This is a genomic window from Paenibacillus periandrae (assembly GCF_022458865.1).
In the GTDB taxonomy this organism is placed as follows: domain Bacteria; phylum Bacillota; class Bacilli; order Paenibacillales; family NBRC-103111; genus Paenibacillus_S; species Paenibacillus_S periandrae.
The window spans coordinates 115,344-173,014 of record NZ_JAJNMU010000019.1 but is presented as its reverse complement, the minus strand read 5'-3'; the positions used below and the strand labels follow the sequence as shown (position 1 = coordinate 173,014).

At 46.1% G+C, this 57,671-nt stretch carries 52 protein-coding genes (2 of these 52 cut by a window edge); 14 read left to right on the top strand and 38 right to left on the bottom strand.

Annotation, left to right across the window (positions count from 1 at the left end):
* The 3 genes from dnaI to LRL21_RS29415 all read right to left on the bottom strand — a co-directional run.
* On the bottom strand, positions 1-245 hold the beginning of the coding sequence (gene dnaI, locus LRL21_RS29425; RefSeq protein ID WP_240419328.1) for a primosomal protein DnaI. 706 nt of this gene lie to the left of the window's left edge; only the first 245 of its 951 coding nucleotides appear in the window; its start codon is at positions 243-245; its stop codon lies beyond the left edge, outside the window.
* Between the two features lie 94 nt (positions 246-339).
* Entirely contained in the window at positions 340-1,872 is a 1,533-nt protein-coding gene (locus LRL21_RS29420) for a replication initiation and membrane attachment family protein (protein WP_240419327.1), read from the bottom strand.
* 83 nt (positions 1,873-1,955) lie between these two features.
* Positions 1,956-2,285 carry a winged helix-turn-helix transcriptional regulator gene (locus LRL21_RS29415; RefSeq protein WP_240419326.1) on the bottom strand — a complete coding sequence of 110 codons (330 nt, stop codon included), beginning with the start codon at positions 2,283-2,285 and terminating at the stop codon, positions 1,956-1,958.
* 194 nt (positions 2,286-2,479) lie between these two features.
* Here LRL21_RS29415 and LRL21_RS29410 point away from each other — a divergent pair, with 194 nt between their 5' ends.
* Entirely contained in the window at positions 2,480-3,664 is a 1,185-nt protein-coding gene (locus LRL21_RS29410; RefSeq protein WP_240419325.1) for an MFS transporter, read from the top strand.
* Positions 3,665-3,772: 108 nt separating this feature from the next.
* Here the strand turns inward: LRL21_RS29410 and LRL21_RS29405 are convergent, their stop codons facing one another.
* The gene (locus LRL21_RS29405) at positions 3,773-3,970 is read right to left on the bottom strand and encodes a YwbE family protein (RefSeq protein ID WP_240419324.1); all 198 of its coding nucleotides are present in this window, start codon (positions 3,968-3,970) and stop codon (positions 3,773-3,775) included.
* 52 nt (positions 3,971-4,022) lie between these two features.
* On the bottom strand, positions 4,023-4,307 hold the full coding sequence (locus LRL21_RS29400) for a YuiB family protein (protein WP_179097518.1): 285 nt from the start codon (positions 4,305-4,307) through the stop codon (positions 4,023-4,025).
* Between the two features lie 252 nt (positions 4,308-4,559).
* Between LRL21_RS29400 and hemQ the strand changes: the two genes are divergently transcribed.
* Positions 4,560-5,306 carry a hydrogen peroxide-dependent heme synthase gene (gene hemQ, locus LRL21_RS29395; protein WP_240419323.1) on the top strand — a complete coding sequence of 249 codons (747 nt, stop codon included), beginning with the start codon at positions 4,560-4,562 and terminating at the stop codon, positions 5,304-5,306.
* A gap of 62 nt (positions 5,307-5,368) precedes the next feature.
* Here hemQ and LRL21_RS29390 read toward each other — a convergent pair whose 3' ends face one another.
* Both LRL21_RS29390 and LRL21_RS29385 read right to left on the bottom strand, forming a co-directional pair.
* Positions 5,369-5,641, bottom strand: a complete 273-nt coding sequence (locus LRL21_RS29390; protein ID WP_240419322.1) for a hypothetical protein — start codon at positions 5,639-5,641, stop codon at positions 5,369-5,371.
* A gap of 2 nt (positions 5,642-5,643) precedes the next feature.
* Positions 5,644-6,834 carry an NAD(P)/FAD-dependent oxidoreductase gene (locus LRL21_RS29385; protein ID WP_076232368.1) on the bottom strand — a complete coding sequence of 397 codons (1,191 nt, stop codon included), beginning with the start codon at positions 6,832-6,834 and terminating at the stop codon, positions 5,644-5,646.
* Positions 6,835-7,338: 504 nt separating this feature from the next.
* Between LRL21_RS29385 and LRL21_RS29380 the strand changes: the two genes are divergently transcribed.
* Entirely contained in the window at positions 7,339-8,325 is a 987-nt protein-coding gene (locus LRL21_RS29380) for an NAD(P)/FAD-dependent oxidoreductase (RefSeq protein WP_076232370.1), read from the top strand.
* Between the two features lie 113 nt (positions 8,326-8,438).
* Here LRL21_RS29380 and sda read toward each other — a convergent pair whose 3' ends face one another.
* From sda to LRL21_RS29365, 3 genes are all read right to left on the bottom strand, one after another.
* Entirely contained in the window at positions 8,439-8,585 is a 147-nt protein-coding gene (gene sda / locus LRL21_RS29375) for a sporulation histidine kinase inhibitor Sda (RefSeq protein WP_240419321.1), read from the bottom strand.
* Between the two features lie 385 nt (positions 8,586-8,970).
* A complete protein-coding gene (locus LRL21_RS29370; RefSeq protein WP_177237581.1) occupies positions 8,971-9,342 on the bottom strand; it encodes a HesB/IscA family protein in 372 nt (123 codons plus the stop codon).
* 148 nt (positions 9,343-9,490) lie between these two features.
* Positions 9,491-9,694: an aspartyl-phosphate phosphatase Spo0E family protein gene (locus LRL21_RS29365; RefSeq protein ID WP_240419366.1), complete on the bottom strand. Its 204-nt coding sequence runs from the start codon at positions 9,692-9,694 to the stop codon at positions 9,491-9,493.
* Positions 9,695-9,936: 242 nt separating this feature from the next.
* Here LRL21_RS29365 and mqnE point away from each other — a divergent pair, with 242 nt between their 5' ends.
* Both mqnE and LRL21_RS29355 read left to right on the top strand, forming a co-directional pair.
* Complete coding sequence (gene mqnE / locus LRL21_RS29360) at positions 9,937-11,040, top strand: aminofutalosine synthase MqnE (RefSeq protein WP_240419320.1); 1,104 nt, start codon at positions 9,937-9,939, stop codon at positions 11,038-11,040.
* A gap of 78 nt (positions 11,041-11,118) precedes the next feature.
* Positions 11,119-12,180 carry an NAD(P)/FAD-dependent oxidoreductase gene (locus LRL21_RS29355; RefSeq protein ID WP_240419365.1) on the top strand — a complete coding sequence of 354 codons (1,062 nt, stop codon included), beginning with the start codon at positions 11,119-11,121 and terminating at the stop codon, positions 12,178-12,180.
* Between the two features lie 3 nt (positions 12,181-12,183).
* On the opposite strand, the gene LRL21_RS29350 is transcribed toward LRL21_RS29355, so the two are convergent.
* Entirely contained in the window at positions 12,184-12,438 is a 255-nt protein-coding gene (locus LRL21_RS29350; RefSeq protein ID WP_240419319.1) for a YuzB family protein, read from the bottom strand.
* A gap of 82 nt (positions 12,439-12,520) precedes the next feature.
* Between LRL21_RS29350 and LRL21_RS29345 the strand changes: the two genes are divergently transcribed.
* Positions 12,521-12,766: a NifU family protein gene (locus tag LRL21_RS29345; RefSeq protein ID WP_076232383.1), complete on the top strand. Its 246-nt coding sequence runs from the start codon at positions 12,521-12,523 to the stop codon at positions 12,764-12,766.
* Positions 12,767-12,887: 121 nt separating this feature from the next.
* Here LRL21_RS29345 and LRL21_RS29340 read toward each other — a convergent pair whose 3' ends face one another.
* The 4 genes from LRL21_RS29340 to LRL21_RS29325 form a co-directional block, all read right to left on the bottom strand.
* Entirely contained in the window at positions 12,888-13,679 is a 792-nt protein-coding gene (locus LRL21_RS29340) for an SDR family oxidoreductase (protein ID WP_240419318.1), read from the bottom strand.
* A 78-nt stretch (positions 13,680-13,757) separates the two neighbouring features.
* The gene (locus LRL21_RS29335) at positions 13,758-14,471 is read right to left on the bottom strand and encodes a Cthe_2314 family HEPN domain-containing protein (RefSeq protein ID WP_240419317.1); all 714 of its coding nucleotides are present in this window, start codon (positions 14,469-14,471) and stop codon (positions 13,758-13,760) included.
* Between the two features lie 253 nt (positions 14,472-14,724).
* Complete coding sequence (locus LRL21_RS29330) at positions 14,725-15,657, bottom strand: COX15/CtaA family protein (protein WP_240419316.1); 933 nt, start codon at positions 15,655-15,657, stop codon at positions 14,725-14,727.
* A gap of 201 nt (positions 15,658-15,858) precedes the next feature.
* Entirely contained in the window at positions 15,859-16,203 is a 345-nt protein-coding gene (locus LRL21_RS29325; RefSeq protein ID WP_240419315.1) for a thioredoxin family protein, read from the bottom strand.
* A 189-nt stretch (positions 16,204-16,392) separates the two neighbouring features.
* Here LRL21_RS29325 and LRL21_RS29320 point away from each other — a divergent pair, with 189 nt between their 5' ends.
* Complete coding sequence (locus LRL21_RS29320; RefSeq protein ID WP_240419314.1) at positions 16,393-17,235, top strand: SPFH domain-containing protein; 843 nt, start codon at positions 16,393-16,395, stop codon at positions 17,233-17,235.
* Between the two features lie 10 nt (positions 17,236-17,245).
* The gene (locus LRL21_RS29315) at positions 17,246-17,449 is read left to right on the top strand and encodes a type II toxin-antitoxin system antitoxin (RefSeq protein ID WP_240419313.1); all 204 of its coding nucleotides are present in this window, start codon (positions 17,246-17,248) and stop codon (positions 17,447-17,449) included.
* A gap of 99 nt (positions 17,450-17,548) precedes the next feature.
* Here the strand turns inward: LRL21_RS29315 and LRL21_RS29310 are convergent, their stop codons facing one another.
* Positions 17,549-19,135, bottom strand: a complete 1,587-nt coding sequence (locus LRL21_RS29310) for a copper amine oxidase N-terminal domain-containing protein (protein WP_240419312.1) — start codon at positions 19,133-19,135, stop codon at positions 17,549-17,551.
* Between the two features lie 84 nt (positions 19,136-19,219).
* Entirely contained in the window at positions 19,220-19,693 is a 474-nt protein-coding gene (locus LRL21_RS29305; RefSeq protein WP_420832499.1) for a MarR family winged helix-turn-helix transcriptional regulator, read from the bottom strand.
* Positions 19,694-19,830: 137 nt separating this feature from the next.
* On the opposite strand from LRL21_RS29305, the gene LRL21_RS29300 reads away from it, so the two are divergent.
* Both LRL21_RS29300 and LRL21_RS29295 read left to right on the top strand, forming a co-directional pair.
* Positions 19,831-20,328 carry an ester cyclase gene (locus LRL21_RS29300; protein ID WP_240419311.1) on the top strand — a complete coding sequence of 166 codons (498 nt, stop codon included), beginning with the start codon at positions 19,831-19,833 and terminating at the stop codon, positions 20,326-20,328.
* Between the two features lie 169 nt (positions 20,329-20,497).
* Positions 20,498-21,958, top strand: coding sequence for a PstS family phosphate ABC transporter substrate-binding protein (locus tag LRL21_RS29295; protein ID WP_240419310.1), 1,461 nt, complete (start codon positions 20,498-20,500; stop codon positions 21,956-21,958).
* Between the two features lie 180 nt (positions 21,959-22,138).
* Here the strand turns inward: LRL21_RS29295 and LRL21_RS29290 are convergent, their stop codons facing one another.
* On the bottom strand, positions 22,139-23,287 hold the full coding sequence (locus tag LRL21_RS29290) for a Gfo/Idh/MocA family protein (RefSeq protein WP_240419309.1): 1,149 nt from the start codon (positions 23,285-23,287) through the stop codon (positions 22,139-22,141).
* A gap of 335 nt (positions 23,288-23,622) precedes the next feature.
* On the opposite strand from LRL21_RS29290, the gene LRL21_RS29285 reads away from it, so the two are divergent.
* Entirely contained in the window at positions 23,623-24,015 is a 393-nt protein-coding gene (locus LRL21_RS29285) for a small multi-drug export protein (RefSeq protein ID WP_240419308.1), read from the top strand.
* A 107-nt stretch (positions 24,016-24,122) separates the two neighbouring features.
* On the opposite strand, the gene LRL21_RS29280 is transcribed toward LRL21_RS29285, so the two are convergent.
* The 7 genes from LRL21_RS29280 to LRL21_RS29250 all read right to left on the bottom strand — a co-directional run bounded on the left by LRL21_RS29280 (position 24,123) and on the right by LRL21_RS29250 (position 32,887).
* Positions 24,123-25,805 (bottom strand): putative polysaccharide biosynthesis protein, encoded by a 1,683-nt coding sequence (locus LRL21_RS29280; protein ID WP_240419307.1) that lies wholly within the window; start codon positions 25,803-25,805, stop codon positions 24,123-24,125.
* A gap of 70 nt (positions 25,806-25,875) precedes the next feature.
* Positions 25,876-26,355 carry a DUF456 domain-containing protein gene (locus LRL21_RS29275; protein ID WP_240419306.1) on the bottom strand — a complete coding sequence of 160 codons (480 nt, stop codon included), beginning with the start codon at positions 26,353-26,355 and terminating at the stop codon, positions 25,876-25,878.
* Between the two features lie 37 nt (positions 26,356-26,392).
* On the bottom strand, positions 26,393-27,136 hold the full coding sequence (locus tag LRL21_RS29270; protein WP_240419305.1) for a Cof-type HAD-IIB family hydrolase: 744 nt from the start codon (positions 27,134-27,136) through the stop codon (positions 26,393-26,395).
* A 19-nt stretch (positions 27,137-27,155) separates the two neighbouring features.
* Positions 27,156-29,033 (bottom strand): asparagine synthase (glutamine-hydrolyzing), encoded by a 1,878-nt coding sequence (gene asnB / locus LRL21_RS29265; protein ID WP_240419304.1) that lies wholly within the window; start codon positions 29,031-29,033, stop codon positions 27,156-27,158.
* Between the two features lie 156 nt (positions 29,034-29,189).
* Positions 29,190-31,226, bottom strand: a complete 2,037-nt coding sequence (locus LRL21_RS29260) for a peptidoglycan D,D-transpeptidase FtsI family protein (RefSeq protein WP_240419303.1) — start codon at positions 31,224-31,226, stop codon at positions 29,190-29,192.
* Between the two features lie 30 nt (positions 31,227-31,256).
* Complete coding sequence (locus tag LRL21_RS29255; protein ID WP_240419302.1) at positions 31,257-32,417, bottom strand: transglutaminase domain-containing protein; 1,161 nt, start codon at positions 32,415-32,417, stop codon at positions 31,257-31,259.
* Positions 32,418-32,464: 47 nt separating this feature from the next.
* Positions 32,465-32,887, bottom strand: a complete 423-nt coding sequence (locus LRL21_RS29250) for a hypothetical protein (protein WP_240419301.1) — start codon at positions 32,885-32,887, stop codon at positions 32,465-32,467.
* Between the two features lie 363 nt (positions 32,888-33,250).
* On the opposite strand from LRL21_RS29250, the gene LRL21_RS29245 reads away from it, so the two are divergent.
* Complete coding sequence (locus tag LRL21_RS29245) at positions 33,251-34,411, top strand: MFS transporter (protein WP_240419363.1); 1,161 nt, start codon at positions 33,251-33,253, stop codon at positions 34,409-34,411.
* A gap of 306 nt (positions 34,412-34,717) precedes the next feature.
* Complete coding sequence (locus tag LRL21_RS29240) at positions 34,718-36,349, top strand: S-layer homology domain-containing protein (RefSeq protein ID WP_240419300.1); 1,632 nt, start codon at positions 34,718-34,720, stop codon at positions 36,347-36,349.
* Positions 36,350-36,482: 133 nt separating this feature from the next.
* On the opposite strand, the gene LRL21_RS29235 is transcribed toward LRL21_RS29240, so the two are convergent.
* From LRL21_RS29235 to LRL21_RS29215, 5 genes are all read right to left on the bottom strand, one after another.
* The gene (locus tag LRL21_RS29235; protein ID WP_240419299.1) at positions 36,483-40,619 is read right to left on the bottom strand and encodes an S-layer homology domain-containing protein; all 4,137 of its coding nucleotides are present in this window, start codon (positions 40,617-40,619) and stop codon (positions 36,483-36,485) included.
* Between the two features lie 133 nt (positions 40,620-40,752).
* Positions 40,753-41,052, bottom strand: a complete 300-nt coding sequence (locus LRL21_RS29230; protein WP_240419298.1) for a hypothetical protein — start codon at positions 41,050-41,052, stop codon at positions 40,753-40,755.
* A 120-nt stretch (positions 41,053-41,172) separates the two neighbouring features.
* Positions 41,173-45,840, bottom strand: coding sequence for an S-layer homology domain-containing protein (locus LRL21_RS29225; RefSeq protein ID WP_240419297.1), 4,668 nt, complete (start codon positions 45,838-45,840; stop codon positions 41,173-41,175).
* Positions 45,841-46,043: 203 nt separating this feature from the next.
* Complete coding sequence (locus LRL21_RS29220) at positions 46,044-47,156, bottom strand: response regulator (protein WP_240419296.1); 1,113 nt, start codon at positions 47,154-47,156, stop codon at positions 46,044-46,046.
* Between the two features lie 63 nt (positions 47,157-47,219).
* On the bottom strand, positions 47,220-50,309 hold the full coding sequence (locus LRL21_RS29215; protein ID WP_338044692.1) for an ATP-binding protein: 3,090 nt from the start codon (positions 50,307-50,309) through the stop codon (positions 47,220-47,222).
* Between the two features lie 307 nt (positions 50,310-50,616).
* Between LRL21_RS29215 and LRL21_RS29210 the strand changes: the two genes are divergently transcribed.
* Positions 50,617-50,982: a toprim domain-containing protein gene (locus LRL21_RS29210; protein WP_240419295.1), complete on the top strand. Its 366-nt coding sequence runs from the start codon at positions 50,617-50,619 to the stop codon at positions 50,980-50,982.
* Here the strand turns inward: LRL21_RS29210 and LRL21_RS29205 are convergent.
* The 8 genes from LRL21_RS29205 to ureC form a co-directional block, all read right to left on the bottom strand.
* On the bottom strand, positions 50,962-51,885 hold the full coding sequence (locus LRL21_RS29205) for an AEC family transporter (RefSeq protein WP_240419294.1): 924 nt from the start codon (positions 51,883-51,885) through the stop codon (positions 50,962-50,964). The genes LRL21_RS29210 and LRL21_RS29205 overlap by 21 nt on opposite strands.
* A gap of 27 nt (positions 51,886-51,912) precedes the next feature.
* Positions 51,913-52,539, bottom strand: coding sequence for an SCO family protein (locus tag LRL21_RS29200; RefSeq protein ID WP_076236485.1), 627 nt, complete (start codon positions 52,537-52,539; stop codon positions 51,913-51,915).
* 85 nt (positions 52,540-52,624) lie between these two features.
* Positions 52,625-53,575 carry a heme o synthase gene (cyoE, locus tag LRL21_RS29195; RefSeq protein WP_240419293.1) on the bottom strand — a complete coding sequence of 317 codons (951 nt, stop codon included), beginning with the start codon at positions 53,573-53,575 and terminating at the stop codon, positions 52,625-52,627.
* 369 nt (positions 53,576-53,944) lie between these two features.
* Complete coding sequence (gene trhO / locus LRL21_RS29190; protein ID WP_240419292.1) at positions 53,945-54,850, bottom strand: oxygen-dependent tRNA uridine(34) hydroxylase TrhO; 906 nt, start codon at positions 54,848-54,850, stop codon at positions 53,945-53,947.
* A 318-nt stretch (positions 54,851-55,168) separates the two neighbouring features.
* On the bottom strand, positions 55,169-56,017 hold the full coding sequence (locus LRL21_RS29185) for an urease accessory protein UreD (RefSeq protein WP_240419291.1): 849 nt from the start codon (positions 56,015-56,017) through the stop codon (positions 55,169-55,171).
* A complete protein-coding gene (gene ureG / locus LRL21_RS29180; RefSeq protein WP_240419290.1) occupies positions 56,010-56,672 on the bottom strand; it encodes an urease accessory protein UreG in 663 nt (220 codons plus the stop codon). Before ureG ends, LRL21_RS29185 begins: the two co-directional genes overlap by 8 nt.
* Positions 56,673-56,711: 39 nt before the next feature.
* On the bottom strand, positions 56,712-57,398 hold the full coding sequence (locus tag LRL21_RS29175; RefSeq protein ID WP_240419289.1) for an urease accessory protein UreF: 687 nt from the start codon (positions 57,396-57,398) through the stop codon (positions 56,712-56,714).
* A gap of 272 nt (positions 57,399-57,670) precedes the next feature.
* A protein-coding gene (gene ureC / locus LRL21_RS29170) for an urease subunit alpha (RefSeq protein ID WP_240419288.1) crosses the window boundary here: on the bottom strand, position 57,671 shows a 1-nt sliver of it. It continues 1,742 nt past the right edge of the window; just 1 of its 1,743 coding nucleotides falls inside the window; its start codon lies beyond the right edge, outside the window; only part of the stop codon is in view: it crosses the right edge, with 1 base visible at position 57,671.

The window sequence follows — 57,671 nt, the reverse complement described above, 5'->3', positions numbered from 1 at the left end:
TAATGACCTTCAAAATCATTCGGACACAAATCCAGACCCGGACAGTTGGAGCAGTTCCGATGCTCGCTCACATATTGATACAGCCGATTCATGTTGATTTTCATTGTATATTCATCAAGCGTCGGATATTTGGCACGCAGCTTCACCACTAATGGATCAGCCAATATTTGTCTCACCTTTTCCTCGGCCTGCTGACGAAATTTGGAGTTGGGCAGCGACTTTAACGCATCCGCGAGCGATTCCATAGGTTCTTACACTCCTTCCCGTTATTATATGACTTGAGCTTGATTCTAGAAGGCTGGTGAATGAGTCTCGCTGCGCTCGCTATTCACCTAAATACTAGACTTTACCATCAAGCATTTGCGCTCTTCTTCGCATCGCCTCACGCTCTTCTGCACTGCGATTGGAAGCTGCTGTGCTTGGCTTGTCCTCTACCGTAGGCAGCAGCGGCTTCTGTCTCACGCCGCCACGCGCTGTTCCCGTACCGCGTCCGCCTGCGGCTCCACCCGCAGTACCAGTCCGACCGCCTGTACGAGGTGCCGTCTTGCTCTCCTGATACTTGGACTGCTCGCGTATATATTGCACAGCCTGCTCGAAAGAGTTCACTTGCTTGGCCAGCATGTCCGTAACGCTGAATTCTATCGACGCCTTGGACCATGAGCGCTTGTTCATATATAAGTAATGGATCATGACATTGATAACTTCCTCTTTCAAGCCATAATTCAAATCGACCTTCGCCAGCGTATCCAGCAGTCCGTCCGGTACGGTGCCTTTGGAAAAGATTTTCTCCAGTAAAAAGATATAAGGCTCATTCCGTAAAATATAGTTGTACTGGTGCTGATTGCATTCGCCCTGAAAAATATCCGGTACCTGCAAATAAAACTCCATCTCAACTGTCTTGTCAGCAGCGATGTCAGCACCGGTTGCCTGATTAGATGAGGCAGCTCCACGCGTCTGTTGATCGACCTTGGCCAAATATCGTCCCCGTTCCTCACCGCGCTTCTTATCCTGCCGAAAGACCATGTTCGCCTTGTGCTGCAGCAGTTCAAGCATCAGCTCGCCCTGCGGATCAAACACGCCATCCTCATCCAGCAGCCGGCAAATGTCTGTTAAGTATAAGCCGTACTTTTTGGCTACATAATTAATTTGTCCCATCTGCTCCGGCTCGTACTTCAACTGCTCCACGAACACACGATTGCCCGATTCACGCGGAAAATGCATAATGATATCCGAATACTGGAAGCCTTTTGTACTTTCAGGCTTGATTTCCGAGGGTTTGGACACTGCCGTTTCAAAAAAGGCCTGCTCCATTTCCAGATCAATGACCTGCGAATTCAAATGAAACAGCTCATAGAAAGGAACCGATAAATTTTCCTCATTGGCACCCTTCAGCTCGTCTGATTCCGGCAGCACAAGCTCATCGCGCAGCGAATAGATCATATATTTGCCAACCTTGTCTCTCAGCAGCAGGGTCAAATGCTGGTTTTTAAAAAATTCATTTGGTGACAATGGGGCTGACAGCGTGTATACATACACATAATCATCCGAAACCTCGGCAAACTTCCGCGTCGTTTTCAGTAAGCCCACAGCCTCCAGCTTGGCAGTCTGTTCAATAAAATATTTACGCCCACGCTCCCCCGTCTCCAGCTCCAAAGACAAGAACAGCCTCCGCTGCTGTTCGGTGGCCGAGTAGCCTACCTTATCGACAGGCAGCTGCAGAAAGAGCGTATGATATAAGCTGACCGCATACGCTCCGATCATAGGCTGATAGATTGTAGAGAGCATTTTCATATCCAAACCACTTAATGAAAAATCACGCGCCACATAAAAACGGTGATATTCCGAGAAATGATGCATATTCGTAATTCGCATTAACTCAAATCCCATCCATGAATTGTTACAAGTCTAGTAAACTACATTTTAACACAGATTTCGATAGGATGTTACGCAAGCTTTCATTCCGTCTTTCCCCATTTTACCGCCCACTTGTCCATCTCCTTCAGTGCGGTCTGAAAATCAGCCCCTTTTTCTGTCAATGAATACTCGACTGAAATAGGAACAGAAGGAAATACAACACGTAAAACAATCCCGTTTTTCTCCAGGTGCCGCAGTACATCGGTTAAGGATTGTGTCTTGATAATCGCTAAATCCCTATGCAGCTGCTTGAAGCGTTTTGGCCCTTTGGACAGCTCGGCAATCACCAGAAAAGCCCATTTGGCCCCGAGAATTTGCAGCACGGAGCAGATGCTGGTGAATTCCTGCTTCTCTTCATTGACTACTTCCAAACCATATCACCTACTTACTTAAAATTAGTAAGTCCATTTATTTGGATAATGTCCAAATAGTTTGCCTTCTTACATTTATATTGTAACCTTATTATAATTCAATCAAATGATCTCGCAAAGGCCTAATAACGAACATGATAAGCTGGTTATAGGTGATCAGATGGTGCTGCGAGTTACAGAAAGGATTGAATGTAATGAATCGACTCCCTATTTATCTGTTAGCTCTTGGTGTGTTCTTCACTGCAACCTCCGAGCTGGTCGTCTCCGGAATTTTGCAGGTCATAGCCGATGATTTGAAGGTTTCCATCGCCCTTGCCGGGCAATTGATTACTGTTTATTCGCTTTCGTTTGCGATTGGTACTCCCATCCTGATTTCACTCACTGCCCGAATGGGGCGCAGAAAAGTGTTGGCAGGCTCACTCGTTGCATTTATCCTCGGTTGCCTGATTTCCTTTGCAAGTGCGCATATAGCAGTGCTCTTGATATCCCGAATCATACTTGGGGTAAGCTCCGGTGTTTATCTGGTTTCGGCATTAGGTACCGCTGCGAAAATTGTACCCCCCGAGAAGCTGGGCAGTGCCATCGGCACGATCATTCTCGGCTTTAGCAGCGCGATGATCCTTGGTGTTCCGTTCGGAATAGCCATTACAAATTGGCTAAGCTGGCAGGCAATTTTCCTTATATTATCGCTTTTGAGCGTAGGAACTACATTCATGATTTACCGGCTGCTCCCCGATATGGAAGGGGACGCTGCTGTCCCATTTAGACAGCAATTCAAAGTGCTGGGCAGTATGGTCATCGTAAGCGGTCTGATTTTCACCTTTTTCAGAGAATCTGGGAACTCTGTTCTGTTTACTTACTTAACCCCATTTATTCAGAGCATTTATCATGTGGAATTTTCCGGAATCAGCATCATTATGCTTGTGTTTGGTCTGTTTGGCGCATTCGGCTCCCGTTTGGGAGGGTATGGTGTTGACCGATGGGGAGCTGCTCGAATGGTAACGATGAGTGTGGTTATTCATGTGGCTGTATTGGCTCTGCTTCCTCTTTTTTCCAATTCGCTTATAATCGGGTTAGTGCTGCTTACCGTCATGGTGGTGTCTATGTTCATGTCCGGTCCGGCTATCCAAACGTATTTTATTCAACAAGCGCCGCAATCGTCCGGTCTTGTGCTCAGTATCAATACATCGATTGTTCATTTGGGTTTAGCGGCGGGCGCAGGAGCGGGAGGGGTATTGATCAGCACGACTTCAACCATCCTTTACAACCCTTGGATAGCTAGCTTTATTGTAACACTAGGACTCGCTGCTGTACTTGTCAGTTTTTGGTCAGGAAACCAACGATTGATTAAGCTTAGAAGACAAACAGAAAAGCTGTGATTGCGCTTTCTTCTATTAGAATATGCAGCATGATCAGGGGCAAGTGCATTTGTATTGAAAAAGCTCCCGTAAGCTTTGTCGCAACAAACCCTTAGGGAGCTTTTCATTTCATTCTGTAATAATTTCCTTGACTCTGCCGACAGTTCCATCCACGAGTCGGACCTTGATCCCATGCGGGTGGCTTGGTGAATTTGTCAGAATATCCTTGACCACACCTGCGGTCAGCTTGCCACTCCTCTGGTCTTGCTTTTGAACCACCTGTACCTTGCGTCCTGGCACTACATCCTTACGTTGCTGGCCATTCATTATAGCTCACACCTGCTTTCTCTTACGCTGCACGTCAGGCTTATTTCAGGTATTAAAACATCTGATAACCCTTATCACGTAAAGCCTTAATGGTCCAGCCGCTGAGTGCCGCTCCCAATAAACCGCCGACAGCCGGCACATAATCTACAAATGAATACTCCGCAATATTGGATGCGAGAGAGCCTGTCCCCCAACCCCAATAAATGATTAATCCGATAACCAGCACAATATAGCCATAAATCGGAAACCATGTCGTTTTCATCAGCATGTTCAATATAAAACCGAGACCGAAGAACAACACGAGCAACAGCACGGTAACAATCATCAGTTGCAGCACAATCCCCAACTCCTTCAATCAAATGCATCACTATATATTCTATAGAAATTTTAGCTCCGGGTAAAGTGAACGCTTCATGAACGCTTCATATTTTATATATGTACCTTAAGCCTCTAATCATTTGCCCTTTGCTGTCGATTTCGTTACAATAATACAGGCGAGATAGTGTTTCCTCACCGTTTTTATTTGTAAAAGGTACGTTGATATGCCTATATGTAATATCCCTATTCCTACATAGAAGGAGTGTTCTTAATGAGCGAAGCGATGCAAACCCTTGAGGGCTGGTACGTTTTAAATGATTTCCGTGCAATTGACTGGACGGCATGGAAAAGCTTAAGCAAGCAAGAAAGAGGCCGCGCGGAGGACGAGCTGTACAGCTTATTAGCCCAATATCAGGCTACTGAGGATCAGCGTGAAGGCAGTACAGCCTTCTATTCTATCGTTGGACAAAAGGCAGACTTTATGTTCATGCATCTACGGGAAACGCTCGAAGAGCTGAACGAGCTGGAAACGGCGTTTAACAAAACCTTATTTGCACAAGTGACCATTCCGACATTTTCTTACGTATCTGTCGTTGAGCTGGGCAGCTACATGGCCAAACCGGGTACAGACCCGATGGAAGATCCCGATATTGTTGCGCGCCTGAAGCCAACATTGCCTAAAGCACGCCATATCTGCTTCTACCCGATGAACAAACGCCGTGAAGGCAACGACAACTGGTATATGCTGTCCGTAGACGAGCGTCGTGGATTTATGCGTGCTCACGGAATGATAGGACGCAACTACGCTGGTAAAATCAAGCAAATTATCGCAGGCTCGATCGGCCTTGATGATTGGGAATGGGGCGTTACCTTATTTGCAGAGGATGCCCTGCAGTTCAAAAAAATCGTTCATGAAATGCGTTTTGATGAAACCAGCGCACGCTTTGGTGAATTCGGTGATTTCTATGTAGGTAATTTGCTTAATCGCGACAAAATGGAAATTATGCTCAAGCTGTAATCACAATTAAAAAGCCCTGCAACTACCGATAATTTCGGCTGCTGCAAGGCTTTTTTCATCATTTATTCGTCGTCTTCGTCATCAAACCTGTCATCGCGATTAGCTTCAGCCTTTTGTGCCAAATAAGCTTCCGTGTCCCGATCACGCTGACGCGACTTTTCCTTTAATCGCTCGATGGCGGGTAGAATAAGAATGTCGACTTCTTTTTGCACCGTATAAACCAGATCGTAACGGGTCTGGGATTCCAGAAAATGTCCCACATCAATCAGTGCGTTATAGCGGTCCAGCTCTTCCCTCGTCAATAACCCGCGTACCTGTACGCTGCAGTGCCGCATATCTAGAAACGGCCTTTCTTCAGAACCAGAGGAATGCCGCCAATAATGTACAGGTACCGCATATCGATAACCTTTTTCATAATAGCTGCCATACCGCCTTTTACTTTACGCGAACCCACAATACCGATGGCTTCGCCGCGGCCAAGTGAAGCTACCGTACCTTTGCTTTCATAGGTAAAGCTCTTAAGCTGCTCGCCGCGAATCGATGCAACCAGATTGTGGGCACAGATATCCGCCTGCTGGATCGAAATTTGGGCAGTTGGTGGGTACGGGCGACCTTCCGGGCTGAATACAAGCGAGCAATCGCCAAGTACATACACATTATCATGACCTGGAGCACGCAGGTTTTCGTCAACCTTGATTCTTCCGCGCATCGTTTCAAAGCCTGCATCATCCAGCATATGGTTGCCGCGAATACCGCCGGTCCAAACGACTGTAGCTGCCTTGATTTCTTCTCCGGTTGCCAGAATGACCCCGTCTGGTGTGCATTCTTTGATCGCTGTGGCAATCTTGAAGGTTACTCCTTTGTTTTGCAGCACATTCATCGCATATTCAACAAGCTCCGGGTCAAAGCCAGGCAGCGCTGTTGGTGCAGCTTCAACGTTATATACTTTTACAAGGGAAGGATCGACGTCATATTCTTTGCACAGCTTCGGAATACGGTCAGTAATCTCTCCAATAAATTCGATTCCAGTAAATCCGGCTCCGCCAACGATAAAAGTTAAGTAATCCAGACGGTTCGGCTCCCGTTTAAACCGGGCAAATTGGTACTCGATATGCTCACGAATAAAGCGAACGCTGTTAATGCTGCGAATGCTCAGCGCATATTCCTTCAAGCCAGGAATACCAAAGGTTTCAGGCTCTCCGCCCAATCCCACAACCAAATAATCGTAAGAAAGCGTACCTTCCTCCAGAATAACCTTCTTCTCTTGGGGGCGAATTTGAACAACAGTTGATTTCACAAAATCAATTTTGAATTCATCAATCAGCTTAAGAATATTAACACGCGCATTCTCGGGATTATCCGTTCCTGCAGCTGGCATGTGTAGATGGGTTGTAATATAATGGTAGTCATGTTTGTTAACAAGTGTTACATCGGCTTCGTTATAGTTCAATTCCTTTTGCAAGCGAATAGCCGTTACAATACCGCCATATCCTGCTCCCAAAATGACTATTCGAGGTATTCGACTCATGGTTAATCCCTTCCATCCGTTAGTTTCTTTTTCTTTTTATTATTCATTGTAATTGTTCACAAAATCATTTGTGAAAATTTACACAAAGTACATCGCGGGTCATTTTCTAACGAATAGTTTGATCCAATTGAAATAAAAATATGACCGTTCACGTGTCAGAAATCGCATCTGTGTAAACAAGTTCTCAAGACATAGTATACTGTAAAGTGACAAATAGCAAGTTTTGTTTTGGTTAATATACAGGTAAAAAACGTAAACTAACATGAGTATTTAAACGTTTCCTCCTAATTGCTGACTATTTTCTGCAGCTCCTTACGTTTCCTATATGATAGCCTGAGGTCTTGCATTCATTTATTCACTCATTGTTCACAAATTTATCATGTAATATATCCTTCCATTCTGTCATCATGTATAATATAATTCGAATATTAATAATTGATAGTCATTATCATTGATAATTATTATCACTGATATTTAATTAATTCAGGGAGGTACAATAAGCACATGCAAAATGAGATTGTGGATATTATTATCGTAGGCGGCGGTCCTGCTGGTATGTTTGCCGCTTTTTATGGAGGTATGCGTCAAGCAAGCGTAAAAATTATTGAAAGTATGCCTCAATTAGGTGGTCAATTGGCTGCTTTGTATCCGGAAAAATATATTTATGACGTGGCCGGCTTCCCAAAGGTAACTGCTCAGGAGCTCGTTAATAACCTTGAGCGTCAGCTGAAGCATTTCCCTATGGATGTTCGTCTGGAAGAAAAAGTATTGCAAGTAATCAAGAAGGATGAGCGCTTGTTCGAAGTTGTTACCGACAAAGGCGTGCATACCTCCAAGGCGGTTATCATTACCGGAGGCGTGGGCGCATTCGAGCCAAGACGTCTGGAGCTGCTGGAAGCATCCAAATACGAGAAGAAAAATCTTCACTACTTCGTGAGTGATTTGCATAAATTCAAAGGCCAAAAGGTGCTGATCAGCGGTGGCGGCGACTCTGCAGTTGACTGGGCGCTTATGCTGGAGCCAATTGCCGAGAAAGTTTATCTGACACATCGCCGTGATAAATTCCGTGCTCATGAGCACAGTGTGGAAAACTTGAATAAATCCACGGTTGAAATTTTAACCCCCAAAGAAATTACTGCGCTTCACGGCGAGGATTATATAAACAGAGTAGTACTGACAGATTGCAAAAGCGGTGTAACGACTGATGTCGACGTAGATGCGGTTATCGTCAACTTTGGTTTCATTTCCTCTCTGGGCCCGATTGCTGAATGGGGCTTTGAAATTGACAATGGCTCCATTATCGTCGATTCCCGTATGGAAACCAGTATCCCAGGGATTTTCGCCGCAGGCGACATTACCACTTATCCGGGCAAGCTGAAGCTGATTGCTGTAGGCTTTGGTGAAGCGCCAACCGCTATCAACAATGCCAAAGTATATATCGATCCTACTGCCAAGTTATCCCCAGGTCATAGCAGTAATATGAAAATGTAGTTGATCAACAAGAAGCTTCATTTTGAAAAAAGGAAAAGGATATTCCTTCCGGCGAAGCCCGAGTTTGGAATATCCTTTTTAGATTATCCTGTTGTTCCTATCTATGATGAGAACTAGCTAACCTGCGCTTCGCCATTAGTGTAGTAGTCGATATTAATTTGGCGATGTTTGATCTCGTCTCTCAGCAAATTAATGAATTCTGCCTCCAGCTTCAAATCGAGGGCTTTGAAATAACAGTGAATCAGTACTTCATTACTCATTAACCTCATCAATAATCACCTAAATTCTGTAAAGTAAAATCATATTACCATGTTCACCCTAATAGAACAAGTGTTCCGTTATCCACAGGATCATGTGTATAAGCTGTGCGTAATTTGTTGGTAAGTGTAATAAAGTGACTGATAGCGCAGTGGATAATGTGGACAAGGTTATACACAGGTGACTAACTTCGAAATTTGTCGTAAAATTTATATGAGCGTTTTGGAAGTTATCCCCATAATAAGATGATTTTATTTTATTTACCCCATTTTTATAGTTTGAATCGTTAGCGGGCAATTTGATGATGTACAGGCATACAAAAAAGCCTCCTGTCGTGTGGATGCACAATCAGGCATCTACACGATGGAGGCTTCAACTAAAGAAGTCTTAGACTTCTACTTTATCATCACAAGGTTCTGGAGTGCCTTCATAGTCAGCAGGCTTGAATGAGGAGCCGCAGCCGCAAGAAGCTACCGCATTCGGATTGTCGATGGTAAAGCCGCCACCCATGCCGCTGTCTTTAAAATCAATCTCAACGCCATATAAATACTTGGCGCTCTCACCGTCCACAACCACTTTCAAACCATGCATTTCAAACACTTTGTCGTCGCTGTTTTCTTTATCATCAAAGCCCATGCCGTAAGAATAGCCGCTGCATCCGCCTGACTTGACTCCAAGCCGCAGGAACAGATTTGGCGTTTCTTCGCTAGCCAGCATTTCTTTAATTTTATCGCTTGCGGTTTCGCTGATTTTTACCACGGTCATAACCTCCTAAGAGTTTTTGAAGTACTTGCTTCATATGCACCAATGAGTTGGATTAACAGACTCGGTCAGTGTACAAGTGCCGCAGATCGCGCAGCTCATCATAAAACTGGCTACATAAAGCCTCTGCTCCTTCAGTATACTCTTAATATGCATACTCCTCAAGACCCTTAAGCTTCAACTGCTTGTCCAATTGATAATAAGACAATAATAGCTGATCCAATTGACTACTGCATTGCTGCACAACCGGATGCATAAACCCATGTTCCTCTACAAGTAGAATCATCTGGGCTCTGATTCGTTCGATTTCTATGGACATTCCCATTAATTCGTTCGAGTACAGGGGCATCAATTATAGCACCACCCTTTTAAGTAGACTTATAGTTTTAAAAGTATGCATGAAAAACGATGGCTAAAAAATACATAATTCCTCTTACAATTCCATTATAAGGGTTTTTAACCCTTTTTGTCGAACTGCGTATTGCCCCACAAGATGAGGTTGTTTATAATAGACAGTATTGCTTACCCATTCGTGCCTAATTAATATTAACTATAGTTGTTTCTACAAATACTTTTATAGGAGGTGGCATCATGAGCATTATTATTAGCAACCCGGATCAACGAATGGCCGAAATTGCTGAGAAAGTCAAGCATGGTGAACGATTGTCTGCAGAGGATGGTTTGTTTTTGTACCAATCTGACGATTTATTATCCATTGGCCAATTAGCTAACGAGGTTAATCTTCGCAAGAATGGCAAAAAAGTCTATTTCATTGAAAACATGAGCCTTTATTTTACAAATGTATGTGAGGCCCACTGTGCTTTTTGTCATTTCCGCCGCGATGAAGGTGAAGAAGGTGCCTATACACTAACAGCGGAGCAAATGTTTGACATTATTGACGAGCATTATCACCCCGGCATGCGTGAGTTCCATATTGCCCAAGGTCATAATCCCCACGTTAAATTTGAATATTACCTGGAGGCGATCCGTTCCTTAAAGCAGCGTTACCCGAACGTTACAATAAAAGCACACACGGCAGCCGAAATTGAGTTTTATTCCCGCATCAGTGGGTTAAGCTATAAAGAGGTGCTTGAGGCTTTGGTCGATGCAGGTTTAAGCACGCTGACAGGCGGCGGCGCAGAAATTTTATCCGAACGCTACCGTAAAAAGATGGGTGTCGGCAAAGCGACTACAGATCAATGGCTGGAAATTCAGCGTGTGGCCCATAGTATCGGACTCAAGACACATGCAACCATGCTCTATGGTTCCATCGAAACGTTGGAGGAACGCATTCAGCACATGATTTATTTGCGTGAGCTTCAGGATGATACGAATGGTTTTATGGTGTTTATCCCGAATTCCGTACAGCCTGCCAGTGTGAACGCAGGGATCAAGCGTCGTGTAGCGGCTTTTGACGATTTGAAAACGATCGCGATCAGCCGTCTGATGCTCGATAATATCCAACACATCAAAGCTTATTTTATAAATCTCGGTACTCAGTTGACTCAGATTGCTCTTACCTTTGGTGCTTCTGACGTGCACGGAACCATTGTCAAAGAAAAGATCAGTCATGCCGCAGGCGCCTTGTCACCGGAAGGTTTGACGCGGGATGAGCTTGTATGGCTTGTCCAGGGAGCAGGACGAATCGCTGTTGAGCGTGATACTTTTTATAATGAAATCAAAGTGTTTGAGTAGTTGCGTGCATTTGCCCTGTCATACGTTCTCACTGGATATCAATCATTTGGATGGCTGTAAAAAAGGAGTTTGTCAATGATGAAAAAAATCGTAATTTTGGGTGGAGGCTACGGCGGTCTGACGATCGTCAACCAACTGCTGGAAAAAGATTTGCCAGCCGACACCGTTCTCGTGCTTATTGACCGTATGCCTTATCAGGGTTTAAAAACCGAATATTATGCACTGGCTTCAGGCACGCTATCCGATAAGGAGATTCGTGTCCAGTTTCCCGTAGACCCCCGATTGATTCTGAAATATGGTGAGGTTCGTTCGGTAGATCCTGTTCAAAAGCTCGTTTTATTTGAAAATGATGAGCCCATGAGCTATGATACGCTGATCATCGGACTAGGCTGTGTTGATAAATATCACGAAATTCCTGGCGCCGAGCAGTACTCCAATAGTATTCAAACCTTATCGGGTACACGCAAAACCTATCAAAGGGTTAACGATACGAATCCTTATGGGCAGATCACGATTGTGGGCGGAGGTTTGAGCGGTGTGGAGATGGCGGCCGAGCTTCGTGAAAGCCGACCGGATCTGAATATACGGATTTTGGATCGTGGACCGAGCATTTTATCCGCGTTTCCCGACAAGCTTCAGGAATTTGTTCGCGACTGGATGCTGTCTCATGAAATTGAGCTGATTCCTCATGTTTCTCTGTCACGACTGGAAGGCAACACACTGTATAATCAGCAGGAATTGATTCATACGGACGTAACGATCTGGACAGCGGGTATTCAACCGAGTCCCATTGTACAGCAGCTGCAATTACCCAAGGATAACCAAGGTCGACTCATTATTAATGAGTACCATCAAATTCATGATTATACAGACATTTATGTTGTTGGCGATTGTGCTTCATTGCCTTTTTCACCTAGTGGGCAAGCTGCTGAAGCGCAGGGCGAGCAAATCGCACAAGTTATTCGCGCCGGCTGGAAGCAGCAGCATCCCAAACTGGGTCCCATCAAGCTTAAGGGTGTTCTCGGCTCACTTGGTAAAAAATCCGGTTTTGGCGTTATGGGCAAGCGCCCCATTACCGGTCTGGTGCCGCGGGCACTTAAAAGTGGAGTGCTCTGGCTATCGAAGCACCACTTCGGTTAAGTTTTATTCCCCCAACAGATCGATCATCTCTTCGATCTGTTTTATTTTAATTTCAATTTGCTGTTCAAGCTCATCTGCGTTGGCAGCGGCGACAATTTCGCCGTTAACCAGTGCGTAAGGAAACGTATAACATTCTCCACAGTTGCCAAGACAGCCGTATTCAATTACATCGAGATCCGGCCTTTCTTCAAGCTTTTTCATGACCAGCTCGGTACCACTATGCAAATTACTGCTGCAAAATTCTATGATTGCTCTCATGTTGATGAGTCACCCGCCCTGTTAACCATTTTAATTTCATTGTAATTGTATTATAATATAGTTAGAAAGGAGTTGACGTCAAATGACTGAACAAGCACAAAGCACCATGTACGATGAAGTACTGGAGGTTTTAGATAAGTTACGTCCGTTTTTGCAGCGCGATGGCGGCGACGTAGAGCTAGTTGATGTAGAAGGCGGCATCATTAAGCTGAAATTGATGGGGGCGTGCGGAAGCTGCCCGAGCTCAACCATTACCTTGAAGGCCGGTATCGAACGCGCTCTGCTCGAAGAAGTAGAAGGCGTTATCGAGGTTGTACAAGTATTTTAATTGAGCATCACGTCTGCATGACAGACGAGTGTAGAACCCGTAGAGTGCCTGGAACAGCTATCGTACCTGATCGCTGTCCACACTCTCGGGTTTTTGTCATTTTCAGGCGCTGCATGTAACCTTAATCCAGATCGATCATGCTGTGGATATTGGTACGAATCGGATCCAGTCCTCCGGAAATATCCATAATATTTCCTGTTATAAAATCAGAGCGCTCCTCACATAGGTAGGCAATCACTCTTGCAATGTCTTCCCCAACACCCGGACGTCCGCGAGGTGATTCCGGATCGATCTCATGCTCCACATCAGCGATCAGCTTCTCCTTGTTGTCTCCATGGATGTCACCCGGACAGATCATATTCACCGTGATGCCAAAGGGCGCTTCTTCTACTGAGAGCGTTTTGGTGAATGAGACAAGTCCAACCTTGGCTGCTGCATAAACGGCCCTGTGAGGCCATCCTCGAGCCTCTGAGGCGTGTCCGAATCCAAAGTGAATGATTCTCCCCCACTTCTTGCTGCGCATCATAGGAAGCACCAAATGATCAAGCTGCATGACACCCAGTAAATTCCCGTTCATGATGTACTGGATCTCCTCTTGCTTGTATTCCTTAAAGAACTTGCGTTCACGTACAAAAGGACCTGCGTTATTAATACATATATCAATGCCGCCCAGCTCCTGAACAGCCGTTTCTGTCATAGACTGCAAATCCTCATAACGCGATACATCTCCCTGAAGGGCCAGGCAGCGTACACCCTTTGCTTGAATACGTTCGCACAGCTTCTGTGCCTCAACAGCACTATGAACATAATTGATTATAATGTCGCAGCCGGAATCGGCGAGTCGGAGTGCCGTCATTTTGCCCAACCCTTTGGCACTGCCTGTTATAAACGCGACTTTCCGTTGTTCGATCATGTCCGAATGTCCTCTCCTCACTTACTCATATGTCTCTAAAGTATAGAGGAAGCTCACAACTGATTCAAGGTTAATCCATCAGGCCTCATAACGTCCGGTTGATTCCGACAGCTTGCCGATATAATCAAACGTGGTGCGTACCGCGACAAACACCATTTCGCATCCAACTGCCAGGTCCTTCAGACGTTCGGATACGTTCTCCGCCTTCATCCGTTCATCTTGCAGCTGTTCAGCCTCGGCGGCCTGCAGCAAATCATCCAGCAAATCAGCATTAATCGTATGAATCTCCATGTTACGCTCGTTACGCAAACGATCCACGGGCTTTCTGGACGATTCTTTCAGATCATACAGCTGCTTTTCAAGCTCAACGTACAAATGATTCTGGTGCATATTACGCAGCACGGTAAAGTAGGAAAACCGGGACTTAACCTCTTCGGTTTTAAGCCTGAATCGTTCATTCATAAAGTGCCCCAGCTTATCCAGAATGGCAAATATCCGTATGATAGCGTTTCTGTAAAAATACAAATACCGGCGATATTGAATCAGCTCTTCAGCACTCATATCCTCTATATACATTTTCTTAATATGCTCGCTGTAGCGGATTGCCGCATATTGGCTTTGCTCCAGCTCATCAAGCGCGCTCAGAAAGCTGTTCCCCCAAATAATATAACGCCGATCCTGAGAGTTGCGCTTGGCAAAAGGAATCGTATGTAATAGTGCCAAATATTGCTGTATCGAATGATTCGCTGAGGCAATCAGACCTGTATCCTCACGCACCGGTTCGCCAAACATCGCTCTAAGCATGTAAAGAGCTCACTTCCCTTCTAGTTACCGCATCGGGCAATCCTTCACAGTAGGATACCCATTATCGCGATCTTCTGTGTATGTCGATGGCAGTTTTTATCTAAGAGCTTGCATTTTCTTGCCAGCTCTTGTTTTTGTAGCGCTTCCAAACCAATTAATAAGTCCAAATGAACCGTGGGCTCACTGAGACTTAGTATGAACCTGTAAAACCTGCTAAGGAAAAGCCGGCAGGCCTACACAGCTATCGAGCGTTGTAAGCCTGTCCGTTGTGCTTTTTGGCCAAAAAGGCGAGTACACATAAATAACACAAGATCCCGAACAAAGCGGAGACCAGCACCGCGTGCAGCAGGCTCGCGATCAAATACACATCGTATCCAATGGACAAGGTCACAAAAGCGCCGCTGAATATTTGTAAAATCACGAGAATCAGCGCCCATTTGGCGGATTGATATATATTGTCCTGGGAACGTGTTTGAGAGCGTATCGCAAGGAACAACCACAACAGAAGAATGAACAAGGCCGCAGCACCCATCCGGTGGGCAAACACGATTCGAGTCGGGCCGATCATATCGGGAATGATGCTCCCGTTGCATAACGGCCATCCAATACATCCACCTGAGGATTGGGTATGCCTCACGAATGCACCCAGATACACGACTGCATAGCTGTAAATGGTAATCAGGAAAATGCCCCATCGAAGACCCGTGGTAATGGAAACGGTCGAACCCGACATCATGCTTCCAAAGCGGGTAAACACCAGGGAAAGCAGCAAGGTAAATGCAAATGCCATTAAAGAAAATCCAAAATGCAGCGCCAAAACCGACGAGGATTGCGGCCAAATGACAGCCAGAGCCCCCAGCACAGCCTGCAGTATTGTAAAAAACATCGCTCCTGACACGAAAATCTTCGCATCTTTTCTTTTACACCAAACAAAAACAAGAAGGGTCGCTATGAGCAAAACAATCCCTACCACACCCACTACAAACCGATGGCTGTATTCGATAATCGATTCAATCGTATACGCGGGAACAAATTTTCCGTTACATAACGGCCAATCGTCTCCGCATCCACGACCGGATTCCGTTTTCGTTACAAGCGCGCCCATAACGAGAATCAAAAACATGCCGTACATGCTGGCAAATGAGAAATACTTAAGCCATTTTTGCTGATTCATATGCTGATATCACCTACTTTTCTGAGCTTCGACAGGATACGTCAAGGACATGACAAGTCGTTCGCTCATGTATCATTATATCGATAAAAGAGAACCAAATCCATGCGGAATTGTTACAAAGCATTGAAACTAAAAAGCCGATTGTTTCCGGGATGTATTTCCCTGAAAGCAATCGGCTCCAATTCGTCGGCATAAACGTATTTATTTCTTAAGAGCACTGGCCACTTCGACAGCACGGTCCAAAAACTGTTCAATTTCTTCTCTTGTTTTGCGCAGCTTGCTTACAAAACGGACAAGCTCCTGACCATTGCGGAATGCGATAAAGCTTGGAATCCCCAAAATGTTAAGCTGCTCACATAAATCTGGAACCTCATCCCGATCTAATTGTATAAAATTCAATCGGTCTCCATATTGTTCTTCGATCGATGGCATAAAAGGCTCAATGTAATGACAGTCCTTGCACCAGGTTGTTTTAAATACAGCTATGGTTGGTTTGTCACCATCTATAATTTGTTGAAAAATCGCTTCTGATTTCACTTGCTCCATAACATCCACCGCCTTCTGAATGAAGCTTTAAGAAAAAGCTTTTATTAGTTATAGCATGCTGTTTTTTATCTGTCAAGGCTCGATCGATTTATGAAAATGTTTCCATCCATTTTACATTTATTAGAATAAGTGATATCATTGTGATATGAAAATGAAAGCATAACTAATTAACTTTTAAGGAGTGATACTATGAAAGAGTATAAAGCGTGGGTACAAAACGGGTTTCTTGGTTTGCTGTTAATTGCCGTATTTGTCGGTCTTGGTATTGTTTTGCTAAATAATACGTATGTGATGTTAGGTATTGTTTCACTTGTGATCTCGGTCATACTTTTGTCAGGCATGACTATTGTTCAACCCAATCAGGCTCTCGTCGTTACTTTCTTCGGCAGGTACGTAGGAACGATCCGTGATAATGGCATGTTTCTGACCCTCCCCTTTTCCATGCGCAAGCAGGTTTCCTTAAGGGTTCGCAATTTTAACAGCATCAAGCTGAAGGTCAATGATATCGAAGGAAATCCTATCGAGATAGCGGCTGTCGTTGTGTTTCGCGTGATCGATTCCGCCAAAGCAATGTTTGATGTTGACAAGTATGAGCAGTTTGTTGAAATCCAAAGTGAAACTGCATTGCGGCATGTTGCCAGCAAATATCCGTATGATTTGTTTCATGACACCGGATTTTCACTTCGCGGCAATTCAGAGGAAATCTCGAGAGAGCTCGGACTAGAGCTGCAGGAACGATTATCGCTGGCTGGCGTTGAGGTGATGGAAGCGCGGCTGACACATCTGGCTTATTCGACCGAAATTGCAAGCGCCATGCTGCAGCGGCAGCAGGCATCGGCCATCATCTCGGCCCGTAGCATGATTGTGGAAGGTGCCGTCGGCATGGTTCAGATGGCAATCGCTCAAATCGAAAAGGATGGCTTGATCCAACTGGATGAGGAACGTAAGGCTGCGATGATTAACAATCTGCTGGTCGCGATAGTATCCGACCGCTCTGCGAGTCCTATTATAAATACTAGCAGCTTGTACTAAGGACAGTCTGATGGCTTCCAAAAAAAGCTTTGCCCTGCGTATAGATCCCAAGCTGTATGAGGCACTCGAACGTTGGGCTGATGACGAATTGCGAAGTGTGAACGGCCATCTTGAATTTTTGCTTCGTGAGGCGGCAGCTCGTGCAGGTAGATTACCCGGTTCCAAAGCATCAGTTCCCAAGGAAAAGCCAGAGGCTTCTCAGCAAGAAGAGTAGATATATGCGTAAATAAAGCAGCAGCAAAAAGCCTGATCCGGCAGAATCAGGCTTTTTGCTGCTGCTTATGGGAAAAGAAGCAAGATGAGACAGAGAGTATTATTCGCGGCTAATCGTAACCATCTGCAGATCTGAATTCCATTTCACAGTCGCACCCAGGCTTTCGGCAATAAATCGAACAGGTACGAAGGTTGTTCCATCCTTAAGCTCTGCCTCAACTTCAAGCGGCTTGATTAAACCATTCACTGTCGCCTGCTTGCTGCCAACATTCAGCTTAATAACGACGTTACTTGATGGATCTGTAACTGTAACTTGTTGATTGGCGGCATTCCAGTTGACTTCTGCATCCAGCTCTTCAACGACAAAGCGGGCAGGAACCATAATAACGCCATTGCGATAAAAGGGCTTGGTCGAATCATCGAAGCCGCTGTAATTATCCATCAACAGGTTAATATCTTTTTTGGTAATATGCAGGTCATATTTTAATAATTCATATAAGGATGATTTCGGGTCCAACGCAGCCAGGAATTGGTTGGGCTTGTTAAATGATTTCATTTCAATTTGTCCAGCGCTTGTATCAATAACAGCTGCTTTAACCGGCTTGTTAATGTTCCAGGTTTGGGCCGTAGTGGTCAGCTTAACCGATTTAACTGATGTTGTACTATCATCAGGCATGTTGACCAGCACCTCGGTTGATGACTTACGCGGCATCAGATCACTATCGACAAACACGTCGGTCTTCACGGAAAACTTATCGCTTAGCAATACCTTCAATGACTCACCCGAATACGATTCGGACAGTTCTTTGACATACGTATCATAGTATTCAATAGTTTGTTTCAAACTGCTCGTAATATACGTGTAGGCTAGCTCTACAGCCAAAGTTTTATTGTTCAAATATGGTGAAATCATATCACTGTAAGAGCCGCCTGCATCCTGATTATCTTTCATGGCTTGCTGTACAATCGGCACAAAGATATCATAGATTTGACCCAGTGTTTCTTTTAAACCCTTGTCGTCAGCCAGCAAATTTTTCAAAAAGGATCGGGTAAGCTCAACGAGCTCGCTTCCTTTGAGCTCTAAATGGATATTCTTACCTTTCAGACCTTCTGTCCCAACCATCTCACTAGCGCTCGATACCGAAATTTTGTTCACATTTGGGAGAAGCCCGGCTAAATAGCTCCCAAAGGACGGATACCAAGCATATACTTTTTGATAGGTCTGCTTGATCAGCTGCTCCATTTCCTTGGATAAGCTCTGTTGTGCCTGCAGCTCCTGCAGGGCTCCGTTGTTGTGGATAACAATCGGTTTCTTGGCACCCTCCACCAAGATCGTATAATCCTGGTCAGATATTGTCACTTGAAACGGTATTTTTCCTTTGTTGTATTCAAAAACGCCTTTAAGAGAAACATGGGTATAATCCTGCTGTATGGCTTCGGATATAGTCAATTGCACGTTGCTGAACAGCTCAAATGCTTTTTTATCTTCTTCAGTCATTGACTTTGCAGCGGGATTAGGTGTGATCTCCAACGCAATCGTTTGTTTGCTTTCGGCAGATTGGATATTATACGAATTTGTCATGACCTTGTTTAGATCCAGACCATCTACGGACTGACACCCTGTCAGCATAATCAGTGCTGCTACTAACAGTAGCGCGATCCATGAATGTGGTTTTCTGTTGTTCATTCTGTACCTCCGTCATAATAAGATTTGTTATGGCATCCGGTACCAATTCGACATGTGCAGTGCAAACTCCTTTTTCTGGAGTAATTACCAAACCGGACGAAACCGCAGTGGACTGCTCTCATCACTGACGCTGTGGACCAAGCTGCGCAAATCCGCCTTAAGCATATTCATTCTTTCCTCACCTACGATAGCCGCATAACGCTGCTCAATGCTTATAAAAATCTCTTCCGTATTTCGGATACATGACCACCCCCGCTCAGTGAGTATAACAAGCTTCCCCCTGCCATCAAGCGGATGCGGCTTGCGTTCTATATAATCATGCTGCTCCAAATAATCAATCATTTGACTGGCTGCTTGCTTCGTAACACCAAGATGCTCCGCGATTTCGTTGCCGGTAGCTCCCTTGGCTGCAATTCGTTGAAACAAAAACCCGTGAACTGGGCGCACATCATCAAAGCCTTTTTTGGCTAATTGTCTATGCAGATCATCCGTTATCGCGCTGAATGACAGCCCAAGCAGGATCGTTAACTCATAGCTTCCGGTTGGTTGATTCATCATGGGTAAAACCTCCCTAGATAGTCAATTTAGTTGACAATATTTCCAAACTATTATAACATATAAATTAGTCAATTTAATTGACTATATGGACCAAGACCGATCATTTCGAGCTTTGGTCACAACAAGGAGGTTATTGTATGACAACATCAGCACCCAAAACGAAGGAGCAAGCCAACATCGAGCTTGTACGAGATTTTATCGAAGCCTTTTGGAATCAGCAGAAGCTTGACTGTATGGAGACTGTATTGACCGCAGATTATATCGATCACGCCTATCAACCGCAAACCGTGAATGGCCTTAAACAGATGGCTATTGTGCTGAATACCGCATTTCCGGATCAACACAGCACCATTAATGAGATTATCGCTCAAGGGGATAAGGTTATGGTTCGGATGACTATGCGCGGCACACATCTGGGAGAATTTCGCGGAACTGCACCTACCGGTAATCGGATCGAAGCGAATATTTATCGGGAATATGTAATCAGGGATGGTCAGATCGCCGAACATTGGGCTTTATTCGATACAGCAGCGCTTTTACGACAAATTGGTGCCCAGCTCAGCTTTGATAATGCTTGTAAAATAAGAAAAGCTTCTGATCGAAGCCTATTCGGTGAAGATACATTCGTGTTTTAAATGTAGCTTTTCTTGCAATATCAGAATTTTCAGCTCCGCTGAAAACTTATACATTCTGATATTATCAAAAAGAATTAAATCATCCGAGTGCAGGAAATAACCTTCGTAAGTGGAATAAGTTGAACATCATGACAGGATTCGTATTTGTATAGAAAAGAGGTCCGATCACATGATTCCAACCGATCCTTCCACTCCTGAGGGCAATAGGCAATCTGCTCAATCACCTGCACAAGACTGGATGCTCATTATCTTCTCATTGCTGGGCTGGGGCAGCATAACATTTGTTCTTTATCTCGTTGCAAGCATTGGAACCCTTGTATTCACTGAATCTTCGGTTGTATCTTGGCTGCAAACAGATAACTTGAGCGATGGTAGTCTGGCTGTTCTTCATGGGACGATCCTCTCCGTTATTGCAGCTGTATTCATCAGCTATGGGCTGTTTCTCGCTGCTGTCAACAAGGAATCCGCTCGATGGCTTGCTTTTGCTTCGCTGCCAGTGCTCGTTGTAGGTGTGTATTTGTGGTACTCCTGCTACCGTAACAGTTCCCCGATGGATGGCTTTGAAGGAAATACCTGGTTCATTTATTTTATTTACGTTTCGTGGGCAACCCCTGGCTTCGACTACATTCGACATTACGTGCCTGGCAGCTGGATGCCTTTTATCGGATTGTCCGCTTCCTTCCTGCCTACTCTATGCGGCATATTGGGTACGTCACTTTATTCCTTCACATCTTCATGGTCCTGGTCCCGAATCAACACCTTGATCTCCATCATCGTCTTTCCTTGTTGTATGGCTCTCTGCTTCTGTGTTTCCTTACTAATCCCAAGCTTTGCCGAATTTACGAAGCAGTCATACCCCAAAGTAGACGGAGCAACAGCCGCTATCCACCTTGGACAAGAGCTGGCACATCAGCTTGAAGGAATGAATCGTCCCAAAACGGAACGTGCCGTCAGCTTCAACACAACCCACAATGCTTATGTCAATCTGATTAGCAAAAAAGCCGATCTTATTCTGGTTGCCGGACCGTCGGATGAGGAGCTGCTGCTGGCCAAGGAGAGCGGGGTCGTTTTGAAGCTGACGCCTATTGGTAAAGATGCTTTTATTTTTCTCGTTCATCACAACAACCCCATTGAGTCGCTTACAATCCAGCAAATTCAAGCCATTTATTCAGGAACCATTCATAATTGGCAGGAGGTTGGCGGTAACGACGAGGCAATCACCTCTTTTCAAAGAGAGCCTAACTCAGGAAGCCAAACCTACATGGAAACCAAGGTGATGAAGGGTCATTCCTTAATTACAGCGGCAAGGGAACACAAAATTACCGGAATGGGCGGCATGATTGATAAGGTGGCTGAATATAAGAATGCCAACAATGCGATCGGGTACTCATTTTATTATTACGCCAATGAAATGCACCGCCGCCAAGGAGTGAAGTTCTTAAAGCTCAATGGCATTGAAAGCAATAAGGACAACATACGCAATGGCAGCTATCCGTTAACGGCAGTTCTCTATGCTGTCACTCGTGATGAAGAGTCTCAGGAGGACTCAACCTCACGCATGCTCAGCTGGCTTCTAAGCGCCAAGGGAGCTGCTGCTATCGAAAAGAGCGGGTTTATACCAATCCGGTGAATAAGTCATTGACAGAGCAAATTACGTCGTTGTGCAAAAGGTCAAATCCGTATCGCACTTCCCCAGCTTATGCAAACAAATGAAGCCTCCACCCCACTAAGACAGTGGATCTGGAGGCTTCATTATGATAGTCGATTGGAGGAGCTTCTTCGTTCGTTCCCATCACTAGAATGGCTCATTTTACCCGTCTACAGATACCCACTGTCGGCTGCGGCTTGATTTCTCGACGGCCTCCAGCACCATCTGATTCTGAAGCCCATCGGCAAAGCTCGGTTGAGGACAGCGACCTGTAGCAATGCCATTTAAAAACTCACGCATTAAGCCCAAAAAGGTATGCTCATAACCTATATTGTGGCCGGGCGCCCAATAAATGTTCCCATAAGGATGCTCCATTTCCGTACAAGTGATCGTTCGAAAGCCTTGCAGACCCGGCTCATCATCCTTTAAATATACTTCCAATACGTTCATGTTTTCCAAATCCCAGCGTATCGAGCCGCGTTCGCCATTGATTTCAAAACGATTGCCATTGCGGTTGCCACCAGCAAAGCGCGTAGCCTCAAATGTTCCGATCGCCCCATTCTTAAAGCGGGCTATAAATGCGGAGGCATCATCGACGTCAACCTCACCCATCTCCGTTACTTTCTCCGGGGCTTCCTGTTCAGGCAGCGGTCGGGCACCAATAAAGGTTTCCAGCGTGCCCACTACCTCGTCGATATCTCCGACAAGAAAACGCGCCAAATCAATCATATGCGAGGCTAAGTCACCATGACTGCCAGAGCCGCTCTCCTCCTTGCGCATCCGCCATTCAAGCGGACTGTCAGGGTCCATAAGCCAATCCTGTAAATACAAGCCTCTGAAGTGATAAATGCGGCCAAGGCGACCTTCACGTATGAGCTTCTTGGCAAATTGTACAGCCGGTGAGAAGCGATAATTATGACAAATCATATGAACCTTGCCTGATTTGCGAGCGGCTGCCAGCATTTGCTTGGCCTCATCTACACTAATCGCCAGCGGCTTTTCGCACAATACATGTTTCCCAGCTTCCAAAGCGGCAATCGCGATTTCTGCATGTGTATGGTTAGGGGTTACAATATCGATGACATCAATATCATCCCGCTGAATCAAGGCTCGCCAATCATTTTCATGAGAGGCCCAGCCCAGCTTGTCAGCCGCTGCGTTAACGCCATCCTCATCCCGACCAGAGATCGCCTGCATGACAGGGACGGCCGGCAGATCGAAAAAAAACGGCAGGTCACGATAAGCATGACTATGTGCTTTGCCCATAAATTTATACCCAACCAATCCGATTCTTATTTGTTGATCACCCATATCAACCATCCCTTCCTATGAATCCATTTGGTTTGTAACAAACCGGTCACGTAAAGCTCGCTACTATATTATTTGTCCATTTTGAGCCTTTTTGACTCAAAAGAAGCAGATGACTGCCTATAGATCTATCGGTTAATCCGGCAAAGTTGGTCCATTTTCGTGCAAATCGTCATATGATCTGCTAAAATTAACTGTCCAATACAAGGGAATCATACGAGACCAATCGGTGGCTTGTACGTATGTGTAAATAGGGGAAGCAAGAATCAAATTGACATGGGAAGTGGGTGAGATTTGTGAATCAAATTTTTTCGTGGATTTCTGTCCTGGGTTCCGGCATGTTAGAGCTATGGCTGGCAATTCCATTAGGATTTACTCTACAACTCCATCCGGTCACAACAGGTATATTAAGCGGACTCGGATCATGGCTCAGCGCGTTGATCATTATATTTTTTGGGAGTTCCCTGCGGGAATGGTTGATACGGCGTTTTCAGAAAAACAAAAATGGAAAAAACAGCCGCATGGGCCGTATCTGGAATCGTTATGGGATTATCGGACTCGGTTTCTTATCACCTTTGCTAACAGGCTCTCCACTGGGAGCCGCAATCGGGATTTCGTTCAACGCTGAGCCCCGCAAACTGCTGCTGTGGATGGGTGTTGGCATCATCTTCTGGAGTGCCGTACTGACAACTGCCGCAGCCTATGGCTTGATGCTCATTATGCCAAGTTAAACAGTCGTGGCTGATTACATCGTACTGAAAGCTGAACATTATGAAGGATCTTGTCACCACAACAGGTTCCTTTTTTTGTTACCAAAGAAAAAAGCACTGACGCGGAGTCAATGCTTACTGCTGCTTCTATTCATCAGCTTCGGGGCTACCCGACCCACCAAACGTTGAATAGGACGCGGCATTTGGTGTAAATCCGAAACACTTACTGTTTTGGTTAACATCAGCAGTACAGGATAGGCTCCCGCCGTAACTGCACACAAGATAAAGGCCTGAATAAAGGGAGCCAAACGAGGCTGGCTGTAAGGCCCGATATATGCATGAACAATACTGCTTAGTCCAATGCCAATGAGCACGATCAGTAGCGTCGTCACCGCCACACCCAACCAGCGGCGAGCGCCCAGTACGAGAAACGTAACTTCTTTGCGGAGCACCCACAAATTGAGCACGGTCATCGCTATAAAACAAAGACAAGTAGCCGCGATAATTCCATAAATCCCAAGCCAAGGCGCAAGCGCCAGGCTGGCCAACAGCTTGATGGCAATACCTGCTATTACGTGCAGGACGAGAGGACGCATTTTACCCATCCCCATCAATACAGCACCGGAGGTTTGCATGACAATCTGAAATATCGAGCTGATCGTTAATACGATGATCATCGGTGCCGCATACGTATCAACGATAGCGGAATGCTGTAAGTTACCAAAAATAAAACCGTTTAAGGGACCTGCTGCCAAGCAAATAACAAGCACCATCGGTAAACCACTTAAAATCGATAGCTGCATCACCTTACCCGTCTGTTCGCCTACCTGTACCATATCTTTTTTGGAATATGCGGAAGAAATGATCGGCACCACCGACTGGCTGAGCGCTATCGCCAATATGATAGGTATCCCCGCCAGTGATTGGGCACGCCCGACCAGTATTCCAAGTATCTCCTGCGCACTGGCTTCTCCGATCTGATCCTTCAAGAGCAAGGTCACAATCGAGGAATCAATCGTATATACCAAAGTAACGGTTAAGGAAAAGATGACGATAGGTATCGATAGCTTGAACAGCTGCCCATAAATCGTTTTGAACGCAAGCGGACTTGAAGCTGTCTTAGTCTCCAACTGAGAGGCACCTGCTTGCTCCGATCGCCCTAAACCTTCCGAACGATCATTGCGACGCAGTCTGAGCGCATAATAAATCATGACCGCTACCGCCGCCAGACTGCCGATTACTCCTCCGAATGAAGCACCTGCAACAGCCCAATCCAAGCTATGCGCGAGCAATAAGTAAGCCAGCAGGACTGATGCAGCGACACGGAATATTTGCTCTACAATTTGTGATAAACCATTAGGCATCATCATCCGTCTGCCTTGAAAATAGCCGCGCATAATGGCAATTAACGGAAACAGCAGCAGCGCAGGCGCTAAGGTACGAATCGGCAGCGCTGCCTGCGGATTCAATGTCATATTAGCGTAATAAGGCGCAAAAACGTAGAGGAATACGGTCATGACCACTCCCGCCCCTACAGCGAACGCTATGGCAGCACGATAAATACGACCTGCTTCCGCATAAAGCCCAAGCTCCGTCCGTTCGGAAATCATTTTACTGAGCGCACTTGGAATACCTGCTGTCGCAACAACCAGCAGCATCGAGTAGATGTTAAAGGCGATTCCATAGCTCGCCATCCCGATGTCTCCCAATAAAGCAATTAGCGGAACCCTCTGAACAACACCAAGTGCTCTTGCAACAAGCGCAGCCAAGGTTAAGATGAGCGTTCCTTTTACCAGTGAATCCTTTGCCACTTTTGTTCCCTACTCCCTGCCTGATTGCCTGTATACTCGTCAGCCTGCCGAATCAGGCTTGAACGTATCCTTACAGCACCCAAATAAAAAATAATATGATCATTAAAGCCTGCAAAACCACTTTCACCACAACACTTGAAAGCAATCCGATCAGAGCACCAAGGCCGGCCCGGAATGCCTGCTTGGTTTCTGTACCTATGATAAGTTCTCCGATAACGGCCCCGAGAAACGGGCCCACGATTAAACCAACGACAGGAATGACAAAAGGACCCACAATCAAACCGATCATACTCCCGATGACAGAAGCCTTATTCCCGCCAAACCTCTTCACCCCGAGCGCGCTGACCGCATAATCTGCAACAATCAAACCTACGAAAATCGTCGATTGAATGACCCAAAACCATATACCGAAGGGCTCAAAGCTGACCATCCAGCCATACACAAAAAATGCCGCAAAAATCGCTATCGCGCCCGGAAAAATCGGATAAACGGCGCCGATCATGCCGATTATAAACAAGAGAATGACGATAATCCAAGCCGTTATAAGCATGGGTGGAAACCTCCTGTGAGCTGCTTACTTCGCATACTTAAGATAAAATATATTGCTCAATAATCCGTGCCACACCGTGCTCCTCATTGCTTGTTGTGATTACATCTGCCAGCGCTTTGACCTCTTCCTGTGCGTTGCCCATCGCGACACCCAGTCCGCACTCGCGAATCATCGAAATATCATTCTGGCTGTCTCCCATCGCTATTACCTGCGACATGTCATAGCCGAACATTTCACATACTTGTCGGACACCGCTCGCTTTATGAATTCCTTTGGGATTTAACTCCAGGTTCGCCGGATGCGAATTTGTAATCTCAAACACGCCCCATGAATCCAGCTTGGTACGAATAGCCTGCAGACAGGCAGCATCCTCATAATAATACCCAAACTTCAGCCATTGTCTGGCATCCACCTGCTCTACCCATCGTTCCTTATTATAAATATCACCAACCGCATAAGCCCAAAACCACGTATCATATTCAATCGCCAGTGCATGCATTTCTTTGATAAGAGCAGGCTCCAGCAGTGCGCGGCTGTGCAGCTTGCCTGGTGCTGACCAGACCTCGCCTCCATTTACGGTAACAATCGGTGCTTCCAGCTTTAAGTCCTCAATATAAGCTTCCACATTCTGAATCCCTCGTCCGGTTGCGAACATTACCTTGATTCCGGCCTGCTCGGCAGCCTGGATCGCTGCACGGTTTTCCGCGGATACTTTTTTATCCTCCGTCAGCAAGGTTCCATCCATGTCCAAAGCAATAAGCTTGTAATTTCCCTTATTCATGCGTTCAAGTCCCCTCTCTCTACAGTGCCGCGGCTACAGAAGGCTTAGGCAGGTCCTGCATATACGTTACATGCCATAAGGCAAACATATAGACGGTCCACAAACGTCTTGCATAATCACCTTGTCCACTCTGGTGTTTGGCTACCATGTTACGAATCGTACCCATGTTAATGTAATCCTCAATACCGCTGGCTTCAATCTGCTCCAGCATCACTTTGCCCTGATTGCCTTTCAGCCAATCACGCATCGGTACCGGAAATCCAAGCTTCGGACGGTTAAGAATAAAATCAGGAATGATCCCTTCCATCGCTTTGCGGAAAATGTATTTGGTCGTGCCTTCCGCTATTCGATAACGTGCCGGGATTTTACGAGCGACCTCATACAGCTCTACATCCAGAAAAGGCACACGCAGCTCCAGCGAATGGGCCATCGTCATTTTATCAGCTTTCATCAAAATATCGCCCGGCAGCCACAGATTCATATCGATATATTGCATCCGTGTGACCGGATCCTGATGTCTTGTTTTGGCATAGTACTGTTCAGCAATCTGCCATGGGTTACGGTAGCTGCGCAGCATTTCCTGATCCATGCGCACAACCTCAGATTTCATATCCTCCGTGAAAATCTTCGCATTTCCCAGAAATCTCTGTTCCAGCGGTGTCGTACCACGAAGCACAAAGTTTCTCCCGTATACCCCATGAGGCAGCATTCTTGCCACAGCGTGCAGCATCCGCTTCAAGCCCATTGGCAGACGGTCAAGCGAACGCAGCGAATTCGGTTCATTATAAATTCGGTAACCGCCAAACAGCTCGTCCGCACCTTCACCGGATAGAACAACGGTAACCTGTTCGCGTGCCAGCTGCGCAACATGATACAAAGCGATAGCCGAAGGATCAGCTACCGGCTCATCCTGATGCCACACCGCCTTGGGCAGCACATCGAAAAAATCCTTTTGCGTAATAATTTTCGAAAAATGCTCGGTATCCAACGCTTTTGCTGTCTGACGGGCAATTTCGGTTTCATTGTTGGCACCCTCAAAGCCGACGGAAAACGTGCGGATCGGCTCAATCGAACGCATGTGAGTGGCTATTGCCGTAGAATCAATGCCACTGGACAAGAAACAGCCGCGCTCAACATCACTTTGCATATGATGAATAACGGAATCCTTCAAGCCTTCGCGAATCTGCTCGACATAATCCTCAAAAGCACGTTCTTCAGGCTCAAACATCGGGTCCCAGTAACGACTGATCTCCATCTGTCCATCATAACTGATGGAAATATAATGTCCTGGTGGCAGCTTTTGAATATCATTAAACATGGTATCCGGCTCCGGTACGTATTGAAAGGTCAAATAATTAAGCAAGCTCTCCGTACGTATGGAGCGGTCCATGCCGCCTGCAGCCAGCAAGCTTTTAATTTCCGATCCAAACAAAAACTGCCTGCTGTTCTTGAAATAATAAAAGGGCTTGATCCCAAAATGATCACGAGCACCAAACAGACGCTTCTTTTTGCGATCCCAGATCACAAATCCAAACATCCCGCGAAGATGCTTCACACATTCCTCCCCGAACTCCTCGTACATATGAACGATAACCTCGGTATCACTATGTGTTTTGAACACATGCCCCTTCTCTTGAAGCGAGCTGCGTAAATATTTATAATTATAAATCTCCCCGTTAAAAACAATCCATACCGTATCGTCCTCATTGGACAGAGGCTGGTGACCTTCCTTAATGTCAATTATGGACAGCCGGCGAAAGCCCAGTCCAATCCGGTTCTCACCCCAAAATCCAAAATCATTGGGCCCGCGATGCACGATACAATCCGTCATTGCTTTCAGCATCGATTGAGACGGTTCCCTATCTTCAAAATACATTGCTCCGGTAATCCCGCACATGTCTTCATTTCCTCCTCAAGTGTACAACGGCAACGTTAACTATCATTCGATTTATTCGATATTTTAGTATAGCATATTCTTAGCAAAATCCGTAAGGTTACACCAAAAGAACCCGCCCATGACAGACAGGTTCTGTGAACATGTATACACGCGTAGCTATGGCGCTCCCGCTGTGCCTTTGGCCCCTTTGGGCACACCATCCAAGCCATAATACTGATCATAGGCATCAAAAATTTTGCGTGCAATCGGAGCGGCATTCCACGAGCCAAAGCCACCTTCAGGAACTACGACAGCGATCGCAAGCTTTGGTTTATCTACTGGAGCGAACGCAATAAATACGGCATTATCAATCAGCTTGCCTCCTACGGATTGTGTAGAGGTTCCTGTTTTACGGGCATAAGGATATGGAAATCCGTCAAAGCCTGTTACAAACACCTTTTCCATCCCTTTAATGACCGAATCCCAATACGGTTTGGGGAAGGTAGTTTCCTCCATCACGACAGGCTCCATCGTCTGCACCGGTTGACCTTCATAGGTTTCGATTTTATCAACTAGAAGCGGCTTCATCTTCTTGCCTCTGCTTGCGAGGGTAGCGGCATATTGGGCCATCTGCATCGTTGTATATTTTTCATTCTGACCCCATGAAGCAAATACCATTCTGGATTGCATCGATTCCTTCTCATTCGTTTTAAACTCGCTGATACCCGCATTTTCTCTTGGCAAGCCGCTGCCACTGGTCACACCGAGACCGAATTTGTTTAGATACGATTCCCAAATATCAGCAGATTGGCTTCCATACTTTTGATGCAGCTTATAGCCAACCATCGCTGACATGAACGTATTGGAGGAATGCCAGATCGCATCGGCAGCATTAATATACCCATAGGAAGCCCTGTCAGAATTCGTCAGCTTCGATCCATTGTCCTTACCATACGTATACTCACCCGTGTCATTATAAAGCGTGTCAACTCCAAACAGCCCTTCATTTAATCCAATCAACACGGATAACGGCTTAATGATCGATCCGACATATACAACCGAGGTTGGATGATTTTTGAGCTCGGCTGGCGGATAATCCGGAAAGGCGCTTGTAATCGTACCATTATTAATAAAAGGCTGGATCCGGTTGTACTCGCTGGTCAACACAACCCCGTTCCATATGTTAGGATCATAATCCGGCATGCTGGCCATCGTCACGACCTTGCCTGTTTCCACTTCTATTGCGACTGCATAACCAGCCCTTGCATTCGGGGCGGAAGCAGAACGATTGGACGTTGACTTGGCAGCCGCGAGCTGATCGATAATGGCCTGCTCGGCAACCTCCTGAACATTTTTGTTAATCGTTAAATACAAATTGTTTCCTTTTTCAGGAGCCTTGACCGACACTTTGCCGATAATTTTTTGCGAGGCATTCACCGGGTATGTTTTAGATCCATTTTTACCGCGGAGCTCCTCCTGATACATAAGCTCGATACCGTCATATCCGACATACTCGGTGTCTAGATAGCCTTTGGTATTATCTTTGTTCTTATAGAAGGGCAGCCCATTGTTCGGCTCTCTTGCCGTGGAAAAGGGTCTCATATATCCGATCAGCTGCGCTGCAATGGGACCGTTGTCGTAAGTACGAATACTTTCCTCCATAATCTCAAGCCATTTCAATTCATCTCGGCGTTCCAGTATATATGCGATTTCATCATTAGATAAGCCGGATTTGAGCCGCCGGGGAACAAAGGAGTAGCTCGGAGCTGTCGTCGTATTCTTGTCCAGATCGTAACCGACATCCATCTCCTTAATGATTTCAGCTGCACCCAGCACATTATTGGGCGGAGTCCCATGCTCCTTGAATATTTCCTCTAATTTACGGGCGAGCGTAATGACATCGTCTTTCTTTTGATCGGATTCCATACGGAAATATAGCGATTGGGTTGACGAGGTAAAAGCGAGCGGCGCCCCGCCCCGATCATAGATATTGCCACGAATCGGACCTATCGGTGTATCCATCTTGGTGGTATTGGCTTCTTCCGCCTTCAGCTGGCTGCCTTCAACAAACTGCAGTACGGCAAGTCTGACAATCAGAATGGAAAAAAAGAAAAACGTGCAGAAAAAGATCAGATTAACCCTAAATGTAAAGTGACTTCTCTTGGCTGCTTCCTGCTGATGGGGGTCATCGTTAGCTTTTTTGTTACCAAACATGCTTACAACTCCTTTGTAATGCGTACAACCTTAAACTTCCCTGATATGCGTCTGATTAAAATTCGGCGGATTAAACCAGTTACCGCCGCTGGATACCCAGGTAGAATCGAGTGGTACCCACTTGCTGCTATCGTTTAAATATACCTCGTTCCATGCGTGAGGTCCATATCCACCACGACCATCATAGCCAAGCCCTGTAACAACTTTGACCTCTAAACCGATCGAACGGGCCATCACGGCATACAGTCTGGAATAATCAATACAAACGCCTTTTCTTGTTGCATACGTTTCCTCCGGCGTCTGCTCCTTCCAGATTTTTTGCTGCTCATAGAGGTTAACCTTGTCCCAATCATACGTCACTCTAGTGCCAATCCATTTATATAACAGCTTCGCTTTTTCCTCGTCAGTTGTACCTTTCAGCGTTACCTCTTTGGCCGCTTCCGCTATGCCGGAAGGGATTTGTGCATCCAGCACAACATACTTTCTTTGTAAAATATTATTGACTTCCGCCTCGAACTTTCTGGTAAATACAGGAAGCTGATTGGTCAAAAAATCGCCTGCTACGGGCTTGATAACTGCCGTTGCCCCTTCCTGATACAGAGTGGAGGCTTGTATATACGGGGTCATCTCGGTTTGCGGCAAAAAGGTCGTGTAAATAAAGAGCGCTGCTACTATGAGCAGCGAACGGCCGAGACCGGATAAGGTACCTATGATTCCGCCCAGCACACTGCTAATTATACCCGGTCGTTTGGCTCTGGCATGTCTTGACTCTCCCTGAATCTGATCCCTTCCCCAATGGCCAAAGAACGGATGGATCATCCGGTAGATGATCTGTTTAATTATGGCATAACCAATGATGAATAGAATGCCTAGCCGCAGCAGTGGAAAATCTCGAACCGATGTAACGACCGTGTAATAAAATTGCTCAAATAGACCAAGCTCCTTGGAAGGAATCACAATATTGAGCTCAACCAGCCATCCTTGGACATATGGCGAGGCCCAGGAGGACAACCACCAGGACAGCACAATGCCAACCACAATTGCAGCGCCTTCTGCAGCCATCAGCACCAAGTGACGAGCAGAGGAAGACGCGCCTCGAATCATCCCCTGAATGACCGAAAAGACCAGCGTTCCTGCAATAAGCACAGTGATCCAATTGATGGAACTGATTTGGTTGATTGTCGATGCCATTGCTTCAACTCCTAATCTTTTCAAGGATAGATAACGTGCAGCACTCGTTAGGTTGCTTTGTTCGTCTTGGCCTGCTCGATCAATGCCTTCAGTATATCATCAAGCTTCATGGTAAAGGTCTGATTCATAAAAGTGACAGTGACCTCGCTAGCTCCCGGCTTGCCGTCAACCTTTAGGCTTTTGGTCGTAACCGTGTAAGACCCGTCCGCATTTTGCTTATATTGCGCATCCTTCATTTCGTTCGATACGACTTTGATCGCCTGATTCTTTACTTCAGTTGTTACCGTAGCTCCAATATTGAGCAATTGATCCTTATAGCTGGCACCATAGAAATATAATCCTGCCAATATGGCAAGAACAATGACCCATTTGATAACGGTTTTAACGATGCGGACAACAACGAATAAAATCACAATAACCAACAAAATAATATACCAGCGCTCTTGTAAAAATGACGTAATAAAATCCAACCTTCATCTCTCCTCAAATTCATCTCACTCAATACTGGTAATCATACACTATCTTTATCATTGTCTTCATCCCTTTTTTTCCTCAGTTCTGCGAGCTGACGCTGAATTTGGTCGGACTTGTCGAATCTTTTGGCCTTCCGAAAGGTGGTTCGCAAACGAAAAATAAGAAAGACTAATATAACTACCAAAAATAATAGCAGGAACGGATCCATACCCGGCAACCTCTTCTCAATAAATCATTGTATGTATCGCTTAATCTGCGGCCCGTGAAAATAGTGGTACTAACCTCCGGGCTTGTCACGTAAACGTAGTATAACGCTGCTGAAAGCAAGCAGACTATGGATCCCATTCGAGGTGATACGATTGAAAACCGCGCTGTGGTTATATTTGTTCATGTTTGTAGCTTTTTTCGATCTGCATGCGCAATACCCGATATTATCCCCGTTTGCCATCTCGCTTGGCGCTGCCCCTTCATTTATCGGGCTCATTTTAGGTGTATACTCACTGACACACTTGCCCGGTAACCTGCTGGCAGGTTATGGTGTAGACCGTTATGGAAGTAAAGGTTTTATTGTCTTTAGCCTAATTGTAGCAGGTATTGTGCTGTTAGTTCAATCAAGGGTAACGGATCCCTGGGATTTGTTGATTATCCGCTCGATCAGCGGCTTTGTCCTTGCCTTCCTTTCGCCTGCATGTCTATCTCTGCTAGCCAAGATTGCCAAGGACCGTGTTCAGCAAAGCAAGTTTATGGCAGGTAATGGTCTTGTACATACGATGGCCTCCGTATTAAGTCCGGCCGTCGGTGCTTATCTGGTAGCCAAGCTCGGCTTTGCGCAATCCTTCACGGTGTTGGGCTGGATTCTGATTGCTACCGGTGTCCTTGCCATGGTCGGAGTAAAGGAAGCAACGGGTCAAAAGGCGCTTGTTGACTTGTCCATCCCACACACCCAGAGCGTTGCCGAACATCCCGATGAGCTGCCTGAACTGAAAAATGATCGTGTTCCCTGGCTTTTCTTTGGTATTCCGCTCTCCATTTCTTGTGCGCAAGGGATATTATTTTTTGAGCTGCCTCTAATGAAGGAATCCAATGGTTCCATTCTGACGTCAGGCATTTTGTTTTCACTTGTCAGTCTGGGGGCACTCGTCACCTTGAGCATGATCTTCTTGAACCGCAAATCCCCATTTCTGAGGACCACTATGGGCAGTCTGGGACTGGCGATTATTTTTTTCGGCTTATCCATTCATTGGCCTATTCCGATCTATGTCTCGTTATTTATGATTGGAATGGCCAAAGGCATCATTTTTCCGGCTATCGCCTCCCTGCTGGCAGGAATTACAAGCTCCAGCCATTATGGGCGTGTATTTTCGTTTTTATCCATATCCTTTTCCATAGGCGCCTTTATAGGTCCCATTGTGGCCGGACATATGAGAAGTCATACTTCTCCTTACTTTATTGCATTTGCCTGCCTGATGCTGGCTTTATCTGTTGTCCCGCTTCGTGCCTTCAAACCCGTTTCTATTTGAAAAGAAATCATGCTGCTTGCCTGCCAATAATAAGTCGCCTTTTGCAGGCGATTTTTTTGTGTGTTTCAACGTTATTTACACTGGGTAAGTAAAAGTTAGGTTAAGCGTTACTTCTCCTTCTCATTTAAACCAGATATTCCCAATGTTGTTTTTTGGGTAAGACGGACTTAAACAAGGGAGTTGCGTTCGAACTTTGTTACAAGACATGAACCCAGCATATCTATGTCGAAAAAGGAGGTGAAAAGCATAGTGACAAACGAACCTTTTCACAAAAAAAACAAAAGAAACGATAGGAGTGAAACGTTAATGAAGCCAGCTTTTACCAAAAAGACTGCTCAAGTTACCGTACTTGCGCTGATGCTTTCAATCATGCTGCCTGTTCTGGCTTTTGCTGCAACGGGATTTTCTAATTTGACATTTCAGAACAATAATGTAACAGGTAGCGTATATTCCAGTACTTATTTAGACTCAAGTGTTGGAGACGCAGTATATGTCAATGTGTATGGAAGCAACGGGACTTTGATTTCTACGACCCAAGCTGTTTACAACAATACTTACTCAAGCAATCAAGGCTGGTATTATGCGATGCCAACTATAACCGCTTCAAGTATTAATAGTCCTCTTACTGTTAGTACTACTGTTTACAAAGCTGGTGTTGTAGATACAAGCGAATCTACAACTGCGACACTGTACTACACCGGAGGAACAACTGGCGGTGGCGGTGGTAGTTCTGGCGGTGGCGGCGGCGGTGGCGGCGGAAGTGTTTCCGGAGCGACCATAAGTGTTTCTTCTGACGGAAGCATTGATGCCTACACGCTGCAAAACGCTTTAACTTCTAATAATGAAATCGTGCTTAATCTTAGTGGAGATCTGGCTTTGATTCCAGCTAAGGCATTGACCAGCTTCACTAATGACACTTCCAAGACACTACGGATCACTAATAGTAAAGGCACTTATATCCTTCCAATCTCGGTATTGAACCTAAGTGACTTGGCAAGCACTCTTGGCACTACAGTCGATGAGCTTATTATTAAAGTATCCATTAGTGCACCAAGTGCTGATGATGTGGCTAGCATAACATCTGCAGCTAGTGCCTTGGGTGCTACAGAAATCGCTACACCGGTTGATTTCAACCTTGTGGGACTTGCACCAGACAGCAAAACTCAAACGATTGATCTAGGTTCGAATTATGTGAGCCGTATTCTTCCTTTGAACAAAGCAGCAGATCCCACACGTTCGACAGGTGTTGTATTCGATAGAACAACAAAAAAATTAAGCTTTGTCCCTTCTCTGATTAATACAGCAGACACAGGCAGCACAGCTACAATTAAACGTAATAGCAACAGTATTTATACAGCAATCGAATTGAACAAAAACTTCCCTGACAGCCAAGGACACTGGGCTCAAGGCTACATCGAATTACTGGCCAACAAGCTGGTTGTTGATGGCGTAACCGATACAACCTTCGAACCGGAGCGTAACATCACTCGTGCTGAATTTGCAGCCTTGGTAGTTCGTTCACTCGGTCTTGAGCAAGCCGCAGGAAGCAGCTCCTTCAAAGATGTTGCATCAGGTGATTGGTTCGCAGGCGTTGTAGGCGCAGCAACCAAAGCCAAAATCATTGATGGTTACGAGGATTCAACTTTCAGACCAAACGAACCGATCAAACGTGAAGAGCTTGCAGCTATGGTAGTCCGTGCTTTGAATTATGCAGGTGCTAAACCAACTGTAACTTCTGAACGTCAAAACGAATTGTTAGCTAAATATACCGATGCCAACCAGATCGTATGGGCTCAACAAGAAGTAGCAACCGCAATTGAAGCAGGAATCATTGATGGAATCACTGACAACACAATCGCTCCTACTAGCCAGGCTACACGCGCACAATCAGCTGCTATGCTGAAACGTTTGTTAACCAAAGCTAACTTCATCAACTAAGTAAAGCCGGTTGATCACTAATTAAATTCAGATTTATAAGCCAAAAGGCACTGACAGCGATGTCGGTGCCTTTTGGCTTGTTTGACTTTTAAGGAAAATGAATGCAACGTTAGTGAGTGCAGCTATCTAATTGTTAAATTAGATCAGACTTTTGCAAAAGTGTTTGAACAATAACTGCAACCTCTGCTCGTGTTATGAAAGCTTTAGGAGCCAGTTCTGTGTTGTTTCGTCCCGAAACAAGCCCGTACTTCAAGCAGTCAGAAATTCCGCTCTGAGCCCATTTCGATATCGTCCCCGCATCGGTGAAGGAGTTTAATACTTGTCCCGTATTTTGCAAAGGTTTCGCTTCGATCTCCGTAATGGTCATCGCTCTTGCCATAATCGTCATCGCTTGTTCGCGTGTAATTTTATCATTCGGGCGGAAGGTGCCATCCTCGAATCCGCTGATCAGGTTGTACGTGAATGCCGTCCCAATCGCACTGGCGAACCAACTCTTCGGATCAACGTCAGAGAAACCCGATGCCCCTGCCTTTAGTTTCAATCCTAATCCACGAATCAGGATAGCGGCAAACTCCGCACGTGTAATATCTTGATCGGGATTAAAGGAGCCATTGCCGATACCATTGATAACCATACGCGATCCCATATCGTTTACAGACTTTTTAGCCCAGTGCAGCTCTACATCCTTAAACTCAAGCGGATGCCATACAACAGAATAGATGCTATTCGTCATGCTGTTCACCTTGGCATAATACTTGCCGTCTAACAGCACAATCTTCGTCGGCACATGACGCAGCGTTCCATCCGTTTCAATCACGACTCCAGTCGTGATTTTGTTAGGATCTACGCCGTCAGGAATGACAATGGTATGTTCAACATATGCTTTGAACTCGGTGACTTCAATTGTAGTGTCCTTATAGAGAGCTCTTACAGTAAAGTCAAGTGGTGGAACGACAATCGCAATCGTTCCTTCTGTGGATTCATTTGGAACCCCTTGCACTGGCGTTCTGGGCACAGCGATTTCGATCTGAACTATAATATCCTGCAGAGCTACCGATTTGCCCACCTGATCTAAGATCGCTTGGATGTTGATCTGCTGAGCCGGCAAACGGTAACTTGCTTTATCCGTTTTAATTTCTAATATAGCTTGCTGCAATTCCATTTTACTGACCATCTGTCCGTTGAGCTCTCCGATCACGACATCGGATCCGGTATCCACCGATATCGTCACCACAGCAAACTGACCTTCCCTCGCGAGCTTATCCTCCAGCTTATTCTGATCAATCGTGATCGTTGTTACCGTCTGTGAATTTACGTTTGTTACCTTTACTGTTCCTGCATTTTCCAGCTTGCCATTAACAAGAACAGTAGCACCCGTTGTATCAGATACCGATGTTAGTGGAGGCGTTGGCTGTGACGATGTGCTTGAACTGCCCTTGTTATTGGAAGAAACTCTTAGCCATACGGCATGAGAAGATTCAGAAGGAATGCTGCTGCCAACGCTGTTCGTCGCAATTACCGTGAACGTATAGCTTATGCCATAAGTTAAGCCCGTAACGGTTATTGGACTGCCTGTACCGCTTGCCGTCAATCCTCCCGGACTCGAGGTCACGGTGTAGCCGGTGATTGGGCTGCCCCCATCACTAACCGGTGCGGTGAAGCTCACGGTTGCTTGCGATTGACCATTCACTGCCACAGCCGTCACGTCCATTGGTGCGCCCGACACCGTGGCCGGTGCGTTCGGTGACGTCGGTATCACGCTATTCGATGGACTCGATGCGACTGAGCTTCCTAAAGCATTTGTTGCAACGACGGTGAATGTATACGCCGTCCCATACGTCAACCCCGTAACGGTGAGGGGACTGCCTGTACCGCTTGCCGTTAAACCTCCCGGACTCGAGGTCACGGTGTAGCCTGTGATTGAACTGCCTCCGCTGCTTATCGGTGCCGTAAAGCTAACGGCCGCTTGCGATTGACCATTCACTACCGCTGCCGTCACGCCCATTGGTGCACCTGGCACTGTAGCCGGTGCGTTCGGTTGCGTCGGTGTCACGCTATTCGATGGACTCGATGCGACTGAGCTTCCTAAAGCATTTGTTGCAACGACGGTAAACGTATACGCCGTCCCATACGTCAACCCCGTAACGGTGAGTGGACTGCCTGTACCACTAGACGTCAAACCTCCCGGGCTAGATGTCACGGTGTAGCCGGTTATGGGGCTGTTTCCATTACTGACCGGTGACGTGAAGCTCACGGTCGCTTGCGATTGACCATTCGTTACCTCTGCGGTTACAGCAGTCGGAGCACCCGGAGGGGACATTGATAATATTTGGATGCGATTGTTGCTAAAATCGGCCACATATATATTACCTCTGCTGTCTATCGCCACACCGCTTGGGTACTTAAACTCTCCCAGATTGCTTCCGTAGCCACCACCGCTCTTCTTCCATTCACTCCATATTCCTGTAGCTACCATCAGCTTCTGGATACGATTGTTTTCGGAATCAGCCACGAATAAATCCCCTTTACTGTCTATCGCCACACTAAATGGCTCATTAAACTCCCCCAAGCTGCTTCCTTTCCCGCCGCCGCTTTTCTTCCACTCGCTCCATACTCCTGTAGCTACTGTCAGCTTCTGAATGCGATTGTTTTTTGTATCCGCCACATATACATTACCGCTGCTGTCTACCTCCACCCCGCTTGGATAATTAAACTCCCCCAGGCTGCTTCCCTTCCCGCCGCCGCTCTTCTTCCACTCGCTCCATATTCCTGTTGCTACCGTCAGCTTCTGGATCCGATGGTTATTGGTATCCGCCACATACACATTACCGCTGCGATCTACTGCCACCCCGCCTGGATAATCAAACTCTCCGAGGCCGCTTCCTTTCCCGCCGTCACTCTTCTTCCACTCGCTCCACACACTTGTAGCTCCTGTTACTGTCAGCTTCTGGATGCGGTGGTTATAACGATCCGCCACATATACATCACCACTGCTATCTACAGCAACGTCGGTTGGACTCTCAAATTCCCCCAGACCGCTTCCCAAGCCCCCACCGCTCTTCTTCCACTCGCTCCACACACCTGTAGATACATTCAGCTTCTGGATGCGATGGTTATCGTAATCGGCCACATACACATTTCTCTCGCTGTCTACCGCCACACCGCTTGGATACCGAAACTCTCCCGGGTCCGTGCCAGCAACTACTCCCTGATATACCCACTCGCTCCATAATCCTGCAGCTACCGTCAGCTTCTGCATGCGCTCATTACCGGAATCGGCCACATATACATTACCGCTGCTGTCTACCGCCACGCCTTTCGGATTATTAAACTCTCCGGGGCCTCTTCCGGAACCGCCGCCGCTCTTCTTCCACTCGCTCCACACACTTGTAGCTCCTGTTACTGTCAGCTTCTGGATGCGATGGTTATTGGTATCAGCCACGTATACATTATCATTGCTGTCTACAGCAACGTGGAGTGGATTATTAAACTCTCCCAGGCCACTTCCGCTACCACCGCCGCTCTTCTTCCACTCGCTCCACACACTTGTAGCTCCTGTTACTGTCAGCTTCTGGATGCGGTGGTTATTGGTATCCCCCACGTATACATTACCGCTGCTGTCTATCGCAACGCTGGATGGTCTATTAAACTCTCCCAGGCCGCCTCCCGAACCACCACCACTCTTCTTCCACTCACTCCATACACCAGTAGATATATCCAATTTCTGAATACGATTGTTCCAACTATCCGCCACATACACATTACCGCTGCTGTCTACAGCCACACCTTTCGGATTATTAAATTCTCCCAGGCCGCCTCCCGAACCACCGCCACTCTTCTTCCACTCACTCCATACCCCTGTGGAACCATTCAGCTTCTGAATGCGATGATTACTGGTATCCGCCACATATACATTTCCACCGTTATCTACCGCTACGCCGACTGGACTGTAAAACTCTCCCAGGCCATTTCCTGACCCGCCGCTGCTGCTCTTCCATTCGCTCCACACCCCTGTAGCTGCAGTCAGCTTCTGGATGCGATGGTTATTGTAATCGGCCACGTATACATTACCACTGCTGTCTACGGCCACGCCGCTTGGATTAGAGAACGCTCCGAGCGAATTACCGCTGGTTGGTCCTATCTTGGCGTATTGACTCCATTGATCTGCTGCTTGCACAGGAAATACGAATAATGCTATGGAGGCCATAAAGATCATAATGATCCATACCTCCAGCCTTCCTCTAAACTGATTTGCATGTCCCCAATTCATAGCCTTTATTCCCTTCTAAATAAGCTTGACTTACTGTGAACGTAACTCACTATAAATTCTACCAATCACTTCTCTCAAAATTCTCACAAAGCCTCGGTTACATACTCACCAAACATAGAGTTTGTCATTTTTATCATAAAATTTTCTTGTTTATTAGAATCTCAGGGAATTTGAACATTTTCGCTATTCCCTTAGCACATGTCATAGCATCTTTTAGAGTATCCCAAGCATATACACCAGTTGTTAGAGTGCCCTCCCTATCGATTCCGCTGATTTGAACGCAGTATTGATTGGCACCATGCTTGTGAATTTCTATAATATTAAGAGTATCTAAATTTGCTAACGATCCATTGCGATTATTCAACCCTCTCATCTTGTCCTTTCTTAAAGTTAATAGGGAGCAGTGAATCGTTTTGTTTTTATGCTTCTGCAAAAAGTCCCCGCCATACAATGGCTGGGACTTTTTAACAGATTCAGGACAAACGTCCTTTTAGCTTCCTTGTTACTCTTTAATTGTGACTGAAACCAGAATCACAGGTTCAACAAGCCTTCTCTACCGCTCCGAGCGTACTGTCGCGGGCTCATGAGTATGATCAACGGACGCCTCTTGAATGTTCTTAAACGCCCAATGGCTTGCAGGTACATCGCTCCACTTAGCATCGGATACCGACCACGCTTCGCGACCTGCCAGCTTGTTAAAAATCGTCACCGCTTCAGCGCGGGTAAGAGTCCGCTCAGGACGGAATGTACCGTCCTCGTATCCATTAACTACTCCCGCCGCTTTCGCTTTTACGATCGCTGCCGCTGCCCAGTGACCTGAAGTGTCGGAGAAGCTGTCTCCGCCTGCGCCGTCCGTGGCCGTGCTCAAACGCGCTGCAATGGTTGCCGTTTCCGCGCGTGTAATGGTCTGCTCCGGCTTGAAGCTGCCGTCCGGATAGCCGTCCATCAGTCCGCTGTCCGCTGCTAGGTCAATGGCTGATTTCGCCCAATGAGTCTGCGCAGCATCCGTAAAGACTTTGGCTGCCGGCTTAACGCTTTTATCCTTACCGAACAATCGGACTAACACTGTTGCCATTTCCGCACGCGTAATTGGCTTTTCCGGTCCGAATGTGCCGTCCGGATAGCCCGTCATATACGCTTGATGCACTTTGCTTGTTTGCGATCCTAACTGAACGACCGCAAACGTACTGAACTTGTTCACGGTAAACCGTATGCCCAGCTTACCTGTTGTATCGAATGGCACGATTTCTCCTCGAACCAGCTCCTTAGTACCGTCGCTATGCTCGATGAAGATGCCCAGTTCCTTGAGCTGCTGCTCACTCAGGCCCGTTTCGGGCAGAGGAAGTACCAGTGTAACCTGGCGGTTCTGCATGTTCGTCTCGATCATCATCGGACGACCCAACACGTTGACTATTGCGCTGCCTGCGGCTTCACGCACAATCTGCTCCGTTCTTGCGCGTTGTTCGATTTCACTGCGTTCGCTCTCTGTTTTGACCGGCACGATATTGAAGAATACATCTTCCTTCCAGCCATTCATCGCCACGTCCGGAATAAGAACACGCACGTTATTCGTGCTGATCTCCAAATCTACTTTATTATCCGCTAATTTGGCTGTCGATTCTTTCGGCAATGTCACTTTAATTTCTGAAACCTCATCCTTAGGATCAGGAATGACGAGCTTGGCAGAGCTGGAGCCTGCTGCTTTCAGTTGATCAACCAGCTTGTCCGCCTGACCCGGCGTCAGTGAAACTTCATCCTTTTTCCGTCCATCTGCCCCTGTTGTACGATGTACGACCGCTGTGGACATAACTCCGCCGTTGCCGCTATTTTCTACATTAACGGTAATGGTCTCACCCTGTGAAGCACCGGACGAAGAGCTGCTGCCGCTGCCGGACGAATTGCGCAGGGTAATCGCGGCACTAATCGCGGGTGTTGTTACATTGCCCGCTGCATCCGTCAACTCCATTGTAACTGTTCTTGCTCCGTAGCCTGGGAGCAGCGTCCACTCTTTTGTTCCGGTCACAGCTTCCCACGCGCTCCAGGTCGCATTATCATTGGAGAAGCGCATTTGTACGCTACCTGAACCCGTGCCGTCGCTTCCTGTAATCGTCAGGCTGACAGAAGCTGAGCTTGTGACTTCCGAACTGTTGTTAATGCTTAGCGTTCCAACTGGTGCGGTTTTATCGAACAACACGCTGCTGCCATCCTTCGTGGCACTTACGCGTGTTCCCGCATTTCCGTTCAAATCGGCAAAATCAATGGAGAATGCGACAATGCCTTCGCTTTCACTGCCATTGAACGTAAGCGCAGCCTTGTATACGCTGCTGCCGACACTCGTTACACTCGTCGCACGTCCTGCGATTGTCACCTCAGGCAGAGCTCTGAGCGGCTTGCTCGCTGTAAACGTCAATGCTGCTGTATCTCCGGTTTTGGCTAGTGTCGTAGCCAGGTTGCTGCTTTTTATGCTGACCGCTGTCAAGGTTGGATAGATAGGCAATACAACGCCTGCCTGCGGAGTTGCTGAAGCTTCATTGGAGTATTCGCTGATCCGTCTGGTATCGGCCGCTTTCACCGCGAAATAATAGGCTGTGCCGTTCACCAAGCCGTTTACATTGTAGGTTGAGCCTGTCACTGTAGCGATAGGCACTCCGTTATAGACACCGCTTGCTGTGCCTGAATAGATGTTGTAATACGTTGCACCCGTTACGCTGCTCCAGTTCAGTGCAACCAGTCCGTCTCCGGCTGATGCACTTAGCCCTGCAGGTGCTGGAAGCGGCTCCTCTGTAACCGCCGCGGTTTTCGCGCTTTCCACAGCCGTACCGGTCGTTACGCCTGCCTGCGCTACAGGCGTCACTTCAAAGCTGATAAATTTACCATAGTCCGCCTCTTGCAAAACGTACGTTTTGGCCGTTGCTCCCGTTATGGCTGATTTATTCGTTCCAGCCGCATCATCTGAGCGGTACCATTTGAAGAGACTTACTCCCTCCAAATCACCGTCGGCATCGTTGTACGTATAGCTGCCGGTCAAGGTCTGACCAAGCTTGGCAGCTCCGCTGATTGCGGCAGCTGCAGCGGTCGGAGCACTATTGAACTTCTGCCACTCCAAATAGGGATAACCGTCATTTTTGTAAGGGTCTATCCTCCACACGCCAGGATCAGCGAAGCTCCAGTTGACATAGGTTCCCTGCTGCTTCATGGCATCTGTGGCTTTAGGCTCGCCCTTCCCGGTATCGCTTAAGCCGGAAACGTCCTTGTCATAATAAGACTCCGTTATCGTACCGGTTCCATTTGAATAGGAGCCGAACAAGCCTCCTGTTGTAGCCGGAACGTTCGATGTGACCACAGCAGCTGCATACGAGTGGAGCATATCGAGCTTTCTTCCGTCGGCATTTGCAACCAGTCCGCCTGCAAATATAGAATTACTCTCAACCTTGCCTTTGAAGTACGAATCCGTTATCGTTATCGGGCTGCTGTCTACTAAACCTATTAGTCCCCCTGCATAACCCAACCCCGCTTTAACAGAGCCTGTAGCATACACCTGGCTAATTGTTGTCGGACTCATAGCATGACCAACCAGACCGCCGACAAAATTAGAGCTCGATTGGATATCCACGTTCTTCAAGCCGAGACGCTGGATCTCCGCCTCTTGGATAACCCCGAAAAAGCCTGGCCGCTGCTCCGACGAAGCAATTTTCAAATTCGAAATCGTATGCCCGTCTCCGTCAAATTTTCCTGTGAAAGGAATCGCCCCGGTGGTTCCTAACGGCACCCAGCCTGTTCCCTCATTATAAGGAGCTATTCCCAGATCGATGTCAGCCGTCAGTTTATAATATCCTTTCTTATACTGTGGATGTCCGATTGGGTACAGATAGTATCTGATGCTGTTGAGCTGCTCTGCGGTTTCGATCAGCCAAGGGTCCGCTTCCAAACCTGCTCCCCCCGCAAAAGGATGCACAATCGGACCATACCAGGCGCTCTTCACCGCTATTCCTGTTGCTTTGCCTGTTGCTGCTACAGGCGTAACCTCGAAGCGGATATATTTGCCTACGTATTCCTTCCCCCCAATTATATAGGTTCGGCCCGTTGCGCCGTTTATTACACTCTCGGACGTGCCTGAGGCATTATCTGCACTGTACCACTTAAAGATGGACGTGCCTTCAGCATCGTTCTCGGTATCCTGATACGTATAGCTGCCGGTTAAGGTCTGACCCACCTTGGCTGTCCCGCTTATCGTGACGGATGAAGCAGTAGGGGCATGGTCAAACGCCTTCAAATAGGGGTAACCGTCGTTTTTATTCGATTCCAACCCCCATGCTCCCGTATTCGTGAAGTCCCAGCCCGAACCAGGATAAATATACGTCGCTCTCAGCATCAAGTCAAAGGATACTAACGGAGTGCCTAACCCCTGGGTGAATCCGGTAATATCGGACGCGTAATAGGAACCAATGTTAGTACCGCCGCCTGTTGTCATCAAACCGCTGGATGTATTATTGTTTATCGGAGTTGTGACCGTGGCAACAGCATAACTGTAAAATATGTAAGTATCCGGAGTGCTGCTGCTGCCAACCAAACCGCTGGCAGTGCTTACCCTACTCTCGACAGCGCCGTTAAAATATGTATAGTGCAGCTGTACGGCTTGAGTGGGTGACATAGGCACAGAAACACTTTCAGCAAAACCAACCAATCCCCCCGTATTCGATCCCCCTGTAACGGACCCTGTAGCAAATACATTGCTGATTGTCGTAGCTTTGGCCCAGCCGACCAAACTGCCGACATTATTGGCGGATAAAGAGCTTATATTCACATTAAGTAAACCGATATTATTGATCTGGGAACTTTCGACAACACCGAATAAACCGAGATTATCCGCAGTCGATGCGATTCTAAGATTTTTAATCGTATGTCCGTTTCCGTCGAATGTCCCTTTAAAGGGAGTGCCGGCGGTGCCTATCGGCTCCCAGTCTGCCCCTTGACCGTAGTAAGACAAATCGATATCGTTTATTAACTTATAGTGGGCGGACAGATCATTTCTGACCTCGTTTAGCATGGAAGCCGTATCAATCAGGTACGGATCGCCGGATACTCCTGTCCCCCCTGCAAAACTCCCATTAAAAGCTCTCGAAATACCCGCCAATCCGAATAATCCAAACAACTGCAGCAATACCAATACGGCCGCCAGCCATTTGCGGCTCCTGACGTTCCTGCTTCTTTGTTTCTGCAATGCTTTCATCTCTTTCATTCCTTTCAAATTCTGCTTATGGTTTGCATACATTTTTATACTAGCAAACGATTCTCCCAAGATTCTCACAAAACCCGGTTTGCTTCCGTGGTGCTTTCAGCATATGGGTTACAAGACCACAAAAAAACAGAGAGAACGCGTCTTCGATGTCCTCTCTGCATTTGAACTTATTTGCAAATTTACAATTATAGGATATAGGTAGTCATTCGGTCCCTCATCTCCTGCGATGGCTCCAATCCGATTTCCCGTCGATATGAGGCAGCAAACCTCTCGTAATGCTTGGCTATCTTTTCCGTGTTTCCACTACGGGTAAAGATGTCCATCAAGAGCTGATTCATCTCCTCATGTAGTGGATATAGCGACAAGTAAGCATCCAGCCTCAACTCAGCTTTCGTCCATTCCTGTGCGACCATATCGCTCTCGATCAGAGTACGAACCAGCAAGGTATATTGTTTAACGTATCCTTCTTCAAGTGAAGTCTTCCACACATAATCTTTCCTATCGAGCAGAGGGCCTTTATAGAGGGAACACAACCAATCCATATGCGCATGATCCTGCAAGACTCCATTTAGAGCTGATCGTTGCCGATCGAACGCCAGAACATCGTACATGAAATCAGACACTTCCATCCTGTACCCTTCATTAGTATTCTGGATATCAATTCCAATCCGGTGCTCTTTGAGTATTTTTTTCAAACGATAAATCGTATTGTGTAAATTATGTGAAGAACGGTCCTCCTGCATCTGAGGCCAAAGTAAATCCACCAGGTGCCACTTACTTAGCTCCTTCCCCGGATGGCAAAGAAAGAAGGCGAACAGTTCCTCCGACTTGCGCGTCGGAAAACGAATCGTTACACCTTCCCGATTACGAACCTCAAATCCTCCAAAGCAGTGGATAGAGGCTCTCTGATCTTCTTGCTCAGCAGGAAGGGCAGGCTTCTGCTTCTTGATCAGGCGGCTGGCGACCCGTTCAATTGCCGCTGGTGTCACCGGCTTTAGAATATAGTCAAAGGCAAATACCTCAAAGGCATCCAATGCGTACTGCCTGTAGGCTGTCGTAAAAATAATTCGGATCTCCTCCGACAGCTCAACTATTTTTTGTGCAAGCTCTAGACCGTTCATCCTCGGCATCTCCACGTCCAGAAAAACGACATCAGGTTTAAGCAGGGGTAGACAAGCGAGCGCCTCCAGCGGATTCGTGAAGGCCCCAATAATGTTGTAGTTCTGATTGTGACCGATCACGTATTTCATTAAATCAAGAATCGGTTTTTCGTCTTCGACAATGATGACTTTAAACAATGGTATCCCTCCCAGGAGTGGCATTAGATCATTTAGCTTGGCAAGAATCTGCCTTAATCGACACTACGGAATCAGCCCGTTCAAGCCTGATGGCAAATACATAGTGACTCTGGTTCCTCTTCCCATCTCGGAGCTAAAGGTCAAGGTAGCACCTGGGATCGTATCCAGTCGTTTACGGATATTGGGGATACCAATTCCGACATTTGGAGATTCACCTTTGGACATTTGATACAGAAGATCATTCGGGATCCCGATGCCATCATCTTCAATGATCACCTTTATATACCCTTCACCTTCGTCAATCTTAAGTGTAACTTGTCCATATCCCTCTTTCTCGAACAGTCCATGTCGAATCGCATTTTCTACAAACGGCTGGATGCATAAGGAAGGAATATGATGATAGTGAACACTTTTATCAACGTCACATACAAATTCAAACCGTTCACCAAAACGAGCCCTTTCGATCTCAACATACGCATGAATCAGCTCCAATTCACGGGACAAAGGAACAAATAAGGTTGAGCGATCCATATCAAGGATGTAACGTAAATATGCACTGAGCATCGTTAATAAATAGGCTGCCTTCTCTCCGTCCGTATAACAAAAAGAAATCACGCTGCTCAGTGCATTGTACAGAAAATGTGGTTTGATCTGGGCTTGATGAAATGCTTGTTCATTGCGAATGGCTTCCTGAATCGCGGTCTTCATGGCAAGCAGAGTCTGGATTCTGGCGATTAACGTCTCTGCATCAAACGGCTTGGTAACATAATCGTTAGCCCCTGCTCTGAAGCCAATAGCAATATCCTGGGAGGTTTCCTTGACAGTCGTAAACAAGATGGGCAGATCGAGAATCGAATAGCCTCCTCGAAGTATACGGCACAATTCAATTCCGGAAGTTTCAGGCATCATAACATCCAGAATAACCAAGTCGACTTGAGGGTGCTGCTTGATCTTAACCAGCGCCTCTTTGGCCGATAATGCTGTAAGCACGTTATACTTATGCCGCTTCAGAATGTTAAGCAAAATATGGATGTTCGAAGCCTCATCATCGACAATCATAATCGTATGACCCTGCTGATCCAGAATATCCAGAGGCAGGAGGTCACGCGTGACACGCTGAGGCTCTAATGTTGTATAGGCTGTTTCACGGTAGAATGGAATCGGAGCCACGCTTGGCAATGTGAACATCATTCGTGTTCCTTGTCCGACCTCTGACCAATCAACCCGGATGTCCCCTTCCATTTGTTCGACAAGCTTACGACTAATGTACAACCCAACACCCATACCCGTGTAGCCATCCTCCGGTATCGGCTGATTGAACTGCTCAAAATAACCAAATATGGCGGCTTGCTTAGTCTTGGAGATCCCGGTTCCCGTATCCTCAACGAATATCGATACCGTGTCATTGAGTACACTCGACATTACTGTGATCGTACCTTTGACTGTATGCTTGATGGCATTATGCACAAGATTGTACATGATTTGACGCAGACGGTTCTCATCCGCCCGAACCCAGACATCGGAACCTACTCGATTATCAAACCGAACCTCCTTACCCAACAGTTCAAATTCCAGTACATCAAACACAATTTGCACCACAACCCTCACATCAACAACGGTCAGATGCAATCGCAGCTCTCCGTGCTTTAAACGAGTAACATCAATCAAATCGTGAATCAACATCGATAGCTTGACGGAAGTATCCTTGATCAGCCATAAATTTTGTTTTTGCTTCAATGTTAAATTTCGTTCCTCATCTACCAGCAAATGCGATGTCATGTTCATAATGCCATGCAGCGGCGTCTTGATCTCATGGGACGTATGAGTCAAAAACTCATCCTTCCGCTGATTGGAAACCATTAGCTGATGCGTAAGCTTTTCTGTCTTCTCATAGGCGTTCGCGAATCGTATAGAAAGCAGCATATTTATAAATGCAATAAAGCAAAGAATGCTTACTTTCCCAAGCAGGTCGGTAGGGACGATATTCACGGTATATAAAATTCCATCTATCAAAAAAGCGGTCAGCGAAACGATACCGCAAATGAATAACATCAGTTCCTTGCGATTTGAAGAATCCCGTTCATTCAAGCTGTACAAATAAATCATTCGTCCCAATAGATACATCGCAGTGATTCCTATATATAGTAAGAAAACAGGTTTAATTTGACTGTGTACTTGATAAGGCAGTGTTAGTGTCGCTGCCATATACAAAACAATCGGAGCCAGCATGAGATTCATTTTACGGGACGTCAGAAGACGCATATCAATGGAGCAAAAAAACAATATAATCACAGCCGCGCTAAGAAACTCACTTAAATCAAGCAGCTTGTAGCCGGCATCAAAAGGAAGCTCAGGCAGCAGCCTTAGCAGAAGCTTCTCGCCAAAAAGCATCTGGTTTAGCAGCAGGGTTAACAAATACAGTCCACTAAATAAATAAGTTTTCTCTCTCCTGCCCAGAAAATAAAAGCTAAGATGATACACCCCAAACATACCCAAAATAAAAACAGCCGCAATATCAGTTCCAATCTGAATACTATTCATCTTCGTAATGTCCTGATGCAGCCCGAGTTGGATCGAATTGACGATACCGCCATTAACATACACATAGTTGGCCACTTGAATCACAATTTCAAGTTCACGGTCCTTCGGTTGAAAAAACGCGGTGTAAGGCGTATTTCCAGGCTTATGCAGGAGGGGATCCGCTGCTGGCTGTCCACTGCTCCCCTCGACCTTCCCATTGATATATAAACGATGGGACATCCGGATGCTTCTCATTTTTAACCCTAATACTTCGTCCGTAACCGGAACGATCACCTTCAGCCTGTAGGTTCCATATCCCGTTTTACTTACCCCGCCAACCGTTTGATCTCCCTTCCATGTGCTGGGTACAGATATATAGGAAGCTGCAGTACGCGATCCTTGCTTAAAATCAGCAGGCTCCAGCATTTGGCCTTCATAAAACTCCCATTCGCCATCCAGGACAACCAATCCCTGTCTGTTGAAATCCCAATTAGACAAATCCTGTACTCCATGCTTTGCAGGCGGAGTATCTCGATTTGGTATCGTTTGAGCATATATTGCGATAAATAGCGCCATGAAAAGTGAAAAGATCAAGCCCATCACGAGGAGCTTACGATAATATACGCCTATCAACTACTTACCCCTCCCATGGTATTCAACAATAAGTTCATACTACCATGTATTCCTCATGATCGCTGTGATCTTGTCGAAATTTTTTTGTCTGTCTATTCTAATCATTCTATCAAACCGTTCTCACAAAATTCTCACAAAATCTTAATACAACAACTACGAGGCAAACCAGCAGCTCCAATGAACCGAATAAGCGGACAAGCTTTATTTCGACATTTCCTGGGAAATACAAACAGCTTGGAATGGATGGCGAAAGTGGATATACTACATGAGAAAGCCAAATCATCTAGTGAACTTGTGAGGTGCTGATATGTCTATTACGATCATTGTAGAAGGCAAGAATGACAAAAGCAGACTGCGAAGACTGCTAACAGAGGACATTACTATACTTTGTACGTTTGGATCCTTGAACACGGAGCGGCTTGAATCCTTAAAGAAGCAGGCCGATAGCAGTGAGATATTTTTATTTACAGATAACGATTCCTCCGGCAAAAAGATCCGTGCCATTTTACGAGATACATTCCCGGATGCTGAACAAATATATACCCGAAAAGGCTATGCAGGAGTAGAGGGTACACCCGATGAATATCTGATTCTACAATTAGAAAAAGCCGGTTTGGAGGCGTATATTAACTACCCGCTTCCAGATCCGGCTCTAAGCAATAAATTGGATTAAATAAATGACCAGTGTTACTGTACAAATACTAAATATGGTGGATGAAAATACTACCTGTGAAGCAAATTCCGGTTCATTATCGTATTCTACTGCGATCAATGCACTGCTCAGTGAGGTTGGTACAGATGTCGCAAGCACAAGCGCTTGGGCCATCGTTCCATGAATACCCAGCAGCCATACGATACCAAATCCTACAGCGGGTCCAATCAACAAACGAAGCACATTGGAGAGCATGACATCAGAGAACATCAGCGTCCACTTCATGCTTCCCAGCTGCACACCCAAGGTTATGAGTGCCGTACAGACAAAAGCATTGGAAATATATGTAATTGGCATATAGATCGGATCAGGAATAGGAATATGCAGCCAGCGCATCAGAAAGGCAAGTGGAATCACATAGATCACTGGCAGCGATAATATCGTACGCAGCGTTTGCCGCAGATCATTTTTATGGGCATTCACACTGTACACACCATACGTATTGGGCAGCAGCGACTGCATCATCATAATAATAATCTGAATGGAGAGCGTGAACGCATCACCGACAAACACTAGCTGATTGAGCGGAAGCGCATAATTGGCGCTATTATAAAAGATGACGCTGTTCCGCATCGCCGTGATCATACTATTCTGGTAGCCTCTCACACGCATGATGAATTCTACCAGCAAAAACATCGCTGCCAGGTGAAGCGCAAAAAACAGCAAGGTTTGCAGCATCAATTGCATCGACAAAGAAGATTCATACAGCATTTTGAACACAAGCGCGGGCGAAAACAGATAAAAGTTCAGCTTCGAAAGCGTTCGAATATCCAGCTTGAACGCTCTATACAGAATAACACCCAATGCAATCATGATGGAGAGCGGAATCACATTATTAAGTAAAATATAAATGAAGTACGTCATGCTTGCGCTCCCTTAGCTAGTATACACCTATCCTTCCTTGCTTAATTCGATCAGGTCCTGAGCGATCTTATCAACATCCAAATCAGCGTCGTTACCCGCATAGTACCTTCTCATATCTCCCTTTTTATCAACAAGCAAAATCAGATTGCTGTGCGTAAATTGACCTTGTTGATCCTTGACCACCATAACCCCGTATTTTTGCGCAAGATCGATAGTTGCCGCCTCATCACCGCGGAGGAAATACCAGCCCTTAGGATCAGCATGAAAGCTTTTGGAAAATTGCTGAAGCTGCGCTGTCGTATCCTTGGTTGGATCAAACGAAATCGATACAATAGCTGTTTTATCACCGAAAACGCCTTTTTTCACCAAAGCATCCTGCACCTTGGATAGGTTATACGTAGTTGGCTGACATACATCAGGACAAGTGGAATAAAAAAAGTATACAAGCTTGGAGCGTCCGGCCAGTTCTGCCAGACTAATCGATTTGCCATCAATATTATCGAGCTTAAAATCAGGAGCTTTTTTCATGACTTCCATTTTACTGCTTGCACTGTTGCCTTTGAGAACCATATACCCCAATGTACCGATCATAGCAAGAAGAAGCACAATAACGATCAGCTTAAAGCCGTTTTTTTGTAAAAATGCGTTGTTCATTTGTATTCCCATCCTTTTCGATAAAAAAAATATCCCATGCTGCCATGGGACTTGAAGCTACATACAATCGTTTTTCGAGCTGTTATTATTTCGCCACTGTAGTCAGGACCATAATGATGAATAACAGTGTCAAATAATTAATCGAATAAATAAATGTTTTCTTCGCCCATAGCACTTCTTCTTCGCCTTCGGTCTTCTTGAAGCCCTTCATACAGAGATAAGCCCAATATAGTCCCATTACAATTGCCGCGTAGAAGTAAATGACATTAACGTAACCATACACATACAACAGCATGGAAACAGGCACTAGCAGTACAACATAACGGATCATACTGATCTTCGTGACATAAGTGCCTCTAACAACAGGCAGTAACGGAAACCCTGCTGCGCGATACTCCTCCATACGACGAATACCAAGCGCCCAAAAGTGCGGAGGCTGCCACAGGAACAAAATCGCGAATAATATAATCGCTCCCGCATCGATATCATGGCGTACGGCGCAATAGCCGATTACCGGAGGTATCGCACCGGAAAAGCTGCCGACAACTGTACTCCATACCGAAGTACGTTTAAACCATGCCGTATAAATCCATACATAAGCGAACAATCCGATCATACCCAATAATGCAGCTAACGGATTAACTAGCAGCCACAGACCGGATACACCAATCACGCCCAAGATAATCCCATACCACATGACGACCTGAGGCGATAGCTTACCGCTTGGCAGCGCACGATTTTGCGTACGAGCCATCTTCGTATCCATATCACGATCCAGATAATTGTTAAGTACACAACCCGAACCCATCACCAATGCAGTTCCCAGCATAGTAAACAACAATTGCAGCCAGTTAACTTGCCATCCAGAGGCTACCCAAAAACCACCAAACGCAGTTATGGAATTCGAAAAAATAATACCCGGCTTGGCCAGCTGTACAAAATCCCTCCAGGTCACAGGGCCATGGTCCACATGCTCCGCTTCCGATGCGGCAGGTAACGAATCGGCCGTAAGGTTAACGCTGAGTTGATCTTTCACTGATTGTATCCTCCTTAGAGTTTTGCTTTAGCAAAACTGACTTCGTAAGCATCTTCTGAGTTTTGCTTTAGCAAAACTGACTTCGTAAGCATCTTCTGAGTTTTCATTGAAAACTCTATATGAAGCATTTGCGGCGACATTCCTCTCTAACTTTTACAATCCTTATCATATCAACCTCAAATCCATTTGACAATAAAGCACGACACGAATTCAAAATATTGTCGCATCTTCAGACGAAATATGTAGCCGGATTGTCACTATTTCCAGGGCATACAGAATAGAAAAACCGACGGTTGCGTTAAACCATCGGTCTGTATTTTCTATTAAGATAACCAGCAAGGATCGGGAATAACCTGCAGGTGTTATTGCTTAACCAAGTTTGGTAACTGCTTTGTCATTACTTTCACATTCTGGGGTACAATAACCTTTATACAGCTCTTGGCATTCATCACAGCAAAGATGCTGGTGATGGCACAAATCATCCGTACAGTTAATGTAGGTATCAGTTGGTTTGCTGCAATGATGACAAACTCCCACAATCACGTCCTCATCGGTTCGATTAATGGTGACCGAGACGCGATCGTCAAATACATAACATTTGCCATCGAATAATCTCCCTTGAACTTCGGGATCTTTTCCGTAAGTAACAATTCCACCTTCCAATTGGTAAACGTCATTAAAGCCTTCATTCATTAATATTCCTGTCAGCTTTTCGCACCGGATTCCGCCTGTGCAATAGGTCAGAATGGGCTTATTCTTGGCTTCCTTCAGATTATCACGAATCCACTGCGGAAAATCACGGAAGGATTCGACGTCAGGCTTGATCGCATTACGAAAGTGTCCAAGATCGAATTCATAATTATTTCTACCGTCCAGGATGATAACATCCTCGTTTTGAAGCCGCTCATGAAACTCTTTAGGGGAGAGACGTTTACCACTCAGAACATTGGGGTCCAGGTGATCTTCGTATCTTAGGGTGACAAGCTCTTTTTTATGACGGACAAATATTTTTTTGAAGGCATGCTCTTTGGCCTCGTCAATTTTGAAAACCATGTCCGAAAAAAGCGGATGATTGTGCATATCCTTCATATATTGCTCCGTTTGCTCAATTGTACCCGATACAGTCCCGTTAATGCCTTCTTCTGCGATGATTATACGTCCCTTTAGCTCCAGGCTTTTGCAATATTCAAGATGCTCGGCTGCAAACAACTCTGGTTCCGGGATGTGAACAAATTTGTAATATAATAAAATGCGAAAGGAATTAGTATCTGTCAACGAAAATCGCTCCTCTTCTTTTTCATTAATAAATTGCAAAAACCCGTCGAGGTCTCTCAACAGGCGGCTCCATTCATTCAGTCCGCTACCGGGCTTGTGGGGATCACAGCATCCGATCGTAGATTTATCGCAAGGCAATTATTTTATGAATTCATTTTAGTTTATTCCAAATACATAGTCAACTTATATGTATGTTATGTAGCTATATGGATAAAATTGGCGTTTTTATCTACTGAAAAAAGACGCTGTTGAGTACCTATCCTTCGCTATTTCAAAGGATAGTTCTCAATAACGTCCAGCTGCTTGGTGTATCTATTCTTATTTACGTACATGCAGCGGCATTTTGCCAAAGAGCTGCTGACGAACGAACTGCCAGGCAGCTTCCTGTAAGGATTGAATTTCGTATACTCTGTGCCCCAATATGGATAAAACCACACCATTTTTGTACGTACGGCTAATGCCATATTCCAGTTGGGCTGCTATCAGCAGTTGTTCCATAAATAAGTTCAATGCTTCCACAAAAGCTGCGTCGACCTGCTCATTGAATATATAAAGTGCCCCCAGATGCGTAAACTCAGCCCAGCAGCCGATTGTGTTCAGCCGCTGCTGTGCAGGTACGATCCGCTGCTTGCTGCAATAAATAAGCTCATCCACGTAAGTAACGCTTAGACGATTTTCATAATGCTCATATTGAAACAGCTCGCCTCGTTGTGTTCTCCCCGGACAAATGAGGTCGCTAAGAATCAAGGTCGATCCTGCTTCCATCTGTACATCCATCCGACTATACAACACAGCATCCTTATACAGCATCACGGGCTCGGGCATGTACTCCACATAGCTATCCCGCCCTAATGTCAAAGATTGAATCTGCTCACTCGCGCGCACCGATTCGGAATCCCCCTGCTCAGGACGCGCCGGATGCACCTTGGTATACGATTGGTTCGTCATATACACATTCGAGCGTTCATCGAACCGCCAGCTCATTTCATATCGGTCACCTGCCATAATACCGGGAGAAGCATCCATCATATACACACCAAGCTGACCGTAATCGAAAGCAAATGTCTTGGCAATTTTTAATGGGTAGGTGTTGTATTTATCGCTGATCCTCGTCTGCCCCTCCCGCTCCTTAAAAGCAGCGGTGATGCAGCCGGTGATTTCAGGCATGATCGAATTCCTGCTCTACCCACTCTACGATAGCGTCAACACCATGACCATCAAACATGTTAGAGAAAATAAACGGGCGGTCCCCGCGCATTTTGCGAGTATCCTCTTCCATAACCGTCAAGCTTGCACCTACATAAGGAGCCAAATCAATTTTGTTGATGATGAGCATATCCGAGCGGATAATACCAGGGCCGCCTTTACGGGGGATCTTCTCACCTTGAGCTACGTCGATAATATAGATGAAGCGATCCACCAGCTCCGGACTGAATGCCGCAGCCAGATTATCACCACCACTTTCGATAAAAATAATATCGAGATGGTTAAAGCGCTTCTCCAGCTCGTCAATGGCCTCAAAGTTCATCGAAGCATCTTCTCTGATCGCTGTATGCGGACAACCTCCGGTTTCTACCCCGATAATACGATCTGCAGTCAACGCCTCGGAACGAATTAAAATATTGGCGTCTTCCTTCGTATAAATATCATTCGTAATGACAGCAATGCTGTATTTATCGTTCAATTTGCGAGCGAGCCTCTCCACAAGCGCAGTTTTACCTGATCCTACAGGACCCCCTATACCTATTCGCATAGGACGATCCAAATGACTTTTCTCCGGCGCTTCCCACTCATGATGATGATGTGCTCCACCTTGACACATACGACATTCCTCCTGATTTATAAGTGTTAAAAGCTGTAGTTAGGACATAAATAAACGGGAATATAAATTTTCGTGCTGCATCATGGCCATTTCTGCCATTGGCGTATTTCCAAAGCCATCCTCGAACGGATCTCCATGCTCAGCTTGCTTCCAGGCCGCCGCTATAACAGGCAGCATCTCAGCCAACAGACGTTGACCTTCGGTTTGGCCAATGGACATCAGCCGCAGGCCACTATTGATGCAGGTAAAGGTGCAAGCATATAAATAGCCTTCTGCCGCCATCGACAACGGTACCTGTAAATGATAGCTCAGCCAGCCATGAATCAACGGATGTGTGCCAAAGCACTTCTGCTGGCGGATTGCTTCCTGAAGCTGACCCCATGGAAGCTCCGGGTAAATCGATAGTCCCAGCTGCTGCAGCCTGCGTCCCATTTTCACTACACCATCGCGAGTTTCCAATGATGTCCGCTGCACATGCTGCATCTGATCAATCTTCCACAGATTTTCCCATTGCTCCTGAGGGGCATACATATAGACCGCCTTGACGGCGAGTCCATCGATGGGAGCCCAGCTCTGAACGAGCATCGTTTCCACATACTCCCTCAGGTGAGCGGACGTGTGCACCCTGCCATTTTGCACAAGGGATTCCAGCCCGAAGGAATGGGAAAACCCGCCGATCGGCAGGGCAGAATCCAGAAGCTGCACATAGGAGAGCCAATTGGTCATGGGCGGTTGTGCCTGCTGCAAGAGATCACCACATTTTCATAAAAATTTACTTCGTATGCCTGCTGCTTATCAGAAGTCCGGTGAAGAACGAGCGGAGCGGCCAAATGATCCTGGAGAAGCGTAAGCATTCGCCTTTGAAATCGTGAATAAACCGCTTAATCTCATCCCTTTTCACGATTTCAACAGCTGAGAGTTTGCTTAAGCAAACTGGCTTCGTAAGCACCATCCCGGAAGGATATTTGGCCGCGCAGCGAGACTTATTCACCGGACTTC

Bases quoted from the DNA above. Each gene is read 5' to 3' on its own strand.
- LRL21_RS29420 (WP_240419327.1), bottom strand. From the start codon at position 1,872: ATGCGAATTACGAATATGCATCATTTCTCGGAATATCACCGTTTTTAT.
- LRL21_RS29410 (WP_240419325.1), top strand. From the start codon at position 2,480: ATGAATCGACTCCCTATTTATCTGTTAGCTCTTGGTGTGTTCTTCACT.
- LRL21_RS29405 (WP_240419324.1), bottom strand. From the start codon at position 3,970: ATGAATGGCCAGCAACGTAAGGATGTAGTGCCAGGACGCAAGGTACAG.
- hemQ (WP_240419323.1), top strand. From the start codon at position 4,560: ATGAGCGAAGCGATGCAAACCCTTGAGGGCTGGTACGTTTTAAATGAT.
- LRL21_RS29390 (WP_240419322.1), bottom strand. From the start codon at position 5,641: ATGCGGCACTGCAGCGTACAGGTACGCGGGTTATTGACGAGGGAAGAG.
- LRL21_RS29385 (WP_076232368.1), bottom strand. From the start codon at position 6,834: ATGAGTCGAATACCTCGAATAGTCATTTTGGGAGCAGGATATGGCGGT.
- LRL21_RS29380 (WP_076232370.1), top strand. From the start codon at position 7,339: ATGCAAAATGAGATTGTGGATATTATTATCGTAGGCGGCGGTCCTGCT.
- sda (WP_240419321.1), bottom strand. From the start codon at position 8,585: ATGAGTAATGAAGTACTGATTCACTGTTATTTCAAAGCCCTCGATTTG.
- LRL21_RS29365 (WP_240419366.1), bottom strand. From the start codon at position 9,694: ATGCCCCTGTACTCGAACGAATTAATGGGAATGTCCATAGAAATCGAA.
- mqnE (WP_240419320.1), top strand. From the start codon at position 9,937: ATGAGCATTATTATTAGCAACCCGGATCAACGAATGGCCGAAATTGCT.
- LRL21_RS29355 (WP_240419365.1), top strand. From the start codon at position 11,119: ATGAAAAAAATCGTAATTTTGGGTGGAGGCTACGGCGGTCTGACGATC.
- LRL21_RS29350 (WP_240419319.1), bottom strand. From the start codon at position 12,438: ATGAGAGCAATCATAGAATTTTGCAGCAGTAATTTGCATAGTGGTACC.
- LRL21_RS29345 (WP_076232383.1), top strand. From the start codon at position 12,521: ATGACTGAACAAGCACAAAGCACCATGTACGATGAAGTACTGGAGGTT.
- LRL21_RS29340 (WP_240419318.1), bottom strand. From the start codon at position 13,679: ATGATCGAACAACGGAAAGTCGCGTTTATAACAGGCAGTGCCAAAGGG.
- LRL21_RS29335 (WP_240419317.1), bottom strand. From the start codon at position 14,471: ATGTTTGGCGAACCGGTGCGTGAGGATACAGGTCTGATTGCCTCAGCG.
- LRL21_RS29330 (WP_240419316.1), bottom strand. From the start codon at position 15,657: ATGAATCAGCAAAAATGGCTTAAGTATTTCTCATTTGCCAGCATGTAC.
- LRL21_RS29325 (WP_240419315.1), bottom strand. From the start codon at position 16,203: ATGGAGCAAGTGAAATCAGAAGCGATTTTTCAACAAATTATAGATGGT.
- LRL21_RS29320 (WP_240419314.1), top strand. From the start codon at position 16,393: ATGAAAGAGTATAAAGCGTGGGTACAAAACGGGTTTCTTGGTTTGCTG.
- LRL21_RS29315 (WP_240419313.1), top strand. From the start codon at position 17,246: ATGGCTTCCAAAAAAAGCTTTGCCCTGCGTATAGATCCCAAGCTGTAT.
- LRL21_RS29310 (WP_240419312.1), bottom strand. From the start codon at position 19,135: ATGAACAACAGAAAACCACATTCATGGATCGCGCTACTGTTAGTAGCA.
- LRL21_RS29305 (WP_420832499.1), bottom strand. From the start codon at position 19,693: ATGATGAATCAACCAACCGGAAGCTATGAGTTAACGATCCTGCTTGGG.
- LRL21_RS29300 (WP_240419311.1), top strand. From the start codon at position 19,831: ATGACAACATCAGCACCCAAAACGAAGGAGCAAGCCAACATCGAGCTT.
- LRL21_RS29295 (WP_240419310.1), top strand. From the start codon at position 20,498: ATGATTCCAACCGATCCTTCCACTCCTGAGGGCAATAGGCAATCTGCT.
- LRL21_RS29290 (WP_240419309.1), bottom strand. From the start codon at position 23,287: ATGGGTGATCAACAAATAAGAATCGGATTGGTTGGGTATAAATTTATG.
- LRL21_RS29285 (WP_240419308.1), top strand. From the start codon at position 23,623: ATGTTAGAGCTATGGCTGGCAATTCCATTAGGATTTACTCTACAACTC.
- LRL21_RS29275 (WP_240419306.1), bottom strand. From the start codon at position 26,355: ATGCTTATAACGGCTTGGATTATCGTCATTCTCTTGTTTATAATCGGC.
- LRL21_RS29270 (WP_240419305.1), bottom strand. From the start codon at position 27,136: ATGAATAAGGGAAATTACAAGCTTATTGCTTTGGACATGGATGGAACC.
- asnB (WP_240419304.1), bottom strand. From the start codon at position 29,033: ATGTGCGGGATTACCGGAGCAATGTATTTTGAAGATAGGGAACCGTCT.
- LRL21_RS29260 (WP_240419303.1), bottom strand. From the start codon at position 31,226: ATGTTTGGTAACAAAAAAGCTAACGATGACCCCCATCAGCAGGAAGCA.
- LRL21_RS29255 (WP_240419302.1), bottom strand. From the start codon at position 32,417: ATGGCATCGACAATCAACCAAATCAGTTCCATCAATTGGATCACTGTG.
- LRL21_RS29240 (WP_240419300.1), top strand. From the start codon at position 34,718: ATGAAGCCAGCTTTTACCAAAAAGACTGCTCAAGTTACCGTACTTGCG.
- LRL21_RS29235 (WP_240419299.1), bottom strand. From the start codon at position 40,619: ATGAATTGGGGACATGCAAATCAGTTTAGAGGAAGGCTGGAGGTATGG.
- LRL21_RS29210 (WP_240419295.1), top strand. From the start codon at position 50,617: ATGTCTATTACGATCATTGTAGAAGGCAAGAATGACAAAAGCAGACTG.
- LRL21_RS29205 (WP_240419294.1), bottom strand. From the start codon at position 51,885: ATGACGTACTTCATTTATATTTTACTTAATAATGTGATTCCGCTCTCC.
- LRL21_RS29200 (WP_076236485.1), bottom strand. From the start codon at position 52,539: ATGAACAACGCATTTTTACAAAAAAACGGCTTTAAGCTGATCGTTATT.
- LRL21_RS29185 (WP_240419291.1), bottom strand. From the start codon at position 56,017: ATGCCTGAAATCACCGGCTGCATCACCGCTGCTTTTAAGGAGCGGGAG.
- ureG (WP_240419290.1), bottom strand. From the start codon at position 56,672: ATGTGTCAAGGTGGAGCACATCATCATCATGAGTGGGAAGCGCCGGAG.
- LRL21_RS29175 (WP_240419289.1), bottom strand. From the start codon at position 57,398: ATGACCAATTGGCTCTCCTATGTGCAGCTTCTGGATTCTGCCCTGCCG.